Annotated in this window: 50 protein-coding genes and 1 tRNA gene (2 of these 51 running past the window's edge); 14 read left to right on the forward strand and 37 right to left on the reverse strand. The window is 37.5% G+C overall.

All coding sequences use genetic code 11. The features are described from left to right. The 5 genes from ACMGDK_RS10570 to ACMGDK_RS10590 all read left to right on the forward strand — a co-directional run. Window positions 1-278 carry the 3' portion of a winged helix-turn-helix transcriptional regulator gene (locus ACMGDK_RS10570; RefSeq protein WP_436807917.1) on the forward strand. The gene continues 85 nt to the left of window position 1, outside the view, so 278 of the gene's 363 nt are visible here — the last part of the coding sequence; the start codon falls outside the window, past its left edge; its stop codon occupies window positions 276-278. Between the two features lie 138 nt (window positions 279-416). Next, window positions 417-489: transfer RNA gene (locus ACMGDK_RS10575), tRNA-Phe, on the forward strand. Between the two features lie 1012 nt (window positions 490-1501). After that, a complete protein-coding gene (locus ACMGDK_RS10580; protein WP_436807918.1) occupies window positions 1502-2677 on the forward strand; it encodes a thioredoxin family protein in 1176 nt (391 codons plus the stop codon). Next, entirely contained in the window at window positions 2678-3298 is a 621-nt protein-coding gene (locus ACMGDK_RS10585) for a DUF3575 domain-containing protein (RefSeq protein WP_436807919.1), read from the forward strand. A gap of 4 nt (window positions 3299-3302) precedes the next feature. Beyond that, window positions 3303-3509 (forward strand): hypothetical protein, encoded by a 207-nt coding sequence (locus ACMGDK_RS10590; protein WP_436807920.1) that lies wholly within the window; start codon window positions 3303-3305, stop codon window positions 3507-3509. Window positions 3510-3613: 104 nt separating this feature from the next. On the opposite strand, the gene ACMGDK_RS10595 is transcribed toward ACMGDK_RS10590, so the two are convergent. Then, window positions 3614-4810: an exo-beta-N-acetylmuramidase NamZ family protein gene (locus ACMGDK_RS10595; protein WP_436807921.1), complete on the reverse strand. Its 1197-nt coding sequence runs from the start codon at window positions 4808-4810 to the stop codon at window positions 3614-3616. Between the two features lie 4 nt (window positions 4811-4814). On the opposite strand from ACMGDK_RS10595, the gene ACMGDK_RS10600 reads away from it, so the two are divergent. Together ACMGDK_RS10600 and ACMGDK_RS10605 are read left to right on the forward strand one after the other, a co-directional pair. Beyond that, on the forward strand, window positions 4815-6044 hold the full coding sequence (locus tag ACMGDK_RS10600) for an ABC transporter permease (protein WP_436807922.1): 1230 nt from the start codon (window positions 4815-4817) through the stop codon (window positions 6042-6044). Window positions 6045-6280: 236 nt separating this feature from the next. After that, window positions 6281-7264: a PLP-dependent cysteine synthase family protein gene (locus tag ACMGDK_RS10605; protein ID WP_111956872.1), complete on the forward strand. Its 984-nt coding sequence runs from the start codon at window positions 6281-6283 to the stop codon at window positions 7262-7264. A gap of 66 nt (window positions 7265-7330) precedes the next feature. Here the strand turns inward: ACMGDK_RS10605 and ACMGDK_RS10610 are convergent, their stop codons facing one another. The 3 genes from ACMGDK_RS10610 to ACMGDK_RS10620 are packed head-to-tail and all read right to left on the reverse strand — an operon-like array spanning window position 7331 to window position 9126. After that, on the reverse strand, window positions 7331-7858 hold the full coding sequence (locus ACMGDK_RS10610; protein ID WP_436807923.1) for a hypothetical protein: 528 nt from the start codon (window positions 7856-7858) through the stop codon (window positions 7331-7333). Window positions 7859-7902: 44 nt separating this feature from the next. Next, entirely contained in the window at window positions 7903-8208 is a 306-nt protein-coding gene (locus ACMGDK_RS10615) for a chaperone modulator CbpM (protein WP_436807924.1), read from the reverse strand. A gap of 3 nt (window positions 8209-8211) precedes the next feature. Next, entirely contained in the window at window positions 8212-9126 is a 915-nt protein-coding gene (locus ACMGDK_RS10620; protein ID WP_436807925.1) for a DnaJ C-terminal domain-containing protein, read from the reverse strand. 91 nt (window positions 9127-9217) lie between these two features. Between ACMGDK_RS10620 and ACMGDK_RS10625 the strand changes: the two genes are divergently transcribed. Further along, window positions 9218-10417: a dicarboxylate/amino acid:cation symporter gene (locus tag ACMGDK_RS10625; RefSeq protein WP_436807926.1), complete on the forward strand. Its 1200-nt coding sequence runs from the start codon at window positions 9218-9220 to the stop codon at window positions 10415-10417. Window positions 10418-10547: 130 nt separating this feature from the next. Here ACMGDK_RS10625 and ACMGDK_RS10630 read toward each other — a convergent pair whose 3' ends face one another. Continuing rightward, window positions 10548-10931 (reverse strand): DUF779 domain-containing protein, encoded by a 384-nt coding sequence (locus ACMGDK_RS10630; RefSeq protein WP_436807927.1) that lies wholly within the window; start codon window positions 10929-10931, stop codon window positions 10548-10550. 434 nt (window positions 10932-11365) lie between these two features. Next, window positions 11366-12895: an aldehyde dehydrogenase family protein gene (locus ACMGDK_RS10635; protein ID WP_436807928.1), complete on the reverse strand. Its 1530-nt coding sequence runs from the start codon at window positions 12893-12895 to the stop codon at window positions 11366-11368. A 178-nt stretch (window positions 12896-13073) separates the two neighbouring features. Between ACMGDK_RS10635 and ACMGDK_RS10640 the strand changes: the two genes are divergently transcribed. Beyond that, window positions 13074-14000 carry an AraC family transcriptional regulator gene (locus ACMGDK_RS10640; protein WP_436807929.1) on the forward strand — a complete coding sequence of 309 codons (927 nt, stop codon included), beginning with the start codon at window positions 13074-13076 and terminating at the stop codon, window positions 13998-14000. Window positions 14001-14039: 39 nt separating this feature from the next. Here the strand turns inward: ACMGDK_RS10640 and ACMGDK_RS10645 are convergent, their stop codons facing one another. The 12 genes from ACMGDK_RS10645 to ACMGDK_RS10700 all read right to left on the reverse strand — a co-directional run bounded on the left by ACMGDK_RS10645 (window position 14040) and on the right by ACMGDK_RS10700 (window position 30041). Further along, the gene (locus ACMGDK_RS10645) at window positions 14040-15488 is read right to left on the reverse strand and encodes a RagB/SusD family nutrient uptake outer membrane protein (RefSeq protein WP_436807930.1); all 1449 of its coding nucleotides are present in this window, start codon (window positions 15486-15488) and stop codon (window positions 14040-14042) included. 10 nt (window positions 15489-15498) lie between these two features. After that, a complete protein-coding gene (locus ACMGDK_RS10650) occupies window positions 15499-18339 on the reverse strand; it encodes a SusC/RagA family TonB-linked outer membrane protein (RefSeq protein WP_436807931.1) in 2841 nt (946 codons plus the stop codon). 398 nt (window positions 18340-18737) lie between these two features. Continuing rightward, a complete protein-coding gene (locus ACMGDK_RS10655) occupies window positions 18738-20066 on the reverse strand; it encodes a hydroxymethylglutaryl-CoA synthase family protein (protein WP_436807932.1) in 1329 nt (442 codons plus the stop codon). A gap of 148 nt (window positions 20067-20214) precedes the next feature. Next, the gene (locus tag ACMGDK_RS10660; protein WP_436807933.1) at window positions 20215-22725 is read right to left on the reverse strand and encodes a M1 family metallopeptidase; all 2511 of its coding nucleotides are present in this window, start codon (window positions 22723-22725) and stop codon (window positions 20215-20217) included. Between the two features lie 54 nt (window positions 22726-22779). Beyond that, window positions 22780-22965, reverse strand: a complete 186-nt coding sequence (locus ACMGDK_RS10665) for a hypothetical protein (protein WP_436807934.1) — start codon at window positions 22963-22965, stop codon at window positions 22780-22782. Between the two features lies 1 nt (window position 22966). Further along, window positions 22967-24289 carry a serine hydrolase domain-containing protein gene (locus ACMGDK_RS10670; protein WP_436807935.1) on the reverse strand — a complete coding sequence of 441 codons (1323 nt, stop codon included), beginning with the start codon at window positions 24287-24289 and terminating at the stop codon, window positions 22967-22969. 197 nt (window positions 24290-24486) lie between these two features. Continuing rightward, a complete protein-coding gene (locus ACMGDK_RS10675; protein WP_436807936.1) occupies window positions 24487-25281 on the reverse strand; it encodes a thymidylate synthase in 795 nt (264 codons plus the stop codon). A 162-nt stretch (window positions 25282-25443) separates the two neighbouring features. After that, window positions 25444-25884: a GreA/GreB family elongation factor gene (locus ACMGDK_RS10680; protein ID WP_436807937.1), complete on the reverse strand. Its 441-nt coding sequence runs from the start codon at window positions 25882-25884 to the stop codon at window positions 25444-25446. 96 nt (window positions 25885-25980) lie between these two features. Further along, window positions 25981-27327: an alpha-amylase family glycosyl hydrolase gene (locus ACMGDK_RS10685; RefSeq protein ID WP_436807938.1), complete on the reverse strand. Its 1347-nt coding sequence runs from the start codon at window positions 27325-27327 to the stop codon at window positions 25981-25983. 228 nt (window positions 27328-27555) lie between these two features. Continuing rightward, window positions 27556-28152, reverse strand: a complete 597-nt coding sequence (locus ACMGDK_RS10690) for an IS1096 element passenger TnpR family protein (RefSeq protein WP_436807939.1) — start codon at window positions 28150-28152, stop codon at window positions 27556-27558. A gap of 134 nt (window positions 28153-28286) precedes the next feature. Continuing rightward, window positions 28287-29318, reverse strand: coding sequence for a sensor histidine kinase (locus tag ACMGDK_RS10695; protein ID WP_436807940.1), 1032 nt, complete (start codon window positions 29316-29318; stop codon window positions 28287-28289). 45 nt (window positions 29319-29363) lie between these two features. Beyond that, on the reverse strand, window positions 29364-30041 hold the full coding sequence (locus ACMGDK_RS10700; protein WP_027379708.1) for a response regulator transcription factor: 678 nt from the start codon (window positions 30039-30041) through the stop codon (window positions 29364-29366). Window positions 30042-30239: 198 nt separating this feature from the next. On the opposite strand from ACMGDK_RS10700, the gene ACMGDK_RS10705 reads away from it, so the two are divergent. Together ACMGDK_RS10705 and ACMGDK_RS10710 are read left to right on the forward strand one after the other, a co-directional pair. Next, a complete protein-coding gene (locus ACMGDK_RS10705) occupies window positions 30240-32840 on the forward strand; it encodes a TonB-dependent receptor plug domain-containing protein (protein ID WP_436807941.1) in 2601 nt (866 codons plus the stop codon). A gap of 33 nt (window positions 32841-32873) precedes the next feature. Beyond that, entirely contained in the window at window positions 32874-34085 is a 1212-nt protein-coding gene (locus ACMGDK_RS10710) for a beta-helix domain-containing protein (protein ID WP_436807942.1), read from the forward strand. A gap of 146 nt (window positions 34086-34231) precedes the next feature. On the opposite strand, the gene ACMGDK_RS10715 is transcribed toward ACMGDK_RS10710, so the two are convergent. From ACMGDK_RS10715 to ACMGDK_RS10745, 7 genes are all read right to left on the reverse strand, one after another. After that, window positions 34232-35470, reverse strand: coding sequence for an amidohydrolase (locus ACMGDK_RS10715; RefSeq protein ID WP_436807943.1), 1239 nt, complete (start codon window positions 35468-35470; stop codon window positions 34232-34234). Window positions 35471-35549: 79 nt separating this feature from the next. Beyond that, window positions 35550-36464, reverse strand: a complete 915-nt coding sequence (locus tag ACMGDK_RS10720) for an AraC family transcriptional regulator (protein ID WP_436807944.1) — start codon at window positions 36462-36464, stop codon at window positions 35550-35552. A gap of 216 nt (window positions 36465-36680) precedes the next feature. Next, window positions 36681-38015 (reverse strand): amidohydrolase, encoded by a 1335-nt coding sequence (locus tag ACMGDK_RS10725; RefSeq protein WP_436807945.1) that lies wholly within the window; start codon window positions 38013-38015, stop codon window positions 36681-36683. Between the two features lie 570 nt (window positions 38016-38585). After that, window positions 38586-39872 carry a glutamate-1-semialdehyde 2,1-aminomutase gene (hemL, locus tag ACMGDK_RS10730; RefSeq protein WP_436807946.1) on the reverse strand — a complete coding sequence of 429 codons (1287 nt, stop codon included), beginning with the start codon at window positions 39870-39872 and terminating at the stop codon, window positions 38586-38588. A 74-nt stretch (window positions 39873-39946) separates the two neighbouring features. Beyond that, window positions 39947-41008, reverse strand: a complete 1062-nt coding sequence (locus tag ACMGDK_RS10735) for a glucosaminidase domain-containing protein (RefSeq protein WP_436807947.1) — start codon at window positions 41006-41008, stop codon at window positions 39947-39949. Between the two features lie 9 nt (window positions 41009-41017). After that, the gene (locus ACMGDK_RS10740; protein ID WP_436807948.1) at window positions 41018-41926 is read right to left on the reverse strand and encodes a 1-aminocyclopropane-1-carboxylate deaminase/D-cysteine desulfhydrase; all 909 of its coding nucleotides are present in this window, start codon (window positions 41924-41926) and stop codon (window positions 41018-41020) included. A gap of 188 nt (window positions 41927-42114) precedes the next feature. After that, window positions 42115-42441: a hypothetical protein gene (locus ACMGDK_RS10745; protein WP_436807949.1), complete on the reverse strand. Its 327-nt coding sequence runs from the start codon at window positions 42439-42441 to the stop codon at window positions 42115-42117. Window positions 42442-42481: 40 nt separating this feature from the next. On the opposite strand from ACMGDK_RS10745, the gene ACMGDK_RS10750 reads away from it, so the two are divergent. The 3 genes from ACMGDK_RS10750 to ACMGDK_RS10760 all read left to right on the forward strand — a co-directional run bounded on the left by ACMGDK_RS10750 (window position 42482) and on the right by ACMGDK_RS10760 (window position 45187). Further along, window positions 42482-42664 (forward strand): C1orf53 family protein, encoded by a 183-nt coding sequence (locus ACMGDK_RS10750; protein WP_048502239.1) that lies wholly within the window; start codon window positions 42482-42484, stop codon window positions 42662-42664. Window position 42665: 1 nt separating this feature from the next. Continuing rightward, window positions 42666-43193: a DUF4136 domain-containing protein gene (locus tag ACMGDK_RS10755; RefSeq protein WP_436807950.1), complete on the forward strand. Its 528-nt coding sequence runs from the start codon at window positions 42666-42668 to the stop codon at window positions 43191-43193. A gap of 467 nt (window positions 43194-43660) precedes the next feature. Next, window positions 43661-45187, forward strand: coding sequence for an endonuclease (locus ACMGDK_RS10760; RefSeq protein ID WP_436807951.1), 1527 nt, complete (start codon window positions 43661-43663; stop codon window positions 45185-45187). 77 nt (window positions 45188-45264) lie between these two features. On the opposite strand, the gene ACMGDK_RS10765 is transcribed toward ACMGDK_RS10760, so the two are convergent. The 12 genes from ACMGDK_RS10765 to tssD form a co-directional block, all read right to left on the reverse strand. Next, on the reverse strand, window positions 45265-45918 hold the full coding sequence (locus ACMGDK_RS10765; protein ID WP_436807952.1) for a hypothetical protein: 654 nt from the start codon (window positions 45916-45918) through the stop codon (window positions 45265-45267). A gap of 65 nt (window positions 45919-45983) precedes the next feature. Next, window positions 45984-46640, reverse strand: coding sequence for a hypothetical protein (locus ACMGDK_RS10770; protein WP_436807953.1), 657 nt, complete (start codon window positions 46638-46640; stop codon window positions 45984-45986). A gap of 12 nt (window positions 46641-46652) precedes the next feature. After that, window positions 46653-47468, reverse strand: a complete 816-nt coding sequence (locus tag ACMGDK_RS10775; protein WP_436807954.1) for a hypothetical protein — start codon at window positions 47466-47468, stop codon at window positions 46653-46655. Window positions 47469-47476: 8 nt separating this feature from the next. Beyond that, window positions 47477-50140: an OmpA family protein gene (locus ACMGDK_RS10780; protein WP_436807955.1), complete on the reverse strand. Its 2664-nt coding sequence runs from the start codon at window positions 50138-50140 to the stop codon at window positions 47477-47479. Between the two features lie 11 nt (window positions 50141-50151). Beyond that, the gene (locus ACMGDK_RS10785; protein WP_436807956.1) at window positions 50152-50640 is read right to left on the reverse strand and encodes a DUF4280 domain-containing protein; all 489 of its coding nucleotides are present in this window, start codon (window positions 50638-50640) and stop codon (window positions 50152-50154) included. A gap of 2 nt (window positions 50641-50642) precedes the next feature. Further along, window positions 50643-51683: a hypothetical protein gene (locus ACMGDK_RS10790; RefSeq protein ID WP_436807957.1), complete on the reverse strand. Its 1041-nt coding sequence runs from the start codon at window positions 51681-51683 to the stop codon at window positions 50643-50645. 15 nt (window positions 51684-51698) lie between these two features. Then, complete coding sequence (locus ACMGDK_RS10795; RefSeq protein ID WP_436807958.1) at window positions 51699-52739, reverse strand: hypothetical protein; 1041 nt, start codon at window positions 52737-52739, stop codon at window positions 51699-51701. A 56-nt stretch (window positions 52740-52795) separates the two neighbouring features. Continuing rightward, entirely contained in the window at window positions 52796-54214 is a 1419-nt protein-coding gene (locus tag ACMGDK_RS10800; protein WP_436807959.1) for a T6SS phospholipase effector Tle1-like catalytic domain-containing protein, read from the reverse strand. Between the two features lie 52 nt (window positions 54215-54266). After that, on the reverse strand, window positions 54267-55241 hold the full coding sequence (locus ACMGDK_RS10805; protein WP_436807960.1) for a DUF2931 family protein: 975 nt from the start codon (window positions 55239-55241) through the stop codon (window positions 54267-54269). 64 nt (window positions 55242-55305) lie between these two features. After that, on the reverse strand, window positions 55306-55476 hold the full coding sequence (locus ACMGDK_RS10810) for a hypothetical protein (RefSeq protein WP_157963379.1): 171 nt from the start codon (window positions 55474-55476) through the stop codon (window positions 55306-55308). A 1-nt stretch (window position 55477) separates the two neighbouring features. Continuing rightward, entirely contained in the window at window positions 55478-57409 is a 1932-nt protein-coding gene (locus ACMGDK_RS10815) for a type VI secretion system Vgr family protein (RefSeq protein WP_436807961.1), read from the reverse strand. 158 nt (window positions 57410-57567) lie between these two features. Continuing rightward, window positions 57568-57671, reverse strand: partial view of a type VI secretion system tube protein TssD gene (tssD, locus tag ACMGDK_RS10820; protein WP_436807962.1) — the 3' end only. Its footprint extends 301 nt past the window's final position; only the last 104 of its 405 coding nucleotides appear in the window; its start codon lies beyond the right edge, outside the window; the stop codon is at window positions 57568-57570.

Raw genomic sequence — 57671 nt, forward strand, 5'->3', positions numbered from 1 at the left:
TCAGCGGCCGGTGGATTCTTTCAATCTGCTACTGCCTGAAAACAGGAAAACTGAGATTTTCCGAACTCAAGAACAGCATCCCAAATATCAGTGAAAGAATGCTGACCATGCAGCTCAAAAAAATGGAAGAAGAAAGACTGGTTCTAAAAAAAGTCTATGCAGAAGTTCCTCCAAGAGTAGAATATGAATTAACGGAAATCGGGCGACAGCTGATCCCTGTTTTAGATCAATTGGAAATATGGGGTGAAGATCATAAGAAAATTAAGAAAGGTTCATAAAAAATGACTGTCTTGATTTTTAAGCAAATACAAATCATAAAAGATATCTTTGCACATACTTTGAAATTAATTATAAAAAATTTGCACAATATTGCAAAAAGTTCTATTTTTGCACCCACGTTAAACAACGAAACAATTGGTTTCTTAGCTCAGTTGGTAGAGCAATGGATTGAAAATCCATGTGTCCCTGGTTCGATTCCTGGAGAAACCACAACATTCACGAGTAAAATACTCAAAGCCCCTTTAATAGGGGCTTTTTTGTTATACGTAACCAAATATTACCGAAAGTTTGTAGTATTCTAAAGTATTCTTTACCCAGATTTATTCCCCCTATAATTCCCCGCCCAAAACAAGAGGGAAATTTTGTAACCAAATTCCTATTTTGAGTCAAATATGACAAGGGATTAAATTTCCAAAATCTGAAAATTTTAATAAAGCAACTACTCTATTCCAGAATTACAATAATTCTGATTTTCGGAGCTCCTTTTTTAATTTTTAGGAGAGTTAATGTAAATGAAAGCAAGAAAAATTCTTACAGAATTAAAAATTAAAAATAAGATTATGAAAAAATCATTTCAATTTTAATTATCCTAAGAAAGGATAAAATAGGAGTTGACAGAAGATGCCGCTTAATGTTCAGGTTAGATCAAATTCTAAAGTAATTAAACTACCAACAAAAGATATACGCAAAACAAAAAATTGTATCGGTAAAGGCTACGGAGAATTGAATGTATTTTTAAAAAACATTACTTTTAAAATTAGGAAAATTTTGTTTCAATAAAATTAATAACAATCAGCCATTTCTTCCAAAGAATCTACAAAAAAATTAAGATGATTATTATTTTTTAGATAGTCCCATTTTAGATTTTTGCAAAAAATAAACAGCATATCCTAAAAAGCCATAGAATAAATCATAGTTTCCATTTTCTTTTTCCAGTAATGGTACTTTTTACAAAAAATTCATCGAAAGAATCTACAAGATCTGAGTCTAGTTCGAAGGCTCCATGTTTACATAAATATAGATAGAACCAAACAATTCCTGTATAACCACTAATAAGCCCAGAATTATTAAGTTCATTTTCTAAAGATTCATATACCTTTTCAAAACTACTAATTACAGACTCTTAACAATCTTAAAGTTCGTTAATATAGAGCCTTGCTGGCCAAATCCATCGTCTATTTTTTGGAAAATAACTATCTTCGCCTATAAATCTAATTTGAAAATGAAGAAGATCATCTCTGGGGTATTTGTTTTCTGCTCTGTTATTCTACTGGCTCAGGAAGCCATACAGTTCCAGGAAATACCGCTCAAAGACATTATAGCAAAGGCAAAAAAAGAAAAAAAACTTGTTTTCATCGACGCCTATGCTTCCTGGTGCGGACCGTGCAAGATGATGGAGAAAAATGTATTTACTCAGAAACCTGTCGGAGATTATTTCAACACCAATTTCATCAATGCCAGATTTGATATGGAAAAAGGTGAAGGAAGGGAAATTGCTGCCAAATACGGTGTACGTTCCTATCCTACTTATCTTTTCCTGAATGGCGAAGGTGAGCTGGTTTCTCAAAATTCCGGTTATATGGAGCAAAGCATGTTTGTGGCCATGGCCCAGGATATTAATTCTGCAGGCAACAAAAAGGGTTCTTTAAAGGAACGTTTTGCCAATGGAGAGAAAGATCCGGAATTCCTAATCAATATTATGAAACTGAACTCTTCCTCAGATTACGACTTCGCTAAAAAAGCTTCCAACCGATATTTTGAAAACAAAAAGAAAACAGAAGAAATTTCTAAAGAGGAAATAGGCTTTCTTTTATTTTTCCTAAAATCAACGGAAGATAGTAACTACAGTACATTTACAGCAAGAAAAGCTGAAATTATTAAATATCTGCCGGAAGAAACTTACAATGAATTTGACAATCAGCTGAAGCTTTCAAAAATCGTTGAACAGTCTATTGATGATAAAAATAAAAAGATCAATGACGAATATTTTATGAAAACGGCTGAACCGTTAGTAGGAAAGCAGCTTGCACAATCCAAACTGAATCAGACAAAGCTCAGTTATTATGAGCAGAATGCCAATTTCCCCGAATTCGAAAAAGCAGCTTTGGAATATTATAAAAACTCCGATGCATTTGAACCTAATGAACTGCTGAGAGCGGCATGGGTATTCAGTGATCACATCAAAAATCCCGCATCACTAAAGAAAGCCTCAGAATGGGCAGAAAAATCTGTAATGCGTGGCGAAACACCTGAAAACACTTACATTCTTGCCAAGCTTTATTTTCTTACCGGAAATAAGGAAATGGCCAAAAGCTACGCAGAAATGTCTAAAAATATGGCCGTTCAGACCAGCAAAGACTCCAAACTCGCAGAAGAATTATTGAAACAAATAAAATAAATGCTAAAACACAAATTTCTCACCACATCTATCACACTTCTGTCTGCAGTAATGCTGACAGCCCAGGAACAACAGGAAAAAAGTCTATATATCAAAGAAAATGCACTTCTGGCTCCAATTGGGCTTATCAATATCGGTCTTGAAAAGCAATTAACTTCAAAGATCACGATGCAGGGCGACGTTCTGGTATCTCCATGGAAGTCTTTTGCAGGACATGAATTTCAGTATTATTCTCTTTCTTTGGAGGGAAGGTATTATTTCAATGAAGCATTCAGCCATTGGTATGTTGGAGCTAATGTTGGGGTATCTTCATTTGTCCTTCAGAAATGGAATTACTGGAAGGATGTTGCCTATACCAATGACCGAAATGAAGTATTTGTTAAATCTAATCTATATCAAAAAGGATTTTCATTTTTAGTTGGCATTACCGTAGGATATCAGTTCAAAGTATCTGACAGATGGAATATAGATGTGTATGCAACTATTGGTTCATCCACAGATTTCTATAAAGGATACGATCGTACTACCGGAAAACGGTATGAATCAGCTCAAGGATACAACAAAAGCGGAGAAATCCTTCCTTACAGAGGAGGTGTCATGATTTCTTATAAATTAAAATAACAGCATGAAACTGTTCGGAAAAAATCATATTATCATTTCAGTGATCACTTTTGTGATTCTTTTTTTAATGAATTATATCGGAAATGGCCTGCCCGACAGGCTGGAAAGAGCATTGATGACAGCTTTTGCAGGAGTTATAGGTTTATCACTCGGGCTTTTCATTCTTAATAAAGGTAAGAATGACAATAAGCCTCCGCAGAATTTTGATTGATATTAAGTGAATGGTCAATTGTGAATTCGGCCTCGCCAGTGAATTTTATGATCTATAGGTTCTCAATTGACAGGCGAAGCCAAATTCACAATTGACTTTTAATCTTAGTCTTTGTAAACAACATACTTACGGCGGATCTTTTCGAATTTCTCCAGATCACTTTTCCATGAAGCCTTGATTTCCTGAATTGATTTCCCGGCTATAATCTGTTTTCTGAACTCATCTGTTCCGGCCAATTTATCGAAGAACAAATTCTCGAGGAAGAAGTTCTGCTTTGTATTCTTATAGCCTTTATAAGATTTGATAAGCCACTCAAGATTCAGTTCTCTAAGATCTTTCGGATAGGCTGAAAGATCTTCACCATAGCAAAGTTTTCCGTTTAGAAAAGGGTCTTTTGCTCCAAAGTTAGGTTTTGGCGTAAACTGATAAGGAAATTTCTGCGTCCATGGAGAACCATAGATCTGGAATGGCAGATCAGTACCTCTTCCCACAGAAACCTGGGTTCCTTCAAAAAAACATAAACTAGGGTATAGATTGATAGATTTATCGTTAGGCAGATTCGGGGAAGGTTTATCTAAGGTTGAATAACGCTGCGTTTTGTGATAATTTTTCATAGGAATCAGGGTATATTTTGCCTGGACTCCATTTTTCAGCCACTTTTCACCGTTGACCATTTTCCCATACTCTCCTATCGTTAATCCGTAGACTACAGGAACTTCGTGCATTCCTACGAAGCTTGACCATTTTTTCTTTAAAACGGGCCCATCTGTATAACCATCGTGTGGATTCGGGCGGTCCAGCACCATTATTTCTACATTATTTTCGGCTCCGGCTTCCATCAGGTAGGCTAAAGTTGAGATATAAGTATAGAACCTGACACCAACATCCTGGATATCAAAAACTACAATATCAATTCCTTTTAACTGCTCAGGTTTTGGTTTTTTATTGTTTCCGTATAAGGAAATAATCGGGATTCCTGTTTTGGTATCTACCCCGTTTTTTACTTTTTCCCCTGCATCTGCATCTCCCCTGAAGCCGTGTTCAGGAGCGAATATCGCCTTGATCTTAATATTATTTTTTACCAGAAAATCTACGACATGGTTTTTATCACTCATCAGTCCTGTTTGGTTGGTCACCACGCCTATTGTCTTATTCTTCAGCAGCGGCAGATAGAGCTCTGACTGATCTGCACCGGTTTTGAAATCCGGCTGATCTTGAACCTGAGAATAATATTGGTTGAATACACCTAAAAAAATTAGGCAAATAAGAAGTAAATTTTTAATTTTGAAATCTAAATTCATAAGCTTGAAATTTCCTTTATATTTCTCTAGAAAAATAGCGTTTTCCAAAGATAACAAAAATAACCTTTCGAGAGTTATCATCTTCATCGGCAGGCTTTCTGTAGCTTTGGGGATCATTGTTTCTTTAATTACTGTAGCTACGGGCTTCGGTTCAAAGAAAGCCATCAAAGAGAGACTGGCAGATTTCAGCGGGCACGTTACGGTACGGTCTACAAGGTCCAATTCTTCTTACAATACGTCTGTTCTTGACAATCAGGGACTGAATATTCAGAAAATTAAAACTCTTCCTGATGTAGAAAGTGTTCAGAAGTATGCAACAGTAACGGGAATTATGCGTAATGAGCACAATTTTTCAGGCATTATATTTAAAGGAATCGGAAAGGATTTTGACAGTCTGAGGTTCAAAAAATTCCTGGTTGCCGGTACTACTCCTAAGGTAACAGAGAATGGCTTTAATAATGATGTGACTATTTCACAGAAGATTGCTAATGATCTTCACCTGAAAGTAAATGACAGTATTGTTACCGTATTTTCAAAAGCAGATCAGAAGCCGATCTACCGTAAATTCAGAGTCATAGGAATTTATAAAACTGATATTAAAATGATTGATGAGCAGTTCGTTATCGGCGGAATCAATCATGTAAGAAAAATTCAGGAAATGAAGCCGGATGAAATAGGTGGTCTTGATATATTTTTTAAAAATGTAAATGACATCGACAAAGATTTTCCAGAAATTGAAAAACTGATCGGCTACAAAAACTATGCTGAAAAAGCAACGGAAAAATTCCCGCAGATCAATGACTGGATCAGTATTTTTGACACCAATATTGCCCTGATCATCATCATTATGCTGATCGTGGTTGTGATCAATATCATCATGGTTCTTCTAATTCTGATCATTGAAAGAACTAATTCTATCGGACTTTTAAAAACACTTGGAGCAAGCAATTCACAGATAAGAGCTACGTTCATCAATTATACACTGATCATCATGATTCCGGGACTTCTGTATGGTAACGCCATAGGTCTGGGCTTGATTCTGATTCAGAAGTTTTTCGGCATCATTAAGCTTAATCCTGAGAACTATTATGTAAGTACAGTTCCGGTAGATCTTAACCCTGTTGCCATTATTTCCATTTCATTGGGAATTCTGCTTATTTCCGGGCTGGCTCTGATCGTTCCGAGCTACCTGATCAGCAAGATATCTCCGGTGAAGGCGATTAAATATAACTAACTATGTGAAATGTGAAGGAGTCAACTGTCAATGATAAAAACAGTGATCAATTCTATTTTAGTTTAAAAATTCACCATTCACCATTCACCATTCACTTTATACAATTATTAATGAACAGGATGCAATCAATCCAATTCAACGACCTAAGTAAAAATTCATTATTAACAATTCACCATTCACGTAAATCGCACGGCTAATTTTTAAAGCATTATCTTTGTACCGCTTATAAACCATTTATGAAATACGCAAAAAATATTCTTGAAACGATAGGGAATACTCCTCTTGTAAAACTTAACAAAGTACTAGGAGAAGACTTTCCTGCTCTAGTTTTAGCAAAAGTAGAGACATTCAATCCGGGGAATTCTGTAAAGGACAGAATGGCCCTTAAAATGATAGAAGATGCTGAAAAAGACGGCAGATTAAAACCTGGAGGCACCATCATTGAAGGGACTTCAGGGAATACAGGAATGGGGCTGGCTCTTGCGGCCATCATCAAAGGCTACAAATGTATTTTTGTAACCAATTCCAAACAGTCAAAAGAGAAGTGCGATATTCTTCGCGCTGTAGGAGCAGAAGTAATTGTGTGCCCTACTGATGTGAAGCCTACTGATCCGCGTTCTTATTATTCAGTTTCCAAAAGACTGGCTAAGGAAACAGAAAACGGTTGGTATGTGAACCAATACGACAACTTATCAAACAGAGCGGCTCATTATGAATCTACAGCGCCTGAGATCTGGGAGCAGACGGATGGAAAGCTTACACATTTTGTAGCAGGTGCCGGAACAGGTGGTACTGTTACAGGTTGCGGAACATTCTTTAAGGAGAAAAATCCGAATATTAAAGTAATTGGTGTTGACACGTACGGTTCTATTCTGAAAGAATTCCACGAGACCGGTGAGCTTCATTACGACCATGCTTACACGTATATTACAGAAGGAATCGGGGAAGATATTATTCCTGAAAATTATGACATGTCTGTTATTGATCATTTTGAAAAAGTAACGGATAAAGACGGTGCCATCTATGCAAGAAAACTTGCTAAAGAAGAAGGAATTTTCTGTGGATATTCTGCAGGAAGTGCTATTGCTTCTTTGATCCAGATGAAAGATCAGTTCACGAAAGATGATGTGATTGTAGTTCTTCTTCACGACCACGGTTCAAGATATGTAGGAAAAGTCTACAATGACGAGTGGATGAAGGAAATGGGTTGGTTGGATTAATCAAAACCAAGAAGGTAAATTTACCTTTTGCATAAATAAAAATCAGAGCAAAACGCTCTGATTTTTTTATGGCTTGATATTTTTCTTTATGGTTTGTTTTAAGCTGCTGTAATCTCCTTTACTCATTGATTTTTCAGGAAACATATAATTATATTTTCCTTCCAGGGCAATAAATGTATCATTGATATCGTATCCCTTGAAATCTTCCCATTTGCTGAGCTCTTCCTGATGATTAAGATTAACGTTAAAAATATCATCATTAAAACGGATCTCATAGATTTCAGAATCTTCCAGCGACTTTAAATATCTGTTAACTTCTTTCTTCCACCGGGAAACCTTATTGATGCTTAAAGAAAGATAAACCGTACAAAGCAGGAACAAAAAGCTCACGAAATATAGAATCCCAAACTTTTCTTTACTTAAATCATCCTTAAAATAAAATAAGATCAGTAGAATTAATCCTACAACTGCCGTAGTAACGGTTTTTCCTTTGGTAGTCTGTGAAAAAAACAAACTTCCCTGGTTACCGCTGAAATAAATTTCTTCGAAATCCTTTCTGTTTACATTTAATTTAATGATTTTCTCTCCATTCATTTCTCAGAAATATTTAATTTGTTTTTAAAGATTACAAAACTAAATCAAATATCTTCATATTGGTTACTTATTGCAGAAAGTTTATTCATTAGGTCACGGTTCTTTTTCTTCAAATCTTCCATTTTCCGAAGCATATCATGGATGACTTCAAGACCGGGAAGATTAATCTCCAGATCATAATGCCAGTTGGTAAACTTTTCAAAAACAGGCAGATCTTCATAGAGTAAATACCGGACTTCATTTTCTGTTTCTACATGCAGCAAACCTACATCCACCAATTCATCAAAAAAAGTGATTTCTATATTGTATATTTTTACGAGTTCTTCCCGCGATATTCTTTCACTACTCATGGCTTAGGAATTTTTAAGTTGTTCAAAAAGTTCTTTCTGCTTGTCTGTCAGATTGGTAGGCAGCTTCACCTCATATGTCACAAAAAGATCTCCGGTCTGCCCTTCTTTTTTATACACCGGAAAACCTTTCCCTTTCAATCTTACTGTTGTTCCGTTCTGTGTTTCCGGCTTCACTTTAAGATTAACGCTTCCGTCCAGTGTAGTCACTTTTACGTCGCCTCCTAAAACAGCAGTATACAGATCTATGGAAACCTTGGTTTTCAGATCGTCTCCGATTCTCTCAAAATTAGGATCTACAGGAATATTGAAGGTAATATACAGGTCTCCGTTTGGACCGCCATTAAAACCTGGACTTCCGTGGCCTTTCAGTTTGATCTGCTGTCCGTCATATACTCCCGCCGGAATCGTAATTCTTACTTTTTTACCATTAATCTCAAAAGTCTGCGGATGAGTCTGAGCAGCGTCTTTTAGGCTTAAATTTAATTCAGCATGAACATCCTGTCCTTTGAATTTTCCTGAAGAACTTCCCTTTGTACTTCTTCCAAAACCTCCGCCGGCACCGCCAAACATACTTTGGAAAAAATCTGAGAAATCTTCACCCTCACCGAAATCAGCACCGGAAAACCCGCCACCTCCATAGTTCTGCTGCTGATACTGTCTTTGCTGTTGCTGGGCTTTTTCGTATTCTTCGCCATGTTTCCAGTTTTCCCCATACTTATCGTATTTGGTGCGGTTTTCAGGGTTACTGAGAACTTCATTAGCTTCATTCAGTTCTTTGAATTTTTTTTCAGCCTCTTTGTCGCCGGGATTGAGATCAGGATGAAATTTTCTGGCCAGCTTACGGTAAGCTTTTTTAATGTCATCCTGTGTTGCGCTTTTATCTACGCCTAAAATTTTATAGTAATCTATATAAGCCATAGAACCGATATTTACTCAAATTTATGAAATTTACACCTGAAAATTATATAAGAGAATGTTAAATAAACCTATCTTTGATAAAAAGCGTTGAATGAAAGAAGTACTGAACAACTACTCAGGAATTATATTTTTACTATTAGGAATTGTTGCAGGAAGCATTATAGGCATTACTGCTCCAAATATTGTGGAATATATTAAACCTTTGGGAGATATCTTTCTGAATCTCCTTTTTGTGAGCGTGGTGCCGTTGGTATTTTTTGCTGTTTCCAATTCTATAGCTTCGCTGGAGCAGCAGTCTAAATTTGGAAGGATCATTTTAGTGATGTCTTTTACTTTTCTGTTTTTTATTTTGACAGCAGCTATTTTTACGATCTGTGTAGTCTATGTATTTCCGGTTTCCGGTGTTTCCGGCAGTTCTGAAATCATCTCCGAAACCGTTAGCGAAGACAGTTGGGGTAACAGGATTGTAAGCTTTTTTACTGTTGGAGAATTTACTCAGCTTTTTTCAAGACAAAATATGCTGGCTCTTCTTATTTTTGCTTTCATGACCGGGTTTGCAGCCCGTAAGGCCGGAGAAAAGGGACAACCGTTCAGGGTTTTTATCGCTTCTGGATATGAGGTAATGAAAGAGTTGCTTTTATTGATCATGAAACTGGCGCCTATTGGGCTTGGCGCTTATTTTGCCTATCAGGTGGCCACGCTGGGGCCTCAGCTTTTTGGTTTTTATGCTAAACCTTTAGGACTTTATTATATTGCAGGAATCGTTTATTTCTTTGTCTTTTTTTCTCTGTATGCTTTTATGGCAAACGGACAAAAGGGAATCAAAGGTTTTTGGACGAATGCTGTCTATCCTACTTTAACCGCTTTAAGTACCTGCAGCAGCTTTGCCACTATGCCAGCTAATCTTCAGGCTGCTTCAAAGATCGGCATTTCGAATTCCATTGCCAACCTGGTTATCCCGATCGGAACCACATTGCACAAAAATGGATCTTCTATGTCTTCCATTATTAAAATATATGTAGCTTTTCTGATCATCGGAAAGGACTTTTTTGATCCTGCGAATTTACTGCTGGCTTTAGGAATCACCGTTTTTGTAAGCATTGTAGCAGGTGGAATTCCGAATGGCGGGTATATCGGCGAAATGCTGATGATCTCAGTATATAAATTACCTCAGGAAGCTATTCCGGCTGTGATGATTATTGGAACGCTGGTGGATCCGTTGGCAACTGTTCTGAATGCTGTTGGAGATATTGTGGCCGCAATGTTTGTAAACCGGTTTGTGAAGGTCTGACTCTATACTATCTTTTTTAGCGCTTAAAAAGCGGAACTTTCCGGCATATTCTTAAAGGTTTAAAAATTCTTAATGATTTAAATTTTAAATCTCCCGCAGATCTCACGGATTGCAATGATCTGGAGTTAATTTATTCACTACGCTTTACAGGTTCCAGGTTTTCATATTCTTCTTTGGTGAAAAGTCTGTATTGGACTTTGAATGTTTTGCCTAACGGAGTTTCCAGAGAAAAACCACCCGGACCAAAGCCATCTGTGACATCAAGTGTAAAGTGGGAATATTTCCAGTATTCAAATAAATCACGGTCTATCCAGAATTCATGACCATTGATGGTTCCTATCATAGCATCGTTCATTCTGGGAAAAAAACCGTCTTTCTCAAAGCATTGTGGCTGAGTGCCTTCACAGCAGCCTCCTGCCTGATAAAACATCAGGGGACCGTATTTATCCTCCAGTTGATAAATAACATCAAGCGCTTTTTCTGTTGCTGATAATCTGGATATTGTCGCTTCCATTTCTTTTTCTTTAAAACGAGTTGTTTCTATTAAGGTACGAAGATTAATTGATGAACTCTTTTGCTTAATATATTTTTTAATCGCAAAGGCGCAAAAGTTTTTATCCCATGCTATTTTTAGGACGCAAAGATTTTATCTACGATAAAATTGTATACTGCTGCCATTTTGAACAATTTCACATATCAAATCGTAAAAATTATCATTAGCATAGGAGTTTTCTGCTTTACCGCAGGTCTCTGATTTTTTATGTATTAAAATACAAACTGTAATTCCAAAATACTGGCTAAGTTTTCGCGTGAGGGATAGGAAGGGCGGCGAGGAACGAGCCGGTGCGGAATGAAATGGAGCACCGAAACGAAGTGAAGCCCTGGAAAAGCCCGACCGTTTTGCCCCGGCTCCGCCGGGGCAAACGGGCACGCCCTAATATTTAAAAATTAAAAGAAACCTAATTTGTTTTTATTGTAGGAAATCAGCATATTTTTGGTCTGACGGTAATGATCCAGCATCATTTTATGATTTTCTCTACCTATTCCCGACTGTTTGTATCCTCCGAAAGGTGCTCCTGCAGGATAAGAATGGTACTGATTAACCCAAACTCTTCCTGCCTGGATCTGGCGCGGAACGTTGTACAGCTGGTGCGCATCTCTTGTCCAAACTCCTGCTCCAAGACCATAGATCGTATCATTCGCAATCTTTACAGCCTCTTCTTCATCTTTGAAAGTTGTAAATGCCAAGACAGGTCCGAAGATCTCTTCCTGGAAAATTCTCATTCTGTTATTTCCTTTGAAAATAGTCGGCTGGATATAGAATCCGTCTTCCAGGTTTTCTCCCACATTGTTTACGTCTCCACCTACAAGAACTTCTGCCCCTTCTTCTTTTCCTAACTGAATGTAAGACAATATTTTATCTTTCTGGATCTGGGAAGCCTGGGCACCCATCATCACGGTTTTATCAAGCGGGTTTCCTACTTTAATCGCTTTTACTCTTTCTATCACTTTTGCGATGAATGCGTCTGCAATATCTTCCTGAACCAACAGCCTTGAAGGGCATGTACAGATCTCTCCCTGGTTTAAAGCAAAAAGTACAGCTCCTTCAATCGCTTTATCCAAAAATTCATCATCAGCGTCCATTACGGAACTGAAGAAAACGTTTGGAGATTTTCCACCTAGCTCAAGCGTTACCGGAATAATATTCTCTGTAGCGTATTGCATGACAAGACGCCCTGTAGCGGTAGAACCTGTGAATGCAGCTTTTGAGACTTTAGGATTGGTCACTAAGGCTCTTCCAAGCTCTGCCCCGAAACCATTCACGATATTAATAACGCCTGCAGGCAGCAGATCACCGATAATTTCCATTAGAACCAAGATTGAAACCGGAGTGCTTTCGGCAGGTTTCAATACCACGCAGTTTCCTGCTGCTAAAGCCGGAGCTAACTTCCATACGGCCATCAATATCGGGAAATTCCAGGGGATGATCTGTGCGATTACTCCCAGCGGTTCGTGAACGATCAGGGAAACGGTATCTTTATCCAGTTCATTGTGAGAACCTTCGTCTGCACGGATCACGGAAGCAAAATATCTGAAATGGTCTATAGCAAGAGGCAAATCGGCAGCCAGTGTTTCCCTTACCGCTTTCCCGTTATCGATGGTTTCAACAATGGCAAGGTATTCAAGGTTCTGCTCGATCCTGTCTGCAATCTTGCTCAGAATAATACTTCTTTCTGTGGATGAAGTATTTTTCCAGGTTTGGAATGCTTTGTCTGCAGCATTTACAGCCAATTCCAGATCTTCTTTTGAAGAGTGTGCTACCTGAGTAAAGTTTTTACCATTCACCGGCGAAACTACATTGAAATACTGTCCGTTTACCGGAGGTGTAAATTTACCGTCAATATAATTATCATATTGATTTTTGAATTCAGGCCACTGAAAAGCGGTCTCTGATTTCGGTTCTGTCATAGTGCTCATATTAATGTAATTTTATTTTTTCGTAATGCCAAATTACATTTCCAGATGAAAAAGTGATAGCACAATCGTGTAAAAAAATATCACAATAGTGCAGATGCTTAATTTTATATTTTTATTAACAACAGTGTAGGCCTAAAATTTATATATTTGAGTGATTGGGTTTTACAAATGTTTAGAAATGAATAACAATAATAAATTTTTATTAAATACTCCTGCACTAAAGAAGGAGCACCAGTTATTGAACCTTGTTGAAAATCAGACAAAATTCAATCTAAACAACTGTGAGTTCAGCATATACGAGACACACAAAACTGCTTTCGGAGTGAAGCTTCACTTTGAAAACATTGCTTTTACGGCTATGCTGAGAGGCAAAAAGCACATGAAACTGGACAATAAAACGAATTATTTTGATTATTTTCCTGGCGAAAGTATTCTGGTAGCACCCGGTGAAACCATGGTCATTGATTTTCCTGAAGCAGACAAAGCCCCTACCCAATGTATTTCTTTAAGCCTTAATCCCGATTTTATAGAGGATTCTCTTAATTATTTAAATTACACCCTTCCTAAAGTGGACGAAACCTCGCAATGGAATATCCAGCTGGATGAATTTTTCCTTTTTAATAATCAATCTTTAGCCTCTGCGACCAACAATATCATGAGAATTGCAATGGATGATAATTCGCAGAAGGATATCATGGCAGATTTTGCTCTTAAAGAACTGTTGATCAGACTTATGCAGACTCAAGCCAGAAGCATGGTGGAAAAAAATATTGCTAAAAATAAAACAAGGATAGGTTTTGCGGTAGATTATATCCGTAAAAACCTTCACCAGAAGCTGTCTATCGACAATATGGCAAAACTGGCTTATGTGAGCAAGTCCAATTTCTTTAAAATGTTCAAAGATGAGCTGGGAACTTCTCCCAATGATTTCATCCTGCAGGAAAGGATTAACAGGGCCAAAGAATTATTGGCAGGACAAAACAGCATTAAGGAAACTGCTTATCAGACAGGGTTTTCAGATACGAATTATTTTACGAGGGTTTTCAAACAGCTCGTGGGTATTACTCCCAAAAGTTATCAAAATAAAATGATATTTCCATCATAAAAACTGCTCTGAAATATAGGTTTCAGAGCAGTTTAGCTATTAATATCCAGGATTTTGCTGAATATTTGAATTGATATTGATTGCTCCCAGCGGAATTGGCCATTGCCACTTATAGCTCGTAGAGGACAATGTAAGTGTCGGGGCCGGGCTGCCTCCTCCGGTACTTAAAGCACCTTCACTTGGCCTTGTTAAATTTAAACCTAACCTTTTCAGCGTATACCATCTATCAGCTTCTCCCATTAGCTCCAGCCTTCTTTCTTTCTGAATTTCATCCCATAGTGCAGTCCCCGTGATATTTAACGGAGTATACTCGGAATATCTGGATTTCCTTAAGGTGTTAAGGAGCTCAAGGGCTCTGGCCGGGTTAGAAGTAAAAGCGGCTTCTGCACCGTTAAGATAAACTTCTGCAGTTCTGAGATATTTATAATTTACGACGTTGGGCAAAGTTCCTCTGGTATTATATTTAATCACATTAATATAAGTCTGTCCTGAGAAAGCACTTACCTGAAAATAGGTATTTTTTCTAATATCAGTAGTTTTATATAAATCATAGAAATTTTTGTAAACTACAAATTCTGATTTAATTGCCCCACCCATAATTTGATTATAAGATACCCCTACAGTAACTTTTTCTGCGTCCGAATTCAGTATTTCGAATAGAGTTCCATCCTGACTGGTACTGTTCCATACCAATGGAAAATTATTAATTGATCCTACACTGGATGATAAAGCAATGGATTCCTCTGCAGCTGCAAGCGCTTTCGTATGATCTCCTTTAAATAAATATACTCTTGAAAGAAGACCTGCTACGGCTGCCTTGTTTAAATATCCTCTTGTGAATGGTGCAGGTGTATCATTGGATTTAGGAATGTTTGCTTTTGCAAATTCCAGATCATCTATAATTTTATCATACACCTGAGCAACTGTCAGGTTTCTTGTAACCGGATCATTGGAGGTTGCCATCATATATGGAATTCCCAAAGACGTATTGGCATCCGCAGACTGAGTGGGTATTTTACAATAGGCTCTGGCAATATCAAAATGCATAATTCCCCTTAATGCTCTGGCTTCTGCTTCAATCTTCAATGCATCTGAGGAGGAAAGTATTCCATTATTCAAATTTTCCAAAACAAAATTGGCTCTGGAAATTCCAAAATAGGCAGCGCTATATAATGCAGTCGTCTGTCCATCATCCGAACCAAATTCCAAGATCCAGGCCCTATTATTTGATAATCTTCCTCCAGGGCTCTGAATTAAGTTATCCGAAGTCAGATCAGCCATAATATTCTGATTTCCTGTATCTCCAGAAAAATATCCGGATCCTTTCATCGTATCATAAATACCATCTAAAGCCATTCTATAATCCGAAGAAGTTTTAAATGCCTGCTCGACAAGTGTATTTTTATTGGAAAGCTGATCTAAATCTCTGTCGCATGATACTGCTCCTAAAAAAACAAGCAATAAACCTGATATAATTAATTTTTTCATTTTTAAAATTTTAAAATTCTACTTGAATACCAAACATAAATTGTCTGACAGCGGGATAGCTGAACTGCGCATATGAGCCCGACACATAAGTCTGCCCCGCACCCAGCTGACTTTCACCTGAACCAACTGCTACTTCAGGATCTCCTTTAAAACTGGTCCACGTTAATAAATTTTGTGCCTGCACATATGTTCTAATTGAGTTTACAGGAACATCATCTCCCAGCATTTTTTTATTGAAAGTATACCCTATCATCAAGGTTCTGAATCTCAGATAATCTGATTTTTCCAGAAATTGGTCAGACTGTCTTAATCCTATAGTAGTAGGTTTCGGCAGCACATTAGTATCTCCCGGATTTTTCCAATAATTGAATGCTTCCACACTCATATTATTTTTCCTATTGGAAGGATTTTCTAACATTTGTGACTGGAAATTGTAAGTATAAGCTCCTGTTTTAAATGTAAAATCTGCGGACAGATCAAACCCATACGCTTCCAAGATAAATCCAAATCCCCCAAAAAATTTAGGCAGAGGAGACTTATCTGTAATGTCTCTGGTATCTGATGTAGCATTGTATACATCAGTAGCAGTTCTTCCGTTAATTGTATAAAAGTTTTCTCCGGCATCCGGAGCTGTTCTATCGGTATAATACAGTGCTTTCCCGTCTGCAGAGTTTACGCCTGCATATTCTAATAGTCTATAAAAATTGGGAGTTTCTCCTACTTTTAAAGAGGTCAGCCCTAAATTTCTCTCGTTATTTACACCGTCAAGAGAGATGACTTTAGATCTTTGCCAGGATGCATTTCCTCTTAATGAAACTTTTAGATTTTCCTTCCTGATAACATCGAAGGTAAATTCCGTTTCAATACCTTCAGTACGTATATTACCCAGGTTTTTATAAATAGAATAATTTCCCGATTCATAAGGCAGGTACAACTCCTGAATAAAATTATCCCTATCCGATCGATATGCTTCTACAGCCCCTCTAAATCTACTTTCCAGAAATGCAAAATCGACTCCTATATTGGTTGTTTTATTCGTTTCCCATTTGATATCCGGATTTCCAATGACGGATGTAGGGTTCATTGTACCTCCCGTCCCATAATCTCCATAAGAAACATATCCTATATTGGCATAGCTTGGAATATTTCTGTCATTACCTGCTATCCCGTAAGATGCCCTAAGCTTAAGATCATTTAACAGGCCTCCGTTAAGAAAATCTTCTTTTCCAATATTCCACGCTACACTACTGCTCCAAAATATCCCGGACTTGTTATTGGCTCCAAATTTTGAGCTTTTATCCTGACGAATAGATCCTGTAAGTAGGTATTTCTTTTTATAATTATATTCAAACAGACCCAGCAAAGAAAATAAGGTACTTCTTACTTTACTTCCGGTAAAAGTATTCTTGTCTGAGGGAGTCGTATTGGAAGGCGCATCAGAATTGGGATTCTTATAATTGCTACCACTGGCAGCAATATCTTCGGTAAATTCACTGTTAAATTCTACAACACCGGTAGCGCCAATATAATGGTCATTCAGCTGTTTTTTAAAATCCGCTCTATTCCCATAAATATAATTGAATACATAAAATGTAGATTTCGTAAGTTTGCCTAATCCATTGGGACCATTCGCAGTTATATCTAGCTGTGACCCTTTTTCTAAATTGTTAGTATTTACCAGATTGTCATATAAAGAATTGAAATACATTCTATAGGACAGAGCATTATTCAACTTATACTCCCCAAAAATATTACCGGATGCCCTTAACCTTTGTGCAAAATCAGGAACTCTCCGTAATGATTCCACCACGTTAGGGCCCGATCTTAGCTTTATATTATATGATCCATCCGGATTATATACAGTTTCAAAAGGGTTATATCTGTACATGGCACCAAATGGACTCTGTGTATTATTCCTGTCCCTGATATCCTGGGTATACTGGTAGGCTATCCCCAGATCCAACCCGACCTTTAATCTGTCACTGAGATTATTCTCAAAGTTAAATCTTCCCGTATACCTATCAAGCCCGTTGATATCCCGCACAATACCATCATCCTTATCATATCCCAGAGAATAGTAGAATTTGTTTTTATCACTTCCTCCTCTTGCAGAAAGCTTATAACTCTGCAGAAAAGAAGTTCTTAGAATATCTTTCTGCCAATCATGATTTAATTTTAAAAGGGCTTCTTCCTCTGCCGGAGTATAAATTGGCAATCCTCCCAGCCCCAATGTATTCATTTCCCTTTCATACTGTAATTTCTGAGCAGAATTCATCATCTCAAAATTAAGCTCTTTGTCTGCAATTTTCTGAGAAAACCCGAATCTGCTCTCAAATGAATACTGTGTTTTTCCTTTTCTGCCACTTTTGGTAGTTACCACCACCACTCCGTTTGCTCCTCTGGAACCGTATTGAGCTGTTGCAGCAGCATCTTTTAAGATCACCATACTTTCAACATCACTCCCATTCACTGCGCTAAACTGTCTGGCAGTCATGTAAAGTCCATCCACAACATATAAAGGCTCTGAATTTCCGCTAAAGCCGGAAATTCCCCGAATATTAATTTCGGCAATTGCTCCGGGCTGCCCGTTTCTGGATTGAACAAATACCCCTGAGGCACGTCCCTGAAGCATATTTCCAAGAGAAGTTGCAGGAGTTTGTGTTTTTAGTTCATCAGCAGTGACTACAGATTGCGCCTGGGCAATCTCATCTTTCGTTTTCTTCTGATATCCTGTAATGATCACTCTTTCGATCTCTTTCCGGACCGTATCATTCTTAACTTTTTGCGCAAAAGCGACTTGTCCTATAAAGAACAAAGCACCAGCACTTAACACATTTAATTTAACATTCATTATTAACAAGTTTTAATACTAAGTAAACAAATGTGTTAATAAATATTAATTATAACAAATGGTAAATAACTGATAATAAACGCTTAACGTGCATGAATTTCATCAAAAATAAATAAAAACATCAAAAAAATGAACAATCTTTCTAAAAGCCTAAAAAAAATCTCTCATAAGATCCCTTTAACAAAATTTTAACAATTATTAAAAATTTTAAAAGGTTAATGCTGATTAAAATAATTAGCAAAAAAATTACATAAAAACAGAAATTTGAGTAAAATAAATTCAAAAATAAAATCCGTATAAAAGGTCAATAAAACATAAAAGTAAGTAAAAAGACATCCAAAAATTAACAAAACATGTCTTCTGTGGACATGTTTTGTTAATTTTAAAGCAAAGATCAATTAATATTTATAGCTGTAATATCTTGCTCCGGTAAGAACAGGATTTTCAGATTCTATTGATATGAGTCCGAAACCTTTATAATTTTTATTGACAGAATTATTCAGCTTCTTTCTGTGCAGCCTTTCGTAGGTTTCAAAATCAACAGATGTTCTGTTTTTTAAGTTTTCAAATAGATTCCATTTGGCGGCTGCAGTCTTCCAGTTTTTGGATATTTTTCCGGTAAAAACTTTAGATTTTGAACCGCTTCCGTACCCCAAAAAGCCTATTTCTGCACCTGTCAGCTCTTCACCTTCGTCAAAAGCAACCTGTATTGCAGAAAGAAATGCCATAAAGATGGAAGCTGTATACATATTTCCTATTTCTGAGGACGCACGCTGTGATCTTTCAATCTTTTCACTGATAAAATTGAGATAATCTTCAGATTTTGCAACTGCTTTCTGCTCGTCAGGAGATTCGTAAGGAAGTCCGTTTTCTAAACTGTAGATTTCTGTAAAAACTCTTTTTCCATGGAAAGCGTAAGGAAGGTGGAAAATAAGATACTTCCAATCTTTATAAGGTTTATCTTTTCCTGTAATGTCCTTATAATGCTGGTAAGCTTCCCTGATTCTGTCCTGATAACATTGATTGGAATACTGTCCGTCAAAAACCGGCTCATCGGTAAAGATCTCAATTTTATCAGGAAATGTTTCCGGAGCTGAATTTAGATTTTCTTTAGTATAGGCTCTTCTGGGTTTAAAGAAGTCAAAAACGCCTTCGGTAGCTACTCCCCAGTTATTTTCAATTTCAAGAAGATCCGGCTTTGATGAAACGAGAAGAGCAACTGCACCTCCTCCCTGGGTATATTCGCCGGAAGAGGCCAATTCGTATTTGGCATAATCGCTGGCGATAACTACTGCTTTTTTGTTGGGATTCACTCTTACGAAGTCAAGGGAATTATGAAGGGCATCTATCGCTCCGATACAGGCGAAAGTCAGATCCACCACATCACAGTTTCTGAAACATCTTTCGCCAAATTCTTTTTCCAGAACTTTTTCTATCATCTGCATCGCGTAGGAAGCTGTAGGTTTTGCTGCATCGAGAGCACTTTCCGTTCCTAAATAAATCCTGGCTATATCTTTGGGATTAAGATCATGATCTCTGATCAGTTTCAATAAAGCTTCTGCTGCAAAGGTAGCAGCATCTTCATGAACATCAGGAAATCCCATTTTATGCAGTCCCAATCCTTTTTCCAGTTTTGCAGGTTCAATTCCTCTTTTCTCCGCCAGGTCTTTGATCTCTAAGTACAAAGATGGCACATAATAGCCCGCAGCCTCAATTCCAAAAGTCATTTTATTCTAAATTTTTATACGAATTTATAAAATGATGTTTGAATAGGCCCTCAGTTATCAGGTATAATTTGCCTTTTTAATATAAAAATCATAAAAAAACCGCTGTTCAATACAGCGGTTTTATATTCTTGATATTTTAATGATCTGTTTATTTAAAATCTTCAATGGCTTTATTTATGGCATCAATCTGTTTGTTGATGCTTGCAGAATTCTGAGGATCCTGCTTCAACAGCTCCATTTTTTTACTTAAACCATCTTTCAGCATCTGGGAAATCATCATTTTTACCTGAGGATTATCACCCATTTCACCTTTTGCTTGGCTGACTATTTTGGTAATGTTTTCAGTAGCTTTCAGATTATCTGAGCTCATGATCCAGTTATATCCTTCTTCCGCAGATTTACCCAATTCCGGATTCTGGAACTTAATAAACGGATAAAAAGCTACAAGCGGAGTGATATTGGCCATCTGTGAAGTCACTTTATTCTTTACAATAACCGGAAGCAGCTGACTTAGCAATTCGTCTGAAGCTCCTTCAAGATCAATTTTACCAGCCAATGTACTAGCTTTTGACGGGTCAATAGCTACAACAGCGCCTAATGAAGTCCCTTTTACAGCATTGGAAACAGCATTTACTCCTTTCTCAAAAATTGGAAGATATTTTTTATCCTTAGTTTTAGCTAATGCGGAAATGGCAGCAGCCTGAACTAATGTTTTTGGGTCGTTAGAAGCTAATTTCTCGACATCTGCGCCCAGGGCTTTCATCTGTTCAGGATTTGAAAGATCCATCAATTGAAGGGCTTTGATTCTTGTTCTAAAATACGGATCTTTTATTGCAGCAGCCAGTAATTTAGTGACGGCCGGATTTTTTCCTACCTGATCTTTTATGGCTGATAAAGCTTTATATCTGCTCTTAAATTCTTTAGAGTTGGTGAACTGCATCAGGTTCTGCTCGGGAGTTTTGGTATCTGTAATATCTGCCAGTAAAATTCCGTCTGCGTTGATATTGACAAGATCAGGAGTTTTAGAAACATCAAAATTGAATGTATTCTTCGCTTCGGCATTTACCCAGACGTTATATCTTTTTGGCTTTCCGTTGTCATACACATCAATGGCAAGAGGAAACTCAAATGGCTGCTCCTGTGTCTGGTTGATCGTTACGGCTACCTGTTTTTTTACCGGTTCGAAAGTAAATGAGTAATTGATCTTTGGATTTCCGCTTCCGAAATACCATTGATTGAAGAACCAATTCAGGTCTTTCCCTGAAACCTTTTCAAAAGAAAGTCTTAATTGGTGTGCTTCTGCATTCTGGTACTCATTGGTTTTCAGATAGTCGTTCATTCCGGCAAAGAAAGCATCATCACCGAGATAATTTCTCAGCATGTGAAGAATTCCACCTCCTTTCTGATAGGTCACAAGATCAAAAACATCTTCACGGGAGTCATAATTGAATCTTACAAGGTTTTTCTTGAAATCAACCGGATTGTGGATATACATATTCACATCGGTCATCTGGTGGTAGTCTGCCTGGTCTTTTCCGTATTTATATTCATTCCAAAGGTATTCGGAATAGTTGGCAAATGATTCATTTACTGTTAAGTTGCTCCAGCTTTCTGCTGTCACAAGGTCTCCGAACCAGTGGTGGAATAATTCATGGGCAATGGTATCTTCCCATTTGTTTTCATCGATAAGCTGTCCCGGCTTTTGAAGGATATCGCTTCCATGAAGGGTTGCGGTTGTATTTTCCATGGCACCGCTCACATAATCTCTTCCTGAGATCTGTGCATATTTTGCCCACGGATAATCATAGCCCATTTTTTTGGAGAAAAACTCGATCATTTCCGGAGTATTTCCGTAGATCTGTTTTGCATAAGGTTCATATTCTTTTTCGATATAATAATCTACAGGAATATTTTTCCATTTGTCTTTAACGATGGCATATTCTCCTACGCCCATGAAGAACAGATAAGTGGCATGTCTTTTATCCATTACCCAATGGTCTGTTCTTAAATTGTTTCCTTCTTTCTGTGAATCTTTTAGAATTCCGTTGGAAAGCGTTACGTATTTATCAGGAACAGTCATATAGATCTCCTGGGTAGTCTTCTGATTCGGTTTATCGATGGTTGGGAACCATGCAGAAGAAGATTCCGTTTCCCCTTGTGTCCAGATTTGTGTAGGCATATCCTGTTCCTGTCCCTGTGCATTGACGAAATAAAGACCTTTGGCATCATTGATGGCCATACTTCCTTTCTGTTTTACTTCATTAGGTCGTGCGGTATATTTGATGTACACCGTATATTCCTGATTTTTCTGATAGGTTTTGTCCAGATTGATTTTCAGGATGTCATCTTTATATTCATATTTCAGAGGTGATCTTTTTCCGTTGTTGTCAAGAGCTACTTCATGAATCAGCATTCCTTTTGCATCAAGTGTTAATTCATTGGTCGGATAAAAATACGGAGAGGCTGTCAGCCATTCTTCCCCACCCATTTGCTCTTTCTGATAATCAAAATTGACTTTAAGCTTGGTATGTTTAAGTTCCGTTACTTTCGTGTGAGTGGCTCTGTAAACCTTTTCCCTTCCTGAAGTTTCGGTCTGTGCTGATACGTTGGTGGAAAAGAAAATTCCGAGTATAGCAATGGACAAAATCGCCTTTTTCATGTATTACTGTATTATTTTTTAGAATTATTTTTTGTTATTATTTCAAAAATATCATTAACCAGGGTTTCGTAGTCTCCTTTTGAGCTGTTCTTTTGTTTTGGCAAAAGCTTTTTTCAGTTCACTTTCCGGGTTTTCGTCATCAACGATCTCTGCCGAAGCTACACCTTTCAGTTGTAGAACTGCATTTTGAAGTGCTGCAAGGTCTGCATTGTCTTCTGTATTGATTTTTAAATATTTCATTTTATTGTTTCTTAAAGGTAAAATTATTGGCTCCTTGTGAGAAGTCCATAGTTCCTTTCTCAGCATTGAACTTCATTTTAATGCCTGCCATTTCAAACTTAAATTCGCTTTCAGAGACTGCTTCCAGTGGAAATGCGCCCTGTCCTGTAGCCTGCCCCATCAGCTTTCCTTCTTGCTGAAATATTTTTATATCCAATGGAAAGCCTTCTGTCTTGTAAAGCCCTTCATATTTTTTCAGAATTTCAGCTGCTATAGAAACTTCTTTAAAATTAGGCATTTTAAAATCTTTTCCAATAGCTGTCTGGATCATTTTGATCGAAATATCATTATTATCGTAATCTGATTGATTGGTTATGGCACTCACTGCTACTTTCAGCTCAGGAAAATAATACAGTACTGATCGGAACTGATCAATTCCCCCGTTATGTCCATACCCCGAATATTTTTCAAAAGGTACCTGTGCAATTCCATAGCCATAGCCGTCGATAAAATTTTTCATCCGGGAAAGGCTGGTTTTATTGATGAGTTTTCCGTTTTCCAGAGCAGTGATAAACTTCAGAAGTTCTGTTGGGGTAGAAATGATATTTCCTGCACCAACAGGAATGCTCATATCTGTTTCCTGCCACGGCTGATAACTTCCAGCGGAGTAGGTATAGGAAAGCGCCTGGTTTTTGGAAGGATCAATCTTTCCGCCCACTTCCGTCAGTGTTAACTTCAGAGGATTTGTAATTTTAGCCTTAAGCAACTGTGCATAAGTTTTTTTATAGACCTTTTCCAGTATAAAGGCCAGCAGAATATAATTTGAATTGCTGTATTCATATTTTGTTCCCGGAGAAAAGTCGTTTTTGTATTTTTTGATGATTGACACCAGGGATTGTTCTGTCTGAGCTGTTGTATTATAGCTCCAGTACTCCTGTTCATCCGTTAGATTATGAATTCCGCTTCGGTGCTGTAAAAGATTTTCAAGGGTAATTTTATCTGCATTTTCTATTTCAGGATACCAGGTGGAAAGTTTAGTATCGAGGGATAGTTTTTTTTCTTCAACAGCCTTCATCACAAGTACTGCGGTAAATGTTTTGGAAATGGAACCTATTCGGTATTGGGTATTTATATTGGCTTTCTGCTGTTTTGCAACATCGGAGAATCCTGTAGTTTTCAGAAAAGTAGGTTGCCCTTTTTCTGCAATAGCGAAACTTCCCATGACTTTATGATGAACAGAAAGTGAATCAAGATAATCCATTAATTTCTGTTTGTTTGTACTTTGAGAAAATGCCATACATGAAATACTTGCTGTCACCACAAAAAACAGTTTTTTCAGAATCATATTATTAATTTTCCAATCAGTAGTAAAATTAAGGATTCTGTTACAACAGTACGTACCGGAAAGTTATTTATAGTCTTCAGAAGAAATCAAGATTTCTCAGTTGTGACATCATCTTATGTTCATCTTTCCACAAACTGTCTTTTTTTGAGATAAAAAAAGTGAAGACCTTGCTTCACTTTTATATTCCATACGATTAATTAAATTGCCACAGGAGCTTTGATTCCCGGGTGCGGATCATAATTTTCCAGGGTAAAGTCTTCAAAATTAAAACTGAAAATATCTTTTACCTCAGGATTCAGCTTCATAACCGGAAGTGGCCTTGGTTCTCTGGAAAGCTGTTTATTAACCTGTTCAAAATGATTGTTATAAATATGAACATCTCCGAAACTATGAATATAATCTCCTACTTCCAGATCGCAAACCTGTGCAACCATCATCAGCAGTAAGGCATAGCTTGCAATATTGAACGGCACTCCCAGAAACACATCAGCGCTTCTCTGATATAATTGCAGCGACAGTTTTCCATCTGCTACATAAAACTGGAACAAAGCGTGACATGGTGCAAGGGCCATATTAGGTATCTCAGCTGCGTTCCAAGCAGAAACAATGAGCCTTCTTGAGTCAGGGTTCTTTTTGATCTGATCTATGACTTCAGTAATCTGATCTACCACTTTTCCGTCAGCTCCCTGCCAGCTTCTCCACTGTGCACCGTAAACAGGTCCCAGGTCACCGTTTTCATCAGCCCATTCGTCCCAGATGCTCACTCCGTTGTCGTTGAGATATTTGACATTGGTATCACCATTCAAAAACCAAAGCAATTCATAGATAATGGATTTCAGGTGTACCTTTTTTGTAGTTACCATCGGGAAACCTTTTGACAGATCGTATCTCAGTTGGTACCCGAAAACACTCCTGGTTCCGGTTCCGGTTCTGTCCGTCTTGTCTGTTCCATTGTCTAAAATATGCTGTAAAAGTTCCAGGTAGTTCTGCATTTTGAAAGTGCTTTTTATGGTTCAAATTTAGAAAAAATTAAACGATTTATGGGTATCATAGATCATAAAAAAGCATCCATTTCCATGAATGCTTTGTCTATTAGGTTCTTTGATCTTTAATCAAAAGAATGAAATTTTTAACTTTAAATTCCTATAAAATGATTACCAGATCTTCTGAATAGTCTGGGTCATATTATTAATGACAAAAGTCTCGCCTTCTTTTTTTCCTGACATGGCCTTCACCAAAGGTGATTCTGCAGAAACCGTCATAATCTTCTGGTTTTCGGAAATAATTTCGCCTATGGATATTGTGATATAAAAGAAACCTTTATCCGTTTTCACCAAGGATCCGTTCTGAACTTTGTCTGAAGGTTCAACTGATATTTTTTGAATCACAGACTGCTGATTTAGAGATTCATTTAGCTGTCTCTGAAGGTTATTGATTTCCTGCTGAAGCATTTCGCGGCCTGTTTCATATTTGTCGCCCATGGAACTTTTGGTATCATTACTAGAGGCACGGGTTTCTGCAATCAGGTTTTCAAAAGATTGTATTTTTTCTGTAAGCTTTGTTTTTATAATGTTCAATAATCCCTGTTTGTTCATATCTGAAGGTTCGTGTAAATTTTGATTAAAGCCGGTTGCCAATGTGCATAAAGTAAGCGGGCTAAAGCCCGCCTCTATTGAATATTTTATACCTATTTATTTTTCAAAAACTGCATAATCTGAAACTTTGAATGTAAAGTCTTTTCCGTTGTCAAAATCTCTTTTAGTCTTGTCAAAAACATTCCGGAAAGTTCCTGAAAGATTTTGGTCTTCAATCGTAAAATTTACGGGTTCTTTTGACATATTCAGGACTACCAGCACCTCATCTTTTCCGTTCTTTCTAACGTAAGCCAGAATTTTATCATTGGCTGTGGTATTTAAAAGATAAGTAGATACATTACTATCCCCTCCTCTTAACGCGGGATTGGAGGCTTTCAGTTCCAGCAGAGTTTTATAAAATTCAACCATCTGATAGGTACTGGTCCATTTGATGACATCTTTTTCAAAAAATTCCAGCCTTTTCATATTGGGAAGTTCCTGACCTGAATATAACAGGGGAATACCGTTCCATGTTGCAGAGAACACGGCCATAGGCTTGGTGATTGCTCCATACTTTTCGTATTCTGTACCGTTCCAGGAATTTTCGTCGTGATTGGTTGTAAACCAGGCTCTCATGGAAGCATCTCCGATATTGGAATATTTTTGCAACAAATCTTTAAGTTCCTGAAGAGGCTCATTTTTCTTATAATAATCTGCAGATTTGTGCATCCATTTCCACGAGTAGCTTGCATCAAATACTTTTCCGTATTCAGGGCTTTCAAGCTCATCAAATTCTCCCAGCCAGAAAAGAGGTTTTATTTTTTCGACTTCCGGACGTGCCTGCTGCCAGAAATCCACTTCAACCCAAGAAGCAAGATCGCATCTAAAACCGTCTATACCGGTTTCCTTTACCCAGAATTTCATGGCATCAATCATTGCCAGCCTCATTTCCTGGTTTTTGTAATCAAGCTCAATAATATCATCCATTCCTGAAGCAATATGGAATTTTCCATCAGGATCTTTCAGATAGAATTCCGGATGTGTTTTTGTCCAGATATGATCCCAACCGGTATGGTTTGCAACCCAATCAATGATTACTTTAAAGCCTAATCGATGGGCTTCGTTCACCATATGCTTAAAATCATTCATGGTTCCAAACTCCGGATTGATGGACGTGTAATCTGAAGCGGCATACTGACTTCCAAGACTTCCTTTTTTATTTTGCTGGGCAATGGGTGTTATGGGCATAAACCAAAGAGTTCTGACTCCCATTTTTTTCAGGCGGGGCATTTCTTTTTCAAATGCTTTAAATGTCCCTTCCTGTGTATATTGTCTTAAGTTGACTTCGTAAATATTGGTCGTGTGCTTCCATTCCTTCGGCAGATCCATAGTATTTTGAGTATTTCGAGTGGTACAGGAAATAATTCCCAGACCAATTATTGCTAATAGAATTAATTTCTTCATTTATCTATTTTTAACAAAAGTAAGGAATGTTTTTTTGTTAAAGAGCAGAGAAAGTAAAGAAGTGAAAAAGGTAAAATGTGAATGGTTAATAGTGAATTTTGCTTCGCAAGGCAATTTTCATGAAAGATGAATGGAGATAAAAATTCACTATTGATTCCATGAAGTAAAATTCACCTTTAATATAAAAAAGCCCCGGACAGAAATCCGGGGTCTTATATTGTTCAGATGTTATCTTTCATCATCGTTATCATCATCCTCTTCGAAAACATCATCGTTGTAGTTTTCTTCTTCGTCATCATCGAAACTGTCATCATCTTCATCTTCAAAATTTGTACTTCCTCCAAAGTCATCCTCGAAACTGAAATCATCATCCATCAATGGCATTGCCGATCTTTTTTTAGATCCTCCGTTTCCGCTTTTGCTTGGTGCTTTTAACGGAACGTTTCCGAACCTGTATACCGTAATAGGATAATTAACTCCTTTTGTTTCTTCGATGATTTCTACAAGCTCGCAGTATAGCTCCCAAAGATCAAGAAGCCCGTACTGGAACTGAGCTTTGTCGCCTATATTTCCAAAAGCTTCATCAATGTACACATCCGACATAATTTCGCCATCACCATCGTCACTCATATCTTCCAGGGGAACACTTTTTACTATTGTTCCGTCGTCTTCCAACATATTAAAAGTGGAAAGTTCGTCTCCCTGAAGACTGAACGCGCTTTTAATTCCCAAATGTAAGTTCCATAGTGATTGTTTTCCCTTTACTTCAATATCACGGAAAATATCTTCTTTCGCATCTAATATTACGCGGATCTTGTAAACCATATCAGTTTCTTAAATTACTTTTTTGCCTTAATTATTATGATAAATCTCTGTTGCAAATATATAATAAATGACAGGTGACAAAAAAATATTTCAGGATTTTTTAAAATATTTTTTTTTCTTACATTTTACCAGAATTATTTGCTTTTTTCAAGCATAAAACTGAATTTAGTCCCTTCAAGATAGACGCTTTCTACGGTAATATTTTCGTTATGGGCTTCCAGGATATGCTTTACAATAGCCAGTCCAAGTCCGGAACCACCTTCTCTTCTGCTTCTGCTGGTTTCGACACGGTAAAATCTTTCAAAGATTCTCGGAAGGGCTTCAGCTTTAATTCCCATTCCGTTGTCAATCACTTCAATCAGTACTTTATTTTTAAGCACACTGGTTTTTACGACTACTTTCGCTTCCTGCCTGTTGGCATAATGGATAGCATTGGAAATAAGGTTAATAAAAACCTGTGAAATTTTCTGTTTGTCGGCATCTACAAAGATTTGTGGATGAAGGGTCTGGATCTGCAGAGTTGCATTATGCTTTTCAGCTTCAAATTCAAGAAGCTCAAAAATTTCTTTGATCAGAAGGTTAACATCAAATCTTGAAACCGTAATGCTGATCTCTCCTGCCTCGAGGCGGTTGATCATGTCAAGATCTGTAACGATTGCGATCAGTCTTTCCACAGATTTATCTATTCTTTCCAGATACTTATCTCGGATGGTAAGATTGTCAACACCTCCGTCTCTGAGGGTTTCCACATATCCCTGAATGGAAAACAGCGGTGTTTTAAGCTCATGGGAAACATTTCCGATGTATTCTTTACGGTAGCTTTCCATTTCCTTCATCATATCGATTTCCGTTATCTGCTGCTGGTTAAGATCGGAAAATCTTTCGCCAAGTTCTTTAATGGTAATATTTTCGTTATTGTCATGAACAATTTCCTGCGGAAGCATTTGTGAAAGCCCGCGAACCTGCTTTTTCCCATAATAGTTGAAAAGAAGCTCCAGGACCACATAATTGATCATAAAGATGAGGATGAGGCAGGTAAAAAGGCCAATCTTAAAAAAAGGCGTCTGGTAATAGATATCCTTCAGTGAATCAAAGATGATCACTAAAAGAAACATCACCAGTGTCAGAAGACACGAGGCGACGAGTGTAAGTCTGTAAAATTTCAATTTTACAAGTTTTTATAGGTTTATGTAAAGATAGGAAATATGTTATTAAACGATAAGCTTATAACCAATTCCTTTTAATGTCTGGATGGTATTAATTCCCAGCTTTTCTCTCAATCTTCTGATATGGACGTCAATAGTTCTTTCTCCTACGATTACGTCATTGCCCCATACTTTTTCCAGAATTTCTTCTCTCTTGAATACTTTTTCAGTATTTGAAGCGAGAAGATAAAGCAAATCGAACTCTTTTTTAGGAAGAAGGAACTGCTGTCCGCTTTTGGAAACCCTGAAATTGTCTTTGTCGATCACCAGATCACCAATTTCAATCAGTTTAGCATTATCTGAAACCTGGGAAGTTAGCTGCAATAAAGCGTTCACTTTAGAAATCAGAATTTTCGGTTTGATCAGTTTTACAATATAATCATTGGCTCCGGCCTGAAATCCTGCCAACTGGGAGAATTCCTCGCTTCTTGCGGAAAGGAAAACAATCAGTGTTTTCTGCAGTTCTTTTACTTTACGGAGCTCCTGACAGGTTTCGATACCGTCTTTTTCCGGCATCATGACATCTAATAGAATAAGATCGGGGATGATTTCTTTGGCTTTATCTATTCCTTCGTTACCGTTTGTGGCAGTATAGATATCATAGCCTTCTTTTTCCAGGTTGTAAGACAGAATCTCTAAAATATCCAGTTCATCGTCTATTAAGAGTATTTTCTTTTGGTTCATTTTCAATTTTTACTGAGTCAAAGTTAATAAATTTTAAAGCACAGATGAACAAATGTATTATCGTTCATATAAAGTTAACAATAATCTTGTTTTATTAATGTTTAGTTAAAGAAAAATTAAAATTCGCTAAACCACTTACCCCATTAATCTTTTATTCCTTTGCACCGAAAGAAACTAGTAAATAAAGTAAGTAAGATAATGAAAATTAATAAACTTAGCATTGCGGTCGTATTTTTATCCGGATCAATGTTTTACGCTCAGGAAACGAAGCAGGACACGATCATTAAGGAGAAAAAAATTGATGGCGTAGTAATCCAAGGAAGCAGCAACAAGAAAACTGAAACTGCGGTATTAGGAGAACAAAAAAAAGCGGTTATTCAAAAACAGGCTGTAAGTGCTGAAGAGATTTCCAGAAAAGGGATTTCGAACGTGGAACAGGGGCTTACGAAGGTGACGGGAATCACTACGGTAGAAGGAAGAGGACTTTTCGTAAGAGGACTTGAAGAACGATACAATTATTTATTGATCAACGGTCTTGGATCACCTTCCAACAACCCTTTCCAAAAGATCATTGCCCTGAAGCAGTTTCCGACTGATGTAGTAGGAAAGCTAAATATCTATAAAACCTTTAATTCTAACCTTTACGGAGATTTTGCAGGAGCTACTTTTGATATTGAAACGCTTACGATTGATAAGCCATTTACGAAAGTGGAATTTAGCGTAGGGATAAATACTTTAAGTACATTCAGAAATAACTTTAAAGTATCTGAAGGTGCAGACGGAATGAAGGGCTATTTGGGTTTGAATTCGAGAGACAGAAGACTTCCTGATGAAGTTAGAGATTCAAGACCAAGCAACTATAGATTTACAGCAAATGAATCATTAAATTCTTTTAAAGATTCATGGAATGTGGACAATGTAAAAGCAATGCCCAATACAAGTATTGGATTTACAACTGTACAGAAAACAAAAATGGGTGAAACAGGGAATTTAGGAATTCTATTCTCTTTAAACCAGTCAGCAAAATATTCATACAGAGAAGGAGAGAATAACCAGTTTAGAAATAATGGCTCTACCGTAGAGCTAAGCAATTTGTTAACTAAAAAAGATTACGAATATGAAACAGAATCTTCTGTTTTACTAGGATTAGGATATAAAAACAAAGGTACTAATGTAAATTTGAATGCAATTTACCTACAGAATTCATCCAATATTATTCAGGATTTTACCGGATATAAAAATGGCCAAGTTCTGGATCAGCGTTTCTTTAGAACAAATCAGCAGGATATTTCGAGATTTTTGGATTTACAGTTAACTGCGGCACAAAAAATCGGAGAACGTCACCAATTCAAAGCAGGGGCAAGTTATGTAATTAACAGTTATAGCCAACCAGACAGAAAGATTTTTGAACTTAGTCAGCCTGAAGATTTTACTCATGCTTTAATTTCATATGGAGGTAATAGCTTTATCCGACAGTATTTGGATGTTAATGGCAGATTTTATGGTTCAGCATTCGGAGAATATTCTGTTTTATTAGGTGAGAAGGGTGATCGAAAGGATTATCCATTACAAGTATCTATCGGGTATAATGGATTTGCAGATATAAGAAAGAATTCATATCGTTTTATTTTCGGTAACCCGGGAACCGGAAGTTCTTCTGTTTATATTAATGTCGACCGTCCTCAAAATGCTTTAAATAATTCCATTAGCAATGGCCAGCTTTATTATAATGAAGGCAGTGATTCTTACGCTTACCTATCTAATATATATCAGTTTGTAAATGCCGGATATGCTAATATTAATTACAAACCTACTGATACATGGGATATCTTATTAGGTGGTAGATTTGAGAATGACATGAGAATTATTAGATTTAACAGACCTGGTAATTCAAATAGAGAAAACCTAACACCAAATAAAAACTACTTTTTACCTTCACTCTCTATAAAAAAGGCCTTAAATAATAAAAATAACTTAAGATTATCTTTAAGCAAGACTATTACCCGTCCTGTCCTTATTGAAACAATGCCTATTGAATATATCAATCCAGATAATTCCTCTATCCTTGGTAATGCCAATATTCAAAACAGTGAAAACTACAATATAGATTTAAAATGGGAATATTTCCCAACTAATAAAGAAATGTTTGCCGTTAACTTATTTGCAAAGAGGATAGATAAGGCCATAGAGCGTTCCATGGCTCCTTCAGCCAATGCAAGTGGTGCTGTTATTACATTTTATAATGCTGAAAAAGCTACTCTTGCAGGAGTTGAGCTGGAAGGTATTTTGAACTTAGGCAGGTTTTCAGAATCCTTAGACAAATTTACATTAGGAGCTAATGCTACCTTTATGTATTCTGATGTAACAAGAAGTGAAGATCAATTAAAAACTGAAAGACCACAAGGTTTTACAAATGATCAGCTTCATAAAAGAGGCTTGCAAGGGGCTGCTCCTTACACCATCAACGCTGATCTAAAATATGAATACAAGAATTCAAAAAATTTCAGCAAAACTTTCTCTTTGGTATATAATGTATCTGGTTCTAAAATTTATGCAGTAGGAGGTTCGGGTGCAGATAACTATTATGAAAAACCTTTCCATCAATTAGACTTTGTTTATCAAAATCAAATTGATAAGAATTGGAACATAAAAGCAGGAGTACAAAACATTCTAAACAGTAAATACCGTGTTGAATTAGGAGACGATAGTTATTATACTGTAAATACAAACAGTATTTATTCATTAAATAATTATTTCAACGGTGTAACTTTTAATTTGACCGTAGGCTATACCTTTTAAAAATTAACTTATAAAATAAAATCTTATTATAAAATGAAAAGAAACCTTTTAACTTTATTATCATTAACTTTACTTTTAAGCTTGTCTTCATGTACAATCGAAGTAAATGATGATTCAGGAACTCCTACTAATACAAACCCTGGAAATACAGCTGGTGTTTTACCTGAAGGAGGAAAATTATCTGGTGAAATTACTTCCAATTTAACAATAAAAAAAGGGAATTATACATTAGAAGGTATTGTAAAAGTAGCTGATGGAGCTACTCTTACTATCGAAGCTGGTGCAACATTTACCGTATCTACTGCTGTTACATCAAGTTTAGTTGTTTTACAAGGTGGTAAAATACTTGCTTTAGGGTCCGCAACGGAGCCAATAGTTTTCACAACTACAGCAAAAACTCCTGGCGGATGGGGTGGAATAACACTTTATGGAAGGGCCCCTATCAAAGCTGTGAACGGAAATCCTACTGCAGTATCTGAAGATGGAAATGCTATAACATATGGTGGAACTGATGCTAACTTTAGCTCAGGTATCCTAAAATATGTAAGAGTAGAATATGCCGGTAAAAAAATTAATGATGGAACTTCTGAAACCAATACTTTCACATTCTATGCTGTAGGAGATGGTACAATTTTAGAAAACTTAGTTGCCTACAAGGGAACTGATGACGGGTATGAATTCTTCGGAGGTACTGTAAGTGCTAAGAATATCGTTTCTTATGGTAACTATGATGATTCTTTTGACTGGCAGGATGCATGGAGCGGACAGAACAATACCAACTGGTATGCTTTTCAAACAGTGACTGGTAACTATGGAATGGAGATTGAAGCTTCCGCCAATGTAGACAATACAGCACCTAAGATTTCAAATATTACTTTGATAAGAGATACCAATACTGCTCCTGAGGTTGCGGGATCTACAGAAATTTCTGCTATCCAATTCAAAAGACAGGGAACAGGTATTTTCTCTAATGTATATATAAGCGGATATAAAAACACAGGGGGGAAAAATGCTTATGCAGTACTTATTCAGGATGATGCAACCAATACAAGCCAGGTTACTCCAGGAAAAGTAGTAGTATCCCCTATTAACTATGTGAACTCAGATAACTTGGGAGTTTGGGGTTATGCTCAAACTAATGGCGGAAAAACTTTCACGAACACTGCTACGGTTACCAAAGTATCTCTAACTCCTGGAGCATGGGCTACAGTAGACGGAGTTAATCTTTTAGCAGGATTACAATAAGTAACTAGTTTCTTCATATCAAATTTTAAAAGCCATCAGAATTTTTTCTGGTGGCTTTTGATTTTAGTAACATAAGCTGAAAAAGCCACCGGAAAATCCAATGGCTTTATTTACAAAAAACAAGTATATTAAAAAATATATTTCAATTAATGTCTCCAAAATAAATTTCCTTCATTCATTAAGGCTTTTATTTTGGCTATTCTGGAAACCGCTTCTGCAGAACATGAAGCATCTGCAAATACAACGGATGCATCGTCGTCTGGTTTGGGCCATTGCTGTTTTCCTTTTTCATCCAGCGGAAGAATATTTTGGGTTGCAAACTGAAGTGTTCTTGACAGTTCAAATTCTGTTTCATATCCGTACAGTTCAGCAATAAGATTCGCTTTCTGAAGCATATTTCCCGATCCGAAAGTACTCCAGTAATCCTGTACATTATCATTTCCGATCAGGACATTTACATTGTATTTTTTCAAAACAGGAATTGGCATAATCGTTCCTCTGAAAGGGACAGAAGATGCAATTCCGACTTTTCCTTCTGCCAGCCTTTCAGCAATTTTTTCCGTCTCTCTTGATGAAAGATGCCCTAAAGCAAAGGCATGGCTTACAAATGTTTTTCCCTGAAGCTCTGGATTTTCAATTGCTTTATCAATCAGGTAATTAATCGTTTTCATTCCGGACTCTCCTACTTCATGCAGGTGGATATCAATTCCTTTTTTATGATCTAAAGCCAGTTGTATTGTAAAATCAAGCACCTTTTCAATATGTCCGTCAATACTTAAAGGGTCAAGACCTCCGATAAAACCAACATTTTCCAGCTTTGCCGCTTCTTTCATTAAAGGAATAGTTTCTGTATAATACAAACCATGCTGTGGAAAAGCAACAAGTTCAGCTTTAAAAGAATCTTTTTTATTTTCTAATGCTTTTTCCAGATTTTCAAGTGATTGTAAGCCTGATGTAGGATCAATATTAAAGTGTGTTCTCACAAAATGAGTCCCATAATGCTGAAGCAGGCTGATCAGCTGCTCCGCCCTTTCCACGGATGTTTTTAAAAGTTCAGGGATAATTTCCTGCTCATAAGCAATCATATCCTTTACTGTTCTCCGTTTTGGCGAAAGCGCCTGCCACGGGAGCCCGTACAATGTTTTATCCAGATGGATGTGCATATCTCTGAAAGCAGGAAGCATCAGGAAACCTTTAGCATCCAACGCATCGGAACCAGGGTTATTGGGTTTTACAGCTTTGATTTTTCCTTCTTCTATTTCAATACTGAAAAGATCAGTTTGTGTCCTGATCACTTCTTCATCATCATATTCAAATCCCGTTTCGAGACGGACATTTTTGAGTGAATATTTTGCTTTTGCGATTAATTGATAGGGAAACTGCATGACTTTACTTTTAACAGGACAAAGTTACCCAGCTTTGGCTTCAGAAACGGTGTATCAATTATACCATGTCTTGTATGGATTATTCTTTGAATTGAGACGGTGTCATTCCCATCTGCACTTTGAAAAATTTGGAAAAGCTGGCATGATCATAAAAACCGAGATCATACACAATATCTTTTACAGACATTTCAGATACTTTTAAAAGACGTTTCGCCTCCAGCAAAATCCTGTCCTGGATAAGAGAGGAAGCCGAAGCATTAAGATTTTTTTTACAGACAATATTTAAATAATTGGCGGAAATATTAAGTTTCTCCGCATAGAAGGAAACCGATCTCTCCGTTCTGAAATGCTCATCAATAAGATGTAGAAATCTGGAAATAATAGGGTTAGAATGATACATTTCAAAATCTTTGAAAGCTCTCTCCACCGATTTACTGATCAGCAATCCTATCAGTTCGCTCCGTTTTTGAATGACTTCCCAAAAGATAGTTTTTTCACTCACTTCTTTCTGAATGGACTGAAATTCATACAGGAAAGTCTGAAAAGTTTCTTTAGAAAGCTGAATAACCGGATGATTCTGATAATAAGAAGCTGAAAATCTCAGTGCAGGCAGAAAAATCTCAAACCAGTCTCTGCTGATCATCAATTGATAGCCTACAGTTTCCTTTTCAATCACCCACTGATGCACCTGATCCGGAAAAACAAGATGGATCTGACAGTTTTTCACTTCATATTCCGTGAAATCGATCGTGTGGCTGCCTTTCCCATATTCAAATAAATTAATGATAAAAAAATCATGCTTATGCGGTTCATCAATGGAACGTTCCCCATGCAGTTCATTAAACAACAAATGACAGCCCTGAAGCCGATTCTCATTGAATTCCTGAATTCCTAAAACTGGAAAATGATCTGCATGATGACCCACGTGCTCTGATTTTCTCTTAAAATTAGTGAAATTTATACAAGAAATCTGAATGGATGGAGATATTTTCATTTTTAAACAGATAGGATTGCTTTTAACCATAAAAAGCTACTGTATGGATTTTCAATATTTTTAATTTCCTACAGAACACAATAATTTTTAAAACATAAGATGAAAATCATTTGATTTTTTTAAGCTGTGTTTCTTAAAAAGCGAAGCTCTCTTAATATTCTTAAAAACTGAATGAATCTTCATGATTTTATCATTTTCGTAGAAGAAAAGATCATTTTAATAAACCACATTTCCCTGATGAACCAATGATTCCACATTCGAAATTCTGGAGACCGCTTCTGCGGAACAACTTGCATCCACCAGGACAAAATCTGCCTGGTCTCCTGCTTTTGGCCATTGTCGGGCTCCTTTATCATCAAGCGGAAGAACATTAGCCGTTGCCAGCTTCAGGCTTCTGGATAATAAAAATTCTGTGGAATAACCATATAGCTGCGCCATAAGATTTGCTTTCTGCAATACACTTCCTGTCCCGAAGGTATTCCAGTGGTCCACAATACTGTCATTACCTGTCAGGACGGTTACATTATGCTTGTACAAAGACGGAATTGGCATGATAAGATTTCCAAAAGGGATAGTGGAAACAATTCCTATTTGTGCTTCTGCCAACTTTTCAGCTATTTCTTCCTGCTTTATTTTATCTAATTTCGCTAAAATAAAACAGTGGCTCAGATATGTTTTTCCTTTCAAAGTAGGATTTTCATTGACTTTTTTAATTAAATATTCAACGGTATTCAATCCTGATTCTCCAGTTTCGTGAAGGTGAATATCAATTCCTTTTTTATGGTCTAAAGCCAGCTGAACCGTAAAATCAACCGTTTTCTCAATGGCACCGTCAATCGTAAATGGATCTACGCCGCCGATAAAATCAATATCCATCTGTGCTGCTTCCTTAAGATAAGGCACTGAATCTGTATAAAAGACTCCATGTTGGGGAAACGCCACCAGTTCAGCTCCGAAACTTTTCTTTTTATTTTCTAAAGCTTTCTGAAGATTGTTTAATGAATCTAATTTCGATGTCGGTTCAATATTGACATGGCTCCTTGCAAAAGAAGTTCCCTTCGACTGCAAGAGCTCGATCATTTTCTCTGCTTTGAATGTTGAGTTTTTCAGCATCTCAGGAAGCATTTTCTGCTCCAGCGCGATCATTCCTTTTACGCCGCCTGTTCTTTTTCTGACAGCCTGCCATTTGTCACCATAGAACGTTTTATCCAGATGAATATGCATGTCTTTAAATGCAGGAAGCATAAGCATTCCTTTAGCGTCAACAGCTTTGGCATTAGGCTGATTCTGAGCAATACTTTTAATTTTTCCGTTTTCAATTTCTAGATAAAACAGACCGGTCTTAGTTGAAACCACTTCTCCTTCTTCATACTCAAAACCGGTTTCCAAACGGACATTTTTAAGGCTTAATTTTCCTTTTCCTGAAACATTCTGATCATCAAAAAATGGTGATGCTGCCATAATATTAGGTATTAAAGTAAGCCCGGCTGCGGCCAGCGCTGAGTTTTTTATAAAATCTTTACGGGATATCGAATTGTCAGAGGTCTTCATTTCCAAACTATTTATGACAAAAATAGCAAGAACGGGAATGATCAAGATGTATGGTTTATTACAATATCTGTATGATTTATTGGATGGGTTAATTTCTTTTGTCTTGAAAATATTAAACCATGAAGATTCATTCAGTTTTTAAGAATATTAAGAGAGCTCCGCTTTAAGAATACAGCTAAAATCGGTTTGATTTTTTCTTAACTTTTCATTCATTTTAATGTTTTCAAAAAAATATCTAACTATTCTGAATTCGGGATAAGGATTAAAATTAAAACGCAAAAATAAACAAAGCTTTAAAAAGCATTCATTTGATTTTTTAAGATAAACAAAGGCGTTTCACTTATTGGTAAGCAATACAGGGAAATATATTGTCTTATTTTGTTGAATGAATGCCCTTGTTTCCTTATTAATATGCCAGGAAATCTACTCCGTTTGCCTATATTTATTTTCAGGTATCTTCTTATCCCGAACTCAGGTTAATTATTAATCTGCGTAGTCCTTCCAATCTGCGAGAGATAAAAAAAGACCGGATCTAAAAACCCAGTCTTGTTATAATTTATTTTTAAACTCTTAAGAATAATATTCAAATTTTCTTACGGCTTCCAGTGTCATATCAATTTCCGTATCCTTGATGGCATCACTTATAAAATACGTTTCGTAACCACTTGGTGGAAGGTATACTCCGTTCTTCAGCATCTGGTGAAAGAAGTTATTAAACAAAGAATGGTTGGAAGCTGCCGCCTCGTCAAAATTAGAAACCCTGTTCGTATGGAAAAACACAGACATCATGGATCCTTTTCTGTTAATCTTGTGGGCAATTCCTTTTTCATTTAAAATTTTCCCGATCCCAAAATCTAATGTTTCTGCCGTTTTATTGATTCTGCTAAAAAATTCAGGATCATTTTTGATAAGCTGTAAAGTTTTCAGTCCTGCTCTCATCGCCAATGGATTTCCGCTTAATGTTCCAGCCTGATAAACACCTCCTTTCGGAGCCAGGTGATCCATAATTTCGTTTCTTCCTGCAAAGGCTCCCACCGGAAGCCCTCCACCGATCACTTTTCCGTAAGTAACCAGGTCGGCTTTTACATTGTACAGTTCCTGTGCACCTCCAAAAGCCAGTCTGAAACCGGTCATCACCTCATCAAAAATCAATAAGGCTCCGTTTTCATCACAGATCTTTCTTAAGTTCTGAAGAAAATTATTTTCAGGAAGCACACAGCCCATGTTTCCGGCAACCGGCTCAATGATAACTGCAGCAATTTGTCCCTGGTTGTGACGGAACAGATCTTCCACCTGCTCAAAATCGTTGTAACGGGCCAGCAGAGTATCTTTAGCCGTTCCTTCTGTTACTCCCGGAGAATTAGGATTTCCGAAAGTAGCCGCACCACTTCCTGCCTTGATCAGAAAAGAATCTGAATGGCCATGATAACACCCTTCAAATTTAACGATCTTATCTCTTTTTGTAAAACCTCTTGCCAGTCTTACAGCGCTCATACAGGCTTCTGTACCGGAAGAAACCATTCTGATCTGGTCTATATTAGGAACATTTTCTACGATGAATTTGGCAATTTCTGTTTCCAGTTCTGTAGGTGCTCCGAAAGAAAAGCCTTTTTCGGCCTGTATTTTCAGTTCTTCAAGCACTTCAGGATGGGTATGTCCCAAAATAGCCGGACCCCATGAATTGATATAGTCGATATAAGTATTGTCGTCCGCATCGGTAAGGTAAGCACCTTTTGCAGATTTCATAAATACGGGAACACCTCCTACTGATTTGAATGCTCGAACCGGAGAATTTACTCCTCCCGGAATGTATTGATAGGCTTCATCAAATAAAGCCGAACTTCTTTGGTATTTCATATATTAGTTGAGCGTTGAAAGTTTACAACCGACAGTCAGATAGTAACCGGCAATCAGAAACCGTCAACAAAAAATTAGTTTCTAGGTTTTTTATCAATCAAATAAATAAGCTGGCCTGCAGACGGTTTCTGTCCTTCGTCCATTCTGTTTTTTGCGTATAATTTATTTAATTTGATCCCGAACTTCTGAGCGATATCGTGCATATCCTCACCGGATTCGGCTTTGTAGATGGCTGTATTTCCTGCAGAATTTTTAGATTCAAGAAATACAATATCATTTTTCTTTAAAATATTACTGTCAAGTTCATTCCATTTAATCAGCCTGCTCTCGCTTACTTTGAATTTATCTGCAATAAATTTAATGGTTGTATCTTCAGGAATGACAATGTACTTTAAGCCTTCATTCGGATGACTTTTGATAAGAATTGAATTTAAAATTTCAGCTTTTGTTTTGATTTTCTCCACTCTTTTCTGCTGCTGGGCATAAGAGGTCTGTTTATATGGAACTTCCACTGTAACAGGATCTTTAGCCTTCTTTGCCATCATTTTTGAAGGTTCAAGCTGAGCCATGAATGTTCTGTCATCTTTCAGATCCGGATACATTTTAAGAACAGCGTACAATACTTCCTTTGAGTTGGTATCGTCGTACTCATACAATCTGTACTTTTCAATTTTGCTGATCAGGATCGAAGCATAGCGGGGATTGGTTGCATATCCTGCTTTTTTGAGTCCGTGTGCCCACGCTTTGTAATCTTTCATGCTCAGGTTGAAAAGATTTGCGTAATATTTTCTTGTGGACAAAAATATAGAGTGATCTTCATAGGATTGTCTCGGATCGTCATAAACACGAAAACATTCATTGGGAGCATCATCAGTGTGCTTCATGGTTTTTCCGGTCCAGTCTTCCTTACATTTTATTCCGAAATGATTTTTACCTTCCTGAGCCAGCCTGCTCTGCCCTCCTCCGGTCTCTAAAAGTCCCTGGGCCAATGTAATAGAAGCCGGAATTCTGTATTTTTCCATTTCCTCTACCGCATATTTAGCAAATTTTTGAATATACTGGTCTTCAGTCGCCCAAGTCTGGGCTGAGAATGTTGATAAAACTAAAAGGCTTATGATTGAGAAAAGTCTTTTCATGTTTTTCACTTATATAATTAAATTTCTATTTTGTTTTTCCAAAAGCAGATTGGCTCCTTCAATACCTTGCAGTCCGCCGGTATGAAAGCACAAGATCTTGCTGTTCTCAGGAAAATACCCTTCATCAATCAGTTCGAAAACTTTCTGCATCATTTTTCCTGTATACACGGGCTCCAAAGGAACACCGTACTTCTCTTTAAAATTATTGATAAAACGGATGTTTTCATCTTTTATTTTACCATAACCTCCAAAACACGAATCTATTAGATTAAAATTCTGCCTTGAAGTTAATTCTAAAATTTTATTCCCGAGTGAAGCATCTTCAACTACTTTAAATCCTATAACTTTCTGATCTTCTTCACAAAACTTTGCTATTCCGGCAACTGTACCTCCGGTTCCTACTGCGGTGCAAAGATAGTCAAAATCTTTTGTTTGGTCATTGAGCATCATTTTAACGCCTTCTATGGCATCTTTGTTGGTACCGCCTTCCGGAACAATCAGAGCGTCGGGAAATTCTTTATGCAAAAATTCTGTTAATTTTTCTTTATGTCTGTATTCTTCCCGGGTTACAAATTTCAGGTTCATTCCGTTTCTTTTTGCTAAAAGAAGTGTAGGATTATCGCGCCATCTGTCCTGCAGTTCCTCTCCTCTTATGATTCCCAGCGTGGGAATTCCAGACAGACTTCCTGCAGCTGAAACGGCAGCAATATGATTAGAAAACGCTCCTCCAAAAGTGATGACATAAGGATTTTCAGGATTTTCCTCCAGATAGTTATTGATGTTGTAAAACAGTTTCCAGTATTTGTTTCCTGAGATTTGAGGATGAATAAGGTCTTCTCTTTTGATAAAGAGTTTTATATTCTTATGAATAGATATTTCCTGAATGGGAATAGGTTTTGCCGGGGCTTTTAATAGCATTTTTGCTGTTTAACTATTATCAGCAAAATTAGTAAAAGATTTGGACTTGGTTATTGTAAATTACATCAATGATTTGATGACAATTGGGTTTCAATTTAGGTTTTGGCTAAAGCCGGATGAAATGTAGATTTTTTTACAGATGAGCTCAAACCTTCTTCTTTTGAATTTTAAGGTATCGTACATTTTTATTACAAATATTTCCTGAAGCCCCAGAATTTTCTTTTTTTCAGATAGCTCAGATTATTTTCATTGATGTAAGCTTCTCTTTCAAATGAGATCCTTTTATAGGCGAGAAATCCGTCTTTAAGCTTAAAAAACCAATAATAATATTCTATGACATAAAAAATATAAAAGAAAATAATAAGCATTTCGAGCTGCTGTCTTAAATGGATTCTTTCGTGGTTGATAAGTACTTTATTTTCCTTATCTTCGGGTTTCCTAATGAAGATAAAGGGAAAGAGAGCAATGCCGTTAATTTTTAGTTTTTTTAATGGCTTTTGGCATATAATTATCATACTAACAAATATAAAGTTTTTTGACTTAGAGATTTAACTTATGGCCCAATATGACATCAAAGAAGGTGAAGACTTCTACTATAATGAACAGGGGTACAAGGTTTTTACGGAAAAATTCCATCTGAAAAGGGGATATTGCTGTAAAAGCGGATGCAGACACTGTCCTTACGGGTACGATAAAAAGACTGATACATTTATTAAAAACGATAAAAAAAATAAATAAAATGAAAAAATATATTTTTATTTTGTTAGCATCGGCTGCATTAGGCCTTACATCGTGCAGTCCATTCCAGGTACGTTCAGATTATGCTGAAACGGCTAATTTTACAACTTATAAAACATATAAAATTAGAATAGACGATCTGAAACTGAATGACATTGATAAAGACAGGGTTTTAAACGAATTATCGAGACAGCTTCAGAGCAAAGGACTTCAGTCCGGGGAAAATCCTGATCTGATCGTTAATGTAAAAGCTAATCATAAAAAAATCACGGACATCAATAACAGTTCACCATATGGAATGTGGGGCTGGGGCGGTCCTTTCGGTTGGGGCGTTGGCATGAGCAGAACATGGACGAGTAATTATAATGAAGGCGCACTGATTGTAGATCTCATCGATTCTAAAACGAACAAACTGGTTTGGCAGGGTATCGGAAGCGGAATTTCCGTAGATTCTCCAAAATCTAAACAGAGACAGATTCCTGAGATCATGGCTGAGATCATGAAAAATTACCCTCCTCAGAGAAAATAAGATTATTTAAATCAATTTTATATATAATCCGGTGCAGTTTTTCTGTGCCGATTTTTTTCGTCCAAAATAACTGAAAGCTTCAACATCATTAATTTCTTTTTACCTGTTCTTTTGTCTTGAAACAAAAGAACGAAAAGTTCAAGACTGGAATCTTCCGCTAAAAATTATTTCTATTCTCTAAAAATTCTAAAACTTGCGCGATTTCAATATTTGTTTTCAATCCAATATTTCTGTCGCGCTTCAAACAGTAGAATTTTCTTAACGTTCATAGAATTAATTTTCTTAACGCTCCATCTTCCTAGGTCGGTTAGATTCCCCTCTAGATAAATCGCCTGCCATTGAAATGAGTCTACAATCATTTGAAGTAATTCTGATCTTCATAAACTGCATGCTTTACATGTTAAAATTAACAGTAATGTAATTTTTTATTCGTAAAAATATAGTATTCTTACAAAAATTTTATTAGTATGAAAAAAATTATCTTATTTACTGTAATAGCAGGGCTTGCCAATGCCCAGGCTCCTGCAGGATACTACAGCTCAGCAAACGGACTGAGTGGTGCAGCGTTGAAAACGGCATTAAGCTCTATCATTACAAACGGACACCAGGACAAAGGGTACAGTGGGCTTTGGACCGCTTACAAAACGACAGACATTGACAAGAATTATGAAAACGACGGTTCGATCATGGACATTTATTCTGAAAAACCATCAGGAACCGATCCTTACAAATATACTCCGGGTACGAACCAGTGCGGTACGTATTCTGTAGAAGGAAACTGCTATAACAGGGAGCATATTGTTCCTCAGAGTTTGTTTAACCAGTCTGCTCCAATGGTTTCTGATGTTCATTTCATCAGGGCTACTGATGGAAAGGTAAACGGCATGAGAAGCAATTATCCTTTCGGAAAGGTAGGTTCAGCAACATTTACCTCTCAAAACGGCTCAAAACTGGGCAGTTCTTCGTCCTCAGGATATGCAGGAACTGTTTTTGAACCGATTGACGAATTTAAAGGTGATGTGGCAAGGATGATCTTTTATTTTGTAACGCGTTATCAGAGCAAGCTTTCTACTTTTTCTTCCGGTAATATGCTGGGCAGCTCAACATTTCCGGGATTACAGACCTGGGAACTGAATGTTCTTCTGGCCTGGCACAATCAGGATCCTGTTTCACAAGCTGAGATCAATAGAAATAACGCTTCTTACACTTTTCAGGGGAATAGAAACCCGTTTATAGACAATCCTAATTATGTAAGTCAGATCTGGGGCTCCAGTCCTGGAACCACGGATCCCGGAACTCCTACTCCTGGAACAGAATGTATCAATGAAACTTTCGGGACAATTCCTACTGCGAGCAGTGCTTCTTATCTAACAAGAACCTGGACGGGAAGCGGTATTTCATGGACTGCCACAGACGCAAGAACTGACCAAACTATCAACAGCCAGGCTATTACAGTAAGAAACGGTTCTTTAACTTCGGGAAGTTCAGCTAACGGTATCGGTTCACTTACGGTAACTACACAGCTTAAGTTTTCCGGAACCAGCGGAACTTTTGATGTAAAAGTAAACGGTACATCGGTAGGAACGATACCTTACAGCGCTACTGCTACCACTACAACCATCAATAATATCAATATCACCGGAAATGTTACGGTAAGCCTTGTTAACAGCTCATCGAGCAACAGAGTGGCTATCGACGACCTTAAATGGACATGTTATTCGGGAACCGCTAGGCAGGCTCTAAGAATTTCGGCTGATGAAAATGCTGTTCAGGAACTTCAGGTTTACCCTAACCCGATTTCAGGACAGGAAATTTTTGTAAAAGGTGATACACAGAATATCAAAAAGGCAGAGATCTTTAATCTTCAGGGAAAAACGCTTCAGACGATTGACAGTCCTTTTAAAAACGGAAACTCTATTAAGATTAAAAATCTTGAGCAGGGAGTTTATATTTTAAAGCTTGATCAATCTGCTTTGAAGTTTATTGTAAAATAATCTGTTGATTAAAAAATAATATAGCCGGTTCAAAAACATTGAACCGGCTTTTTTAATCCAGATTTCCCGTTATCACTTTATTTCATATAGTTATACCATGGGGATCCCTGCGGAGTCGGGTATTTTAATCCGAAAACCACATCATTTCTATAGGCATCCTTGGTTACGGTTACATATTTATTTCTGATTCTTCCATCGTCCTCAATAGAAATACTCAGTATGGAATAGTTTTTCCCGTCGTCCCAGAAAAAAGAAGTAGGATAGGTAAATGAATTTTTTTCACCCTGATTCCATGCTACTTTATCTGGAGAAACTTTCTTAAGCTTTTCAAAAATCTGCTTGACCAGTTTAGCATCTACAGTTGCTTTATCTGTCACTGTAGCGGTAGGTTTTCCATGTTTTCCTGCTATTTTTTCAACAAACTCCAAAGAGTTTTTTTCAGCGGCATTGGTGTCGATTGCACTTACTTTACCTTTGAATACAGTAATTCTTGTTCCCATGGTATTGTCCAGAAGAATTCCGCCATACGTCAATCCTTTATTTTCATCTGCATAGTATTGTACAACATCTGGTTTGCTGCCTTTATCTTTCAGAAATATATCTTTATTTTCAAGATCATATTTTTTTGCATCTTCCCCTAAAGAGACAGATGAAAGATCAAATGATTTATTTCCACAGCAGATATTGATCAATACAACAAAAATCAATATCAAAAATTTGCCTTTTTTCATAATACTTTATATTTGATTCATTAATGTAACTCACTTCTTTTCTTTGAAGCATAGATCGACTATTTTCACTGTTTCAAATATATGAATACTATGCAAAATACGTTGATCAATGTAATCATTGCTCCTACTCCTAAAGACCACATCACTCTTTTTTTCATGCTGTATGGGGTACTGTAAGTGGAAAGCAATGTTCCAAAAAACGCAGCTACTCCGGTAAAAACACACCCTACGGCAAACATTATCCAGTCTAGCTCTACAGCATTTGTATGATCCCGATTTTCAGCATCTGTAATTTTTATTTTCTCTCCCAATTCAGGTGGATTATTGCTTGTGATATCGAGTGTTTTTATCACTTTTTTGCCTTCCATATCAATATATTCTACTTTCGGAAAAAAAATAGCTCTGTCACTGTAGGTAGAGGAACTTGGAAAGCTTTTAGCTTTTGTGATTTCTTTCTTATATCCTATCACTGTGGCTGTATATTGTGGTTCATCAAAAGTTCTGTAAGCTTTCTCCCAAAAAAACGAGTAGGATAAAATGAACGTTAAAGCATTGATGGAAATCATTATTAACGAAATAAAAAACAAAAGAAAGGCCTTCTCAAGAAAACCTCCTGTTTTTCCGGAATGATCTTTTTTATCCGAAATTTTTGAAAAAATCCGGTACCCCAGGTATACTGAAAATAAAACAACCACCGCTACGAAACCTCCAAAAAAAGTCATGAACCGGATAATTTAAATAATACTAAATCCTTTTTCTTTCGTTCTCATGTGGAGCTTGACTTCCATTTCGATATTTCCCTGCTTTTCAAGATCGGGACTTTTGAACTGGAGCGGCTGAGATCCGTCTTTTCTCATGAGTCTTACCAATTTACCATAGCCCATGATTTCCAAGTGCAGATCTGCTTCATTAAGTTCTTCAACTGCTAAATTCTGCCCAAACAATTGACCGGCACTGTCTAAGAATCTTTTTTTCCGATCTTCAGTATAATATAAAGCCTGCTCCTGAAGCTGCATTTTGTCATGAGACATTTCCAGATATTTTCCGACATTATGTTCAACCAATACTGCGCGTATCTGCTTATAGTATTTGAAAACATCGCTGAAGAGGTCTTCTTTTTTCATGTCTTTAAAATCTACCGAATGCTGCCAACCATCCAGTACAAAAGGAAGTTCCACTTCTATTTCGCCGGCAACATTAAAAGTCGGGTGTTGGACATTCTCTGTCAGTCCGTCCCATGGGGATTCCATTTTAGGGCGAAATTCAACACGGGATGCTTTCCAGTTATCAAAATCTGCACAAAAGAAATCTACCGACAGGGTATCATCCTCATCCAGGACATTTTTCCCCAATCGCGGATACATTTTCCCAACTACCTGATATTTCCCGCTCTGAAGCAGTGCCTGGTTGATCATGGTATCTCCTCCAAACCCACCTTCTTTTGTCTCATCTCCGTACCAGTCTATGACAGGAACATCATTCACATAAATAGTTCCCGAACAATACATTCTGGGATAAACGGAATATAATGGTTTTTTAAAATTATGCATACCTGAATTTAAGTTAAATATTTTTTATCCATATAGTAAGTTTCTTCTTTCATCACTTTTTCTTCTACTTTGAAATTACTTTTCCACCAACCTACTTCCCCTTCTATCTCTACGGAAAGAACAACTCCTGAAAACTTCAAAATGGGCTGGATAAATAATCCTGTGGTATCTGAATCTATGACGAAGTCTCCTCCAAAATAAGAATCTGCTTTGGCCGCCGCTTTAAATGTAGCGATCGGTTTCACTTTGGTTCCTTTTACGGTTCCTACTTCAATGCTGATACTGAGTTCTATTGTGGCTCCCATTTTCCCGCCGATCGTGGTTTTACCCTGCATATTGATCCCGTTGATACTGTCAATTTTCAGGGCATCCACCATAATTTCAAGCTCCCCGTAAAATGTAGCTGTAAAGGTAACTGAAGCCCCGAGTTTTTCTAATCCGCCTCTAAATTTATTAATAATTTTTGCTGCGGCAGGATTACCCGTTGCCCCATAAGAAGCTACGGCAATAGCCGCACCGATGATATCAATAACAACTTCCGCGCCTATCAGAGGTTTGAAGCCAAATCCTACTTCTCCGATTACACTTAAAGCAGCTCTCTCATTGATTCTTTCCAGATACCATTTTCCTACAACAGTAAATTTGGGATATCTGAGATTAAAACCAACAGGAATAGCAGTTTCTTTTGCGGCACTCTGCGCATAATTTATGGCATTCTGAACGATATTGACAGCGGTGGCAATCATTTTTGCGACCAGCTCTATTTTATCGGCAAATTCGTTGGTGAAGCTTCTTTTTTCCCTGCCGGCATCCCATTCTGCAGACAGTCCTACTCCTATGGTAATCGGGACCTTTCCGGTTTCATTCATCCTCCATCTTTGATAGCCCGCCTGCCTGGATTTTTCCTGATGTTTGGCAAATATGTTTCCTGCCGGCATATTGGCCGCTTTGTAGTTGGATACATTGACCTGAAATTCCAGTGCCAGTTCCCATTTAATATCCGGATAAGCTTTAATTAAAACCGTTGTTCTCTTGTCATTGCTGAAATACCTGCAGCTGTGAATGTGCATGTGAAACTGGTTCGGATTGGTCGCTATAGGCCAGATATACTTTATGGGAGCAGCATTTAACCTGGATATATTCGAATACACTTTATAATTAAAGGATGATGGGGCAAAAGTCTGTTTGGTATCTCCTTTATCTATTGCCTGCCCCACATCAACCATCAGGATCTGCTTTTTATGTTTGCCTTTACTGTCTTGGTAGCATTCAGTAGTATCAAATCCTGTGATATCAATAGTGATATCTTTTTTTGTTGACTCCGTAGGAGCCACCACTTCGTAATTAACGGTCTGGGCATCGTGGGCATTAAATACAAAAGAGATGTCTACTCTACGGTTGTTTTCGTAGTCTTTCTCATTTTTATATTTGATATTATCCCTACCCATTTTATCATCGGTAGGATCTACTTCTCCTTTCCCAACGGAAATGATTCTTCTGGGATCCAGGCCTCCGTCTGCAAAAAATTTCTTTACAACGTCAGCTCTCCTTTGGGACAGTCCTTTATTGTGATTCTGTTTCCCAATAACGCAGGCATAACCGCTGAGATTCATGGTAGAGTCTTTATGCTCAAGAAGAAACTTAAGCACATTATTAAGTATAGCTTCCCCGTTTTTATCTATTACTGTGGAATCGAATTTATAATAAATCGTTCTCTCGATACGTTCCTGCAAGGCTGTAGATTGTGCCTTTTTTATTCCTTTACCATTATCAAAAACCATCACGGTTGTACTACTGGCTTTTCCGTCTTTCACTTCGGTTTCGGTGATCTTTATCACTTCAAACCTGCAGGGTTCCTGGCGGACGGAATTTACATCCGGCTTGTATACTTTTGTAGGGGTCTGGTTTTTACTGACATTGGCGTTGGTGGTAACGACTTTATTTTTCACATTCAGGTAGATGGCATGAAGATCATCACCCAGATTATCTTTGATATATTTTTTGGAACCGGAATCTTTTACTTTGATATAAAATTCCTCTACGTTCTGGATGTTATCTACATGAGCCATCCATGAGTAGGTATTTTCTATTTTTAAATTGACCTCACCATCTATTACCTGCACATTATTGTATACATGAACCAGCTTGTCATCTTTTGCAGACTGCTGGTTCCAAAGTTCAATAGTCAGCGTATTTCCATTAAGACCTTCTGTGGTCAGGTTAAGATATACGATGTGACCGTAGGAAATATGATTGACTTTATTCTGGTTTTTAATGCTGGTCTTGCTTCCTCTCTGGGTAGTCCATTTACTGGTAACAATTTTGGGTTCGCACCAGCCTTTCACATAAAGCCCTACATTATTTTTGGTGTCTCTTTTTCCCGAAAAACTGGCTTCGATGTAGAACTGATAACTTCCGCAGTACTGTTTATCCATACTGAATTTATAGCCTGTGGAAGATGGAGCCTGATAGATAATAATTTTGCGATCGTTGGTCTGCCTCATCCAAATCACGGGTTTCTTTTTATCTTCGGCCGTTGTATCAGGCAGCCATTCACTGACCTGAAAAGTTACGTCCTGATTCGGCATAATCGTAACTCTCTGACCCGGAACAGACATTTTTGGGTAATATGTCCCTTTTGTAATCTTTATTTTTTTTACTCCTTTTGCCATTTCTTTGTCGTTTAGATTACACCGTCCTGCCCACCATACTCAGGCTGTTCTTTATACATTTCTTCAGAATCCACCAGTGGATTGATCTGCTGCTGTACATCCTTATCCGCATTTTTAAAATTTTGCGGGCTACCTTCCGTTCTCTGTCCGTGGTCTATGATCTCAATACACGGCGTCCCGGCAATGGCACAAATGGCTTTGCTGGTTTCTACGATAATATAGCCGCCGTTATTAAGCTGCACTTTTTCATAAAAATCTTTCCACTCTGTTACCATAATTTTGCATGGAGGTGGCGGAACTCCCATTTTGATGCAGTTCCCAAATGTATTTTTCTCGAATGTAGCTGCTCCTATTTCTTTCGTGGTTACGATAAGCTTTTTGGAGGCATTTTTATCATTAGCGTATTCTTTCTGGTGTGAGAGCACTTTGAGTTTGTCCGGAACCTGTCCGAACTGGCATTTGCACATAGCACCCTGTACTACAATATGTTTTTCTGCCATGGCTAAAATTCTTTATTTGAAATTACTACTCTGGTTAAATATTCATTCCCGAATTCCAGACGGACAAAGGAAGAATTCATCTTGAAAGTAACAACGGTTAGAGCTTTTTCCGAATTTTCATTCGTATCTCCTACGGTCTGATAAAGCTTTGCATTATACCTTGCAAATTTCTGCTTACATTCTGATGGTGAGCTATCATTGAATACCAGGCCATAAGGTAATCCTGAAACCATATCCTGCCCGTAATATTGAATTGCATAATATTCCAGACCGGTGCTCATATTTGCGTAGATCATATTGAAATCATTGAAATCCCAGTTGGAATACTTTCCCCCTTTGCAGTCTTTGCATTCCAATTCACTTGGACTTACCTGTAAAAGTTTTGTGAAAGTATCGGACGTGGCCGGCAGCGCTATAAACTGTTTCTTGCTGAACAGGTTCTGGAGGTTTTTTGAAGTTTTTTTCTGCTTCGGATTCTCTGCCACCATATCTGTTGTTGTTGCAGTAGTGGTATAGGTGGTAACAGCCACACTATCGGCTTCTGAAACGTCATTATCATTCGAAGGCTCTGCAGGCTTATAATTTAAAAGAAATTCTTTGATCTCTTTCTCAAGTTTACCGGTAGATTTGGTGAGTTTTGTATCGACTTCTTTTTTAGACCAGCTGTCTGGCACTACTTTTTCAAGAAAAACAGTGACTTTCGTGCTTTTTGACGATATTTTTTTCATATTGACGTTCCAAACTGCCTGCTGAATAAACTGTTTAGGCTTCGAACCGCTTTTTAATACCAGATCCAGATAAGGATTTTTGGTATCTGCATCATATTTCAGATTATAAAGATCGACAGTGGTTGAAAAATCTCTGTCGGATGCAGCAGCTGCTTTAGCTTCATCTTTGGTGAAGTCATTCTGGAAATAAAAAATAGAGTTTTGTAAGGTCTCGATATCTTTCGGGACATTAAACTCTGTTTTTTGCCCGAAATACAAGCTAAAGCTTAATAAAAGGATAAGTATGGATAGTTTGTGATTGATTTTAATTTTCATGTTATTATGTTTCTATTACTCTGTCAGAGCCGCAATGACTACTGATATTTTCTTTTTTTTCTCAAGTTCTATACTGCATTCTAAATACATCGATTTTAAAAGTAAAGTTTCTCCGTTCAGATAGGATACCACTCTTAAATTCCCTTCATGATTCATCTCCGGATTATCTTCAATGATCATCGAAAAAGGAGCTTTATTTACAAAATCATATATGCTTCTTTCATCGTTTAGTCTTCCTTCCCCTTCTATATTAACCAGACCGGTTTCTCCTTTCAAAGGATCTATCTCAAATTTTATTTTGTATTTCGGCTCTACAGGATTATTGACAACAGGGAAACTGCTCTCTATTTCTACCTGGTAATCCTGTCCGAAACTCTGATAAATCCCAAAGAACAGGGTTCTGATGAAATAATCATCTTTTAAATAAAGATTTATCGCATCCGGTTCGCTTATTACTTTTTCTATCTTTTCGCAGTAAGTGTCTACTGTTTCTCCTTCAAATTCTTTGTAAAGTTCTTCCTTTACAACCGGCCATCTTTCTTTAAATACTGAAAGGTTTTCTACAGCATTGAATTTCCCCTGCTCATCTGCGCTTATCTGTAACGGGTATAAAACCTTAGATGTTTTATATGCCAGCAGGTCGGCTATTTCGTTGACTTCTTCTTCGTTCAGGTACAGATTGGAAATTCTGTCTATTTCAAAAAAATGAAGCTTATTTTCCTTTTTCAGCCAGCGTACCGATGTTTCGTATTTCAGTTCATTTTTGTGATCATTATTTTCAATGGTCACCGTAACTCCGTATCTGCCGAATGAATTCTCCGGCTGAAAGATCAGGCTGTTTGCATGCCCGAACTTTACCAGCCTGTTTTTATCCGTTACAGCCGTTCTGGGAAGAAAAATTTCTTTCTGCCCCGTAAGCTCAATCAGGATCATCTCCTTTACGCTGCAGTGGTTATTATGAAATAACTTTAAAGCCCCGGCATCTAAGCTGTACAACAGGCTTATGCTTTTTAAGCTTTCTCCTTTCTGAACGGTATGTATATTAAATTTCTGCATAAAAATAATCCGGCTTCGTATTTTCTTTCTTTATTTTGATTATTCATGATAATCCACTAATGGAGCACTCTTACTCTGTCCGGTGTCGGGTCCATTCCTATACCTTCTCTTCTTGCTGACCTGTGCAGATATTTGTTTCTTAATGTTCTCAAATCATCCTGTTCTTTCATTTCCTTCTGATAGTCTGCATATTTATGTTCCGGTATCGGTATTCCTCCATATGCTCTTTCAAGATCTTTATACCGCTTAAAGATGTACTGTTTTCCGTCTCCCATTGCATAAGGTCTTAAGCGGTTTTTTATTCTCACCAGCAGGGCATCTGATGAAACGGAATATTTTTCATCGGTAATTTTCTTTAAGGTCAGGGGAACTGTTTTCTGAACACCATATTCGGCCATAAAATGTAATGGAATATAGCTGTATGCTTTTTTTATAAGCCTACGTTCTCCCCTTAATGACAGATAAAAGCCCGGAGTAATGGTAAGTTCTTCTTCTTTATACCAGGATTCTGCTATAAGCTCGCTTCTAAAGGCCTTTAATTTTGCGCTGGTTGTCCAGGATGTTTCAAGCTCTTCCCAGATTTCCGGTCCTTCTTCGTAAGCTCCTCCTACATCACAATGAACGCCGGGAAATATTTTTTCTATTCCTACATGCACATTCGTAAGGTCGAAATTTTCCCTGTGTTCATTTTCAGCCACAAAATGAACCACACTCTGTGCTCTGCCGATATCATTCAGACTTAGCTCCTCCACATCATTGTGAAAGTTCGGCGTGGCAGAAAAGTTTTTTGAATAGGAGGAAACCGTATCATAAATACCCAGAAATCTCACTTTCAGCACATCAACGGTAATTCCGGCCTCCTGCAGCTTGAGTCCCAGATGGCCCCATTTCGGAAGTTCTTCACTTTGTATTCCTCCGGTACCGTCGCTGTCGTAACGGGCGGTTACCGTGACACCCTGATGCGAAACAGTACTGGTGGTCGCTTTATATTTGGATTTACCTATTTCATGCACGAAATTACGGGCAGCAGCAGCACCTCTGCTGAAACCGAAAACATCAAAAGTAAGCACTGCAATTTTATCTGCTTTTTTTGCGTTCTTGATATTCTTTACTTTTTTCACGATCTCTTCGCAGCCTTTTCTCACCTTCCCACGGATTCCGGTAGTCCCTGTTCCAAAGGCATAGCCAAGCATAGAATCTTCTTCTTTATCTTCGGTACCGATACCTTCTATGTAGATGCCGAAATTTTTATCGTAATTGTCCCACAAACGCGCTACATTGCTCCAGTCGTTATTATAACTATTGTTATCGGTGGGTGAGCCTCCATTTTTCTTGTAATCGGCCGTTTTGTTTCTTCTTTCTGTGGTGTTGGTTTTATTATTCAAAGTTCCGTCAAAAAACATCCCAAGAGTAATGTCTAACACTTCCTCTTTGGATATTTCCGGTGTATAATCTCCAAATTTATTATTGTGCATCGTTCTTATTTTATTTTTGTTGACAGACTGATTTTTAAACTTTTAAAAGATGTTATTGTATTGCACGTGAAAGCCTGATTTTTGCTTTTGTAACCTGAATTTCTTCCTTTTCGCTTTTTAATGATAAACTCGCCCCTGCATTATCTGGACTGATTTTAATGATCAGATCTATATTTTTTTCTTTTCCCAGCTTCTGAAATAAGTCAAATATTTCTTTTTCATCAAAAGAGTCTATCCATACGCCATATCTTTTTTTATTCTTATCTCTCCAGTAAAAACCGCAGAATTTTGGAACAGCCCGTTTTTTATAGGTGTCAGCTGTCAGGCTTTCTCCGAAGAGGTTTTCCTGTTCTCCATTGTAACTGGTGAATCCGAAATCGATCCACTCACTGCCTTCCGGAAGAATCACTGAGGGTTTCCAGCTATATCTTTCTCTGTACACTTCATAAATATCCGGAGACGGATAGCCTTCTTTTTCTATTTTAGTTCTAATCTCCGGTTTAAATGTTTCATAAGACGGATCTTTCAGCATTCTGTCTGCAAAACCTTCTTTCAGCATATATTGTGCGTTTTCGTATGCTTTTTCTTTGGTAATAATGGTATCATGAGCTTGAAAAGCGCCTACTTCTTTCTGGTTTCCGGGACCGTTGATCCATAAAACCACCTGTCCTTTTGGAGCTAGGCCAACAATAAAATTACTGTATGTGGTCTTTTTACCATTATCCTGGTCTATAAAGCCTTTTTCAAAAAGGTTTTGTATTTTTTCTTTATCCAAATCCCATTTTCCGGTATAGAATTTATTCTCTACCAGAGAGTACCAGGTAAATTCCAGACTGTGGGGAATATCCATCCGGCTGGTTTCTACACTCATTGTTCCGCCTTCATTTCCCCAGCCTGTATTCTGTGTTCCCCATATGGCATCGAAGCCATAGGTAAAATCATCTGCGATGAGGGCTCCTTTGTAAATTTCCATCGGATATTCCTGCGGTGCCGAAAGGGTTCCCAGCCAGCTGTATTTTTGTTCCATTTTTTTATTTTGACAATTGATTAATGAGAAACTACCTACAATAAAAAGAATCAGAATTCTTAATTTATTTGTTTCCATGGGACATTATTTTCTTATTGCTTGCCAAAACAAGGTTGTTTTTCTGTGCTTCCACATTAATTTTCTGGGCAATTTTTTCAACCTTTTTGCCGACATTCAGATGATAAGAGTCTGTGACTTTTATCTGTATATTCTTAGCTGTTTTAATGATGGCCATATCAGAAAAGTTTTGATTTTTCAGCACTGTTGAATTCTACAATTTTACCGCTCTGCATCGTCATATTTTCAAGCTCGCTGAACATGGATATTTCTCCGGCTATTTCATTGGATGTTTCGGACTGTCTTTTGAATTCTTTTTCCACCATTTCTGTTCTTGTGTCCGAAGTTTCACGGATATCACCGGAAGCTGTCTGTACAATATCTTTTCCGGCTGTAGAAATAATACTGTTGTTGGCAGAACTGTTGATTCCTTCTCCCGCACTGATCGAAATTTCTTTTCCAGCAGTGATGTTGATATTATCCCCGGCATTCAGGGTGAAATTTTTAGGAGCCTTCATGCTGATGTTTCCGGCACCATCCATATAGTAGATATTTCCGCTAGGGTCCATGATCTTTACACTTCCTTCTTCATCATTCATTAAAATTCTGATTCCGCTCCTGGTCTGAATGGATTTCAGATGGTTATTGACTCCGCCTCCCAAGGCTATTCCTCCATGGAACATACCTCCCATGACGAAAGGTCTGTCCGGATGACTGTGAACAAAATTCACCATCACCTGGTCTCCCACTTCCGGAATGGCAACATATCCTCTGTTCTGCGTGATCTGATCTGTTCCTCCTGCATCAGGACTCATCATCCTGATAAAATGTGTTGTATCGCTTGTCTGCCAGTCAAACTGCACCTGTATCCTGCCCTGTCCTTCCGGATCTGTATTGGAGATAACGACTGCAGTCTGCGGTTCAGCTTTAGGGATCTTATATTCCGGTCTTGGGAGGAATCCCGTATCTGCTGCTATCCCTGTAAAGCTTCCTTTATAATGCCCTATGGTGTCAATTTCATGTTCAGCTTCTGTGATCATAATTCTTGTGAAATAGGAAGTTTCATTGGAGTCCTGTTTCCGCATCTGAACATCGGCTATGCATCCCGGATGAAGGAATGGAACGCTTGTATTTCCTGAAATGGAAAAAACGTTCACCGCGGCACTTCCCGAAGCACTTTTTTGTGAATATTCTACGTCCAGATGGGTTGTTGCCTTAATAGGGGCTATCTGAAGCGCAGGGGTTTTGTAAATACTGTTGTTGTGATCGTAAGCTGTCTTTGCAATGTCACTTACATGCTGAATAGGCGTGGAACCTGAAGTAAGTTTTTCATTTTTATTGCTGTTGTACCCATAAAACTGGGGCTTGGTATGGATTGCTTTCAGCTCAACCTTAATATCATTAGCACTGCTTCCGTAGGTCAGGATAATAGGTTTGTTCTGAGGAGGCAGTTTCCCGAAATGCAGGACTTCACCATCATAGAAAAACTGTTCACCATATGCTTCTGCCATTCTTGCCAGATAGTTGTAATGGGTTTCGTCGTACTGACTGCTGTAAATGATCTGAGAAAAATTATTAGCATCGATCCTGACATCAAATCGGCCTTTATCAATCCCCTGTTTAATCACCTCTTCAGCAATAATTCCTATATTAACCGGCTGGCTTCCTCCAAAACTCTGGATATGGGAAGCTCCATCCAAAAGAATGGTTGGGCTGAATCCTGTAAGCACAATATTCCCCAGGCTCATTTTTTCCTGGCTGAATGCTACCCCGGTAATGACTCCCACAAAGGTTCTCTCGGGACTGTTGTCTATACCTTTATATGAAATAACTGCGGTGAGGCGCTTTCCCAGAAATTTATTGGCTTCTTCCAGCGAATGGGTCTGGCGGTCTCCCAACGTATCATGAGCCAGCGTAAGGGTAAATTCGTGATGACGCTGAGCGCTCTGTTTAAGTTTGAAATGCTTATAAAATTTGATGATTTTTCCTTCTATGACTAAGGAAAGCTTAACCAGACGGTTGATGCCGGTATGATGATTTTCAGATACCCCATCTGCATTCTGTGCCGGGCGAAAACTCGTTCCCTTTGATTTTTCAGGTGTAGTAGACATATTTTATAAAGTGATTTATGTTAAAATGTGTATATTATTCATCCAATCGGGAATTTTTGAAAATAAACAAAGATTCCTTGTCAGAAAATAGCGTTCACAACAGGTAAAAAAAGACCGTCTTGAGGGACAGTCTCTTTGTATTTTATACTACTCGGGACCTAGCCTAATGGCCAGAATCCGTTATATAGTGAATTTCCATAGGTAATGCTTTCTGCACTTACCACGAAGCTTACCAGCATACTGTTGCTGTCAACAGCATCAA

The organism is Chryseobacterium hilariae, from assembly GCF_051400735.1.
In the GTDB taxonomy this organism is placed as follows: Bacteria; Bacteroidota; Bacteroidia; order Flavobacteriales; family Weeksellaceae; genus Chryseobacterium.

Bases quoted from the DNA above. Each gene is read 5' to 3' on its own strand.
- ACMGDK_RS10580 (WP_436807918.1), top strand. From the start codon at position 1,502: ATGAAGAAGATCATCTCTGGGGTATTTGTTTTCTGCTCTGTTATTCTA.
- ACMGDK_RS10585 (WP_436807919.1), top strand. From the start codon at position 2,678: ATGCTAAAACACAAATTTCTCACCACATCTATCACACTTCTGTCTGCA.
- ACMGDK_RS10590 (WP_436807920.1), top strand. From the start codon at position 3,303: ATGAAACTGTTCGGAAAAAATCATATTATCATTTCAGTGATCACTTTT.
- ACMGDK_RS10595 (WP_436807921.1), bottom strand. From the start codon at position 4,810: ATGAATTTAGATTTCAAAATTAAAAATTTACTTCTTATTTGCCTAATT.
- ACMGDK_RS10605 (WP_111956872.1), top strand. From the start codon at position 6,281: ATGAAATACGCAAAAAATATTCTTGAAACGATAGGGAATACTCCTCTT.
- ACMGDK_RS10610 (WP_436807923.1), bottom strand. From the start codon at position 7,858: ATGAATGGAGAGAAAATCATTAAATTAAATGTAAACAGAAAGGATTTC.
- ACMGDK_RS10615 (WP_436807924.1), bottom strand. From the start codon at position 8,208: ATGAGTAGTGAAAGAATATCGCGGGAAGAACTCGTAAAAATATACAAT.
- ACMGDK_RS10620 (WP_436807925.1), bottom strand. From the start codon at position 9,126: ATGGCTTATATAGATTACTATAAAATTTTAGGCGTAGATAAAAGCGCA.
- ACMGDK_RS10625 (WP_436807926.1), top strand. From the start codon at position 9,218: ATGAAAGAAGTACTGAACAACTACTCAGGAATTATATTTTTACTATTA.
- ACMGDK_RS10630 (WP_436807927.1), bottom strand. From the start codon at position 10,931: ATGGAAGCGACAATATCCAGATTATCAGCAACAGAAAAAGCGCTTGAT.
- ACMGDK_RS10635 (WP_436807928.1), bottom strand. From the start codon at position 12,895: ATGAGCACTATGACAGAACCGAAATCAGAGACCGCTTTTCAGTGGCCT.
- ACMGDK_RS10640 (WP_436807929.1), top strand. From the start codon at position 13,074: ATGAATAACAATAATAAATTTTTATTAAATACTCCTGCACTAAAGAAG.
- ACMGDK_RS10645 (WP_436807930.1), bottom strand. From the start codon at position 15,488: ATGAAAAAATTAATTATATCAGGTTTATTGCTTGTTTTTTTAGGAGCA.
- ACMGDK_RS10650 (WP_436807931.1), bottom strand. From the start codon at position 18,339: ATGAATGTTAAATTAAATGTGTTAAGTGCTGGTGCTTTGTTCTTTATA.
- ACMGDK_RS10655 (WP_436807932.1), bottom strand. From the start codon at position 20,066: ATGACTTTTGGAATTGAGGCTGCGGGCTATTATGTGCCATCTTTGTAC.
- ACMGDK_RS10660 (WP_436807933.1), bottom strand. From the start codon at position 22,725: ATGAAAAAGGCGATTTTGTCCATTGCTATACTCGGAATTTTCTTTTCC.
- ACMGDK_RS10665 (WP_436807934.1), bottom strand. From the start codon at position 22,965: ATGAAATATTTAAAAATCAATACAGAAGACAATGCAGACCTTGCAGCA.
- ACMGDK_RS10670 (WP_436807935.1), bottom strand. From the start codon at position 24,289: ATGATTCTGAAAAAACTGTTTTTTGTGGTGACAGCAAGTATTTCATGT.
- ACMGDK_RS10675 (WP_436807936.1), bottom strand. From the start codon at position 25,281: ATGCAGAACTACCTGGAACTTTTACAGCATATTTTAGACAATGGAACA.
- ACMGDK_RS10680 (WP_436807937.1), bottom strand. From the start codon at position 25,884: ATGAACAAACAGGGATTATTGAACATTATAAAAACAAAGCTTACAGAA.
- ACMGDK_RS10685 (WP_436807938.1), bottom strand. From the start codon at position 27,327: ATGAAGAAATTAATTCTATTAGCAATAATTGGTCTGGGAATTATTTCC.
- ACMGDK_RS10690 (WP_436807939.1), bottom strand. From the start codon at position 28,152: ATGGTTTACAAGATCCGCGTAATATTAGATGCGAAAGAAGATATTTTC.
- ACMGDK_RS10700 (WP_027379708.1), bottom strand. From the start codon at position 30,041: ATGAACCAAAAGAAAATACTCTTAATAGACGATGAACTGGATATTTTA.
- ACMGDK_RS10705 (WP_436807941.1), top strand. From the start codon at position 30,240: ATGAAAATTAATAAACTTAGCATTGCGGTCGTATTTTTATCCGGATCA.
- ACMGDK_RS10710 (WP_436807942.1), top strand. From the start codon at position 32,874: ATGAAAAGAAACCTTTTAACTTTATTATCATTAACTTTACTTTTAAGC.
- ACMGDK_RS10715 (WP_436807943.1), bottom strand. From the start codon at position 35,470: ATGCAGTTTCCCTATCAATTAATCGCAAAAGCAAAATATTCACTCAAA.
- ACMGDK_RS10720 (WP_436807944.1), bottom strand. From the start codon at position 36,464: ATGAAAATATCTCCATCCATTCAGATTTCTTGTATAAATTTCACTAAT.
- ACMGDK_RS10725 (WP_436807945.1), bottom strand. From the start codon at position 38,015: ATGAAGACCTCTGACAATTCGATATCCCGTAAAGATTTTATAAAAAAC.
- hemL (WP_436807946.1), bottom strand. From the start codon at position 39,872: ATGAAATACCAAAGAAGTTCGGCTTTATTTGATGAAGCCTATCAATAC.
- ACMGDK_RS10735 (WP_436807947.1), bottom strand. From the start codon at position 41,008: ATGAAAAGACTTTTCTCAATCATAAGCCTTTTAGTTTTATCAACATTC.
- ACMGDK_RS10740 (WP_436807948.1), bottom strand. From the start codon at position 41,926: ATGCTATTAAAAGCCCCGGCAAAACCTATTCCCATTCAGGAAATATCT.
- ACMGDK_RS10745 (WP_436807949.1), bottom strand. From the start codon at position 42,441: ATGATAATTATATGCCAAAAGCCATTAAAAAAACTAAAAATTAACGGC.
- ACMGDK_RS10750 (WP_048502239.1), top strand. From the start codon at position 42,482: ATGGCCCAATATGACATCAAAGAAGGTGAAGACTTCTACTATAATGAA.
- ACMGDK_RS10755 (WP_436807950.1), top strand. From the start codon at position 42,666: ATGAAAAAATATATTTTTATTTTGTTAGCATCGGCTGCATTAGGCCTT.
- ACMGDK_RS10760 (WP_436807951.1), top strand. From the start codon at position 43,661: ATGAAAAAAATTATCTTATTTACTGTAATAGCAGGGCTTGCCAATGCC.
- ACMGDK_RS10765 (WP_436807952.1), bottom strand. From the start codon at position 45,918: ATGAAAAAAGGCAAATTTTTGATATTGATTTTTGTTGTATTGATCAAT.
- ACMGDK_RS10770 (WP_436807953.1), bottom strand. From the start codon at position 46,640: ATGACTTTTTTTGGAGGTTTCGTAGCGGTGGTTGTTTTATTTTCAGTA.
- ACMGDK_RS10775 (WP_436807954.1), bottom strand. From the start codon at position 47,468: ATGCATAATTTTAAAAAACCATTATATTCCGTTTATCCCAGAATGTAT.
- ACMGDK_RS10780 (WP_436807955.1), bottom strand. From the start codon at position 50,140: ATGGCAAAAGGAGTAAAAAAAATAAAGATTACAAAAGGGACATATTAC.
- ACMGDK_RS10785 (WP_436807956.1), bottom strand. From the start codon at position 50,640: ATGGCAGAAAAACATATTGTAGTACAGGGTGCTATGTGCAAATGCCAG.
- ACMGDK_RS10790 (WP_436807957.1), bottom strand. From the start codon at position 51,683: ATGAAAATTAAAATCAATCACAAACTATCCATACTTATCCTTTTATTA.
- ACMGDK_RS10795 (WP_436807958.1), bottom strand. From the start codon at position 52,739: ATGCAGAAATTTAATATACATACCGTTCAGAAAGGAGAAAGCTTAAAA.
- ACMGDK_RS10800 (WP_436807959.1), bottom strand. From the start codon at position 54,214: ATGCACAATAATAAATTTGGAGATTATACACCGGAAATATCCAAAGAG.
- ACMGDK_RS10805 (WP_436807960.1), bottom strand. From the start codon at position 55,241: ATGGAACAAAAATACAGCTGGCTGGGAACCCTTTCGGCACCGCAGGAA.
- ACMGDK_RS10810 (WP_157963379.1), bottom strand. From the start codon at position 55,476: ATGGCCATCATTAAAACAGCTAAGAATATACAGATAAAAGTCACAGAC.
- ACMGDK_RS10815 (WP_436807961.1), bottom strand. From the start codon at position 57,409: ATGTCTACTACACCTGAAAAATCAAAGGGAACGAGTTTTCGCCCGGCA.